The sequence below is a fragment of the Staphylococcus coagulans genome (genome assembly GCF_002901995.1).
Lineage (GTDB): Bacteria > Bacillota > Bacilli > Staphylococcales > Staphylococcaceae > Staphylococcus > Staphylococcus coagulans.
The window spans coordinates 1-57,671 of the sequence record NZ_PPQN01000010.1; the positions used below are offsets into that span (position 1 = coordinate 1).

Sequence of the window (57,671 nt, forward strand, 5' to 3'; positions counted from 1 at the left end):
AGATTATGTATTGTATATTTGTGCACTTATAATATGTAATATAGGAAAACTAAAGGGGTTGGAATTATGAAAGCCTCATGGATAGCTTGGTGGGCGGTAAATGCTTTTTGGTTAATTATATTTTTTATAGGAAGTATTTTTATTTGGACAAGAGAAGTTGATGGGTCTGGTGCAATTCAAACCTTTGATACAAAATTAGTAGCATTTCTAGTTTTGTTAGGTGCTTTTTTGTTTCCGTTATTTATACAAATTACGTGGCTTATTATTAACATTGTAGTTATTTTAATTAATAAAAAAACTTTAAAATGAATATTAAGTTGTTCATGCATGATCAGTTTGTCAATATTTATAATGAAAATCCTGCTAACCATAACTTTTTCATTATATAAATCATTTTTACTTTCTGATTTTAAGCTTTCTGGTAAGAAAAGGTTTTGTGGAAAAAAGTGAGTCATAGCTAATGTTAAACCACAATTTGATAATTTTACGTGTTTTTGGTACTTATTACGAACAATTAAAATAACAAATGGTCTTAGTTTGATGGAGGGCTAAAATTTTTGATGTTTCAGCGCTTTTAAGGATATCTCATACATACTAAAAAGGCCATTTGTATCGTTTATAATTGAATTTTTGACGAAAAGATATAGAAGATGAGAAAATAGAAAAGTATATTAAACAACAAAGTCGGAAGCTGTTACAAACTTATGACATATTAACTTGAATTCAATTCTAAAAAACTATACACTTATTAATGACATTATTTTTACAATTGATATACTGTAAAATTTCGAGGGTATACAGTATATACAAATCATTAGATTATATTATGAAAGAATAGGTGAATACAAATGGCAGAAAGCAAAAAAGTACTCGTTTTAGGTGCTGGTTATGCTGGCTTACAAACTGTGGCTAAACTTCAAAAGCAATTATCTGAACAAGATGCACAAATCACATTAATCAACAAAAATGACTACCACTATGAGTCAACTTGGTTACATGAAGCTTCAGCTGGTACGATTAGCTATGAAGATGCATTATATCCAGTTCAAAGCGTGTTGAAAAAACATGTTGATTTTGTGTGCGCTGAAGTGACTAAGATTGATCGCAATGCAAAAAAAGTTGAAACAACACATGGTATTTTTGAATATGATATTTTAGTCGTAGCATTAGGTTTTGAATCAGAAACTTTTGGCATTTCTGGTATGAAAGAACATGCTTTCCAAATCGAAAACGTGCATACGTCACGTCAAATTTCTCGCCATATTGAAGACCAATTTGCGAATTATGCCGCTTCAAAAACAAAAGACGATAAAGATTTAGCTATCCTTGTTGGAGGCGCTGGCTTTACAGGTATCGAATTTTTAGGTGAATTAACTGATCGTATTCCAGAATTAGCGAATAAATATGGTGTAGATCCAAGTAAAGTTAAAATGACTTGTGTTGAAGCCGCACCAAAAATGTTACCAATGTTCTCTGATGATCTTGTGAGCTATGCTGTGAGCTACTTAGAAGAACGTGGCGTTGAATTTAAAGTTGGTACACCGATTGTAGCAGCGAATGAAAAAGGATTCGTTGTAAAAGTAAACGATGAAGAACAACAACTTGAAGCGAATACAGTTGTATGGGCTGCAGGTGTAAGAGGTAGCCATTTAATGGAAAAATCATTCGAAGGTGTAAAACGTGGTCGCATCGTAACAAAACAAGATTTAACAATCGAAGGTTACGACGATATCTTTGTTATTGGTGATGTCTCTGCATTTATTCCTGAAGGCGAAGAACGTCCATTACCAACAACAGCACAACTTGCAATGCAACAAGGTGAAAAAACAGCAACAAACGTTGCTAAAATATTGAAAGGTGAATCTACTGAGCCATTTGTATACCATGATCGTGGTACAGTATGTTCATTAGGTCATCGTGACGGTGTAGGTGTTGTATTTGGTCGCGAAATCACTGGTAAAAAAGCTGCATTCTTAAAACGTGTGATTGATACACGTGCTATTTTCAAATTAGGTGGTATCGGTTTAGCATACAAAAAAGGTAAATTTTAATAGATTGAGTTGAAATCAAACTGTTTAAATGCTAAAACAAACACAACTTACCTGTCTCTTTCATGGTATCAGTGGCTCATAGATATTTTTTCATCAGTCAGATTAAGTGATGCGCTAAGTTGCTGAGTTGTCATAAGCTTATCATCACCGGTAACGACACAATTATATTTAGAATAATGACAATGAATATATTGTTTGATGAAGCATAAAAAAGTATATGCAAATGAGAGCAGAAGTCCTTTGCCTATACAAAGACTAAAATAGTCAGCCACATGGGGGCGGGAGTTAGGAATCTTAATCAATGATAGGATTTCTTTTCCGCCCCCCTATTTACATACTTGAAAGGAGTGAATGTAGTGGGAACACAAAATACAGCGCATGCGACAGTTATTGTTGCAGGAATCCCAGAACATTTAAATCAATATTTTGATGAAGTAAAGCAAGAACAATCACTTTTTGATGCATTAAGTGATTTGAAAGCGAGTCATATTATCAGTTCTCAACGCGGTGAGGTTGCTTCAACTGCGGTATCGATTGATAATGAAGTACGCCATTTGATTACTGTTGGGTTAGGGAATATCAATCAAATGGAAGAAAAAGATTATTTAAAAATTTGGGGTAATTTATTCCAATACTTACAAAAGAAATCTATCTCTAAAATAGAGCTTAAAGCGAATACGTTTTTAGCAAAATCTTTAGAACCTAGTACCGTTTTTAATTTAATGGGAGTACAAAGCGAGCAATCAATTTATCAATTTGATGATTATAAATCTGATAAGAAACCCGCTTTCCGTATAAAAATGACATCGACTGATCAGTATTTGCAAGATGAAAAGAAAGCGATTGAAGCGGGTCAAAAATTAGGACGTGCCATTAATAAAGCGCGCGATTTAGGTAATATTCCGCCTAATATTATGACACCTCAATACTTAGCTGAAACAGTGGAACAATACTTTAAAGATTCGGCTGTTAAAGTCGACATTAAAGATGAGCAAGCTATTCAACAAGAAGGATTTGGTTTAGTTCATGCTGTCGGTAAAGGTTCAATTAATCCACCTAGAGTCATCACTTTAGAATATTATGGTGACCCTGACAATTCAGATCAAGTGGTCGCACTAGTCGGTAAAGGGATTACTTATGATTCAGGTGGTTATACCATTAAGACACGTACAACAATGCCGACGATGAAGTTTGACATGTGTGGTGCAGCAAATGTCATTGGTATGATTGAAGCGGCAAAAGAGCTTAAACTAAAAGTCAATATCGTCGCAGTCGTTGCAGCTGCAGAAAATATGGTAGCGAACAATGCAATGAAACCAGATGATGTATTTACTGCATTAAGTGGAGAAACGGTTGAAATTCCAAACACAGACGCAGAAGGGCGACTTGTTTTAGCGGATGCGACATTCTTTGTGAATCAATACCAACCACAAATCATTTTAGATTTTGCGACTTTAACAGGTGCAGCGATTGCAGCACTAGGTGAAGATAAAGCTGCAGTATTTAAAAAGAATGTTGATCCTAAAGCATTAGAAGAAGTACTTCAATCAGCACAACGATATGAAGAGCTTGTTTTTGAACTGCCTATTACTGAAACTGAACGTAAAAAGTTAAAATCTTCAGATGTTGCTGACTTAACGAACCATGTGAATTCACCAGGTGGCGCCTTATTTGCAGCTGCTTTTGTGACACACTTTAGTGGTGAAACACCACACTTACACTTCGATATTGCAGGGCCTGCGACAACCGAAAAAGCATCACATAGAGGACCTAAAGGACCAACAGGTTACATGATTCCAACTGTTGTGGATTGGTTAAAAACGAAATACGGAACAATTGATAGTGAATAAATCTAAGTAAAGATTATTGAGGAAAACGATTAGGTTTGAGACATGATGACCTGATGTATATTGGTACGTTATCAAACACGAGTCATCACGTATATCTTATCCGAAAAAGCTTTAATTCACATATTAATAGACATGAGAGCGAGAAGATATCTAAATATATAAGATATCTCTTCTTGCTCTCTTTGTTGTTTGAAATATTTATCACTGCTTAATCTTATAAATGACTGAAAAAGGCTTTACTTATAGATCAGCTATATTAAGTTTTAATGGCTTTTTGATTACGTAAAAGCTTTTTAGTGCTTAGCTCAGCCTTAAATTTTATAGTCGATTGACGAAATGTATAATAACTGTTAGTATATTAAACATACACTTTAACTCGATAATGAACTAAAGGAGATTTTGGAATGAATTCTGTTTTAATTGCAGTCGTCATTATGATTATACTTTGCTTATGCCGACTAAATGTTGTCATCAGTTTGTTTATCAGTGCGCTCATAGGTGGTTTGCTTGCAGGCTTACCATTGCATCATACGATTTCTACGTTCACTGATAATATTGTAGATGGCGCAGAAGTGGCGTTAAGTTATGCATTACTTGGTGGTTTTGCTGCCCTAATTTCATATAGTGGTATTACTGACTATCTTGTAAAAAAGATTATTCAATCGATTCGTGCAGAAGAAACGAAGGTATCCCGAATTAAGATAAAAGTCTTAATTATTGTGAGTTTACTGATGCTTAGTATTATGAGTCAGAATGTCATTCCAGTACATATTGCGTTTATTCCTATTGTTATTCCGCCTTTACTCAGCTTATTTAATGAGTTGAAAATGGATCGACGTTTAATTGCAATGATTATTGGTTTTGGTCTCTGTTTCCCATACGTGTTGTTGCCATTTGGTTTTGGTCACATCTTTCATGAAATCATTCAAAAAGGTTTTGAAAAAGCGCATCATCCAATTGCTTTTAACTCGATTTGGAAAGCGATGCTTATCCCAGCGTCTGGTTATATCATTGGTTTAATTGCTGCAATGATATATTATCGTAAACCTAGAATTTATAAAGAAATTAAAACTAATCAAGCTGAAGCAACTGTAGAACTTAAGCCGTATGTGCTTGTTGTAACCATTGTCGCGATACTTGCAACGTTTACCGTTCAAACTTTGACGGATTCAATGATATTTGGAGCGTTAGCTGGTGTCCTTGTTTTCTTTGTTTCAGGACTATACTCATGGAAGAGTTTAGATGATCAATTTGTCGATGGTATTAAAATTATGGCCTATATTGGTGTGGTTATATTGACTGCTAATGGTTTTGCTGGGGTGATGAATGAAACAGGGGATATTCAAAAGTTGGTCAATAGTCTGACACTTATCGCAGGGGACAATAAATTTTTAAGTATTATTTTAATGTATATTATTGGACTTGTTGTGACGTTAGGTATCGGTTCATCTTTTGCGACGATACCGATTCTTGCAGCATTGTTTATTCCTTTCGGAGAATCTTTAGGGATGAGTACGATGGCATTGATTGCTTTAATTGGTACAGCAGGTGCATTAGGGGATTCAGGTTCACCTGCAAGTGATTCAACATTAGGACCGACAGCAGGATTAAATATAGATGGTCAGCACGACCATATCCGAGATACATGTATTCCTAACTTTGTTTTTTATAATGTGCCGTTGATTATTATGGGAACGATTGCTGCACTTATATTATAATAAACGAGAAAGGGGGACAATAAGATGACACATCTTATGGAACTACTAGAGATTAAAAAAGTGAGTGAATCACCAGGCTATGTTAAATTGTCTATGCCGGTATCCGATAAGGTAAAGCAGCCTTTCGGTTATCTACATGGTGGCGCGACAATGGCGTTAGGTGAAACGGCATGTTCAATAGGATCATTCAATTTATTAGAACCGAGTCAAGGTATCCCTGTAGGTTTAGAAATGAATACAAATCATATTAAATCTGCACGAGAAGGTATGATTTATGCTGAGGCGCGTATTTTACATGAAGGGCGATCCACGCATGTTTGGGATATTCGTATGACGAATGAAGATGACGAACTGATATCAGTAATGCGCGGAACACTCGCAATTAAACCGATTAAACGGGAGTCAGTTTAGAGGTCTAAAATTTACAAATGTGAATTACATGCAAGTTAGGTCACATTTACATTCTTGCTGTATTGAAAATATGTGTATGCACTAATTACTTAATATCAATAAAAACCCGAGATGATTTCGTGATTTTCACGAAAAATCTCGGGCTTTTTAATGTCTTTCATATCCTCAATAGATAATCAAATTGAATCAATGAGGAACTATAACTTCGTACCTTTCATGTCATCTTTAACTTCATCTAGCTTTAAACGCTTTGAAGCGGGGGTCTTGAGATTATAAGCTGATTTCAAGACTAAATGACTTGAGAGCGGACCAGTTAAAAATACGAATGCGATACCGATTAAAAGTTGAAAATTAACGTAACCTTCTTTACCGATAAAATAAATAAAAGTTCCTGTTAATAAAAGCATCGTACCTAAAGTTGCTGCTTTACCCGCTGCATGTGCGCGTGAATAAACATCGTCAAGTCTTAACATCCCAATCGCAGCCAATGCACTAAATAATGCACCAATGATGACAAGTATCAATCCTATACTAATCACGATTGTCTCTGTCATGTTCAATCACCTGACCTTTATCCATAAATTTCGCGAAAACAGCAGTGCCTAGAAAAGCGAGAATACCAATTAATAAAATCGCAACAATCATATAATGTGTATCGAGTATGATTGAAAACAGACCGACGATAGCCATTAACTGTATACCGATCGCATCTAACGCTACAACGCGATCAGGTAAAGTTGGACCCAAAATTACACGGACAAGGATGGCTAAAATCGAAAGGACGACAATAACTAATGCGATAATAATAAAAACATCAAAGTTCATTACGATTCACCCACCTCTCTCACTGCTTTTTCAAGAGAGCCTTTAATACTTGCCACTTCTTCTTCTTTTGTAGAGAAGTTTAAACAGTGAATATATAAGCGTTTCATATCATCATTTACTCCGATAACAACCGTACCTGGAGTTAATGTAATGAGATTGGAAAGTAACGCGACTTGCCATTTATGTTGTAAATCTGTCTCATAGACAAAGAAAGCAGATTCATTTTTAATGCGCGGTTGAAGAATAATACGCAATACGTCGATATTTGCTTTAATTAATTCGATTAAGAAAACAAAGACAAGTTTAATGATTTTGTATAGCGTAATGATATAAAAACGGCCGGGCAAGATTTTACGCATCAAATAAACTAATAGTAACGCAAAAAGGTAGCCTAGGACGAAAGAATTCATCGTATAACTATCTGATAAAAACAACCAAAATATTGCTAAAATCAAATTAATCACTATTTGTACTGCCATATTACTTCACCCCCAATACGCTATGAATGTATGTGTCAGGTTGATAGAACGACTTAGCTGCTTCTGCGACAATAGGGTATAATTGTCCAGCACCTAAACCGAAAGCAACAGCAATGACAACGGATAGGATGCCAACAGCGAGTAATCCACGGTGATGCAGTCTTGGATTATAGACATAGCCATAACTCTTTCCGAAGAATCCTTTTAAGAAGATATTCATCACGGAATAGAGCACGACAAGACTTGAAAGTAAGACAATGATACCTGAGGCATAAAAGCCCTCTTCAAATGCTGCACGTACGATATAGAGTTTTCCGTAAAAACCACTAAACGGCGGGATCCCGGCTAAGCTCAACGCAGCAATAAAGAAAGTCCATCCTAAAACAGGATAATGGTGGATTAATCCGCCAAAGTTTCTTAAATCAGTTGTCTTCGTAATTTTATACATAATACCGATTAAAAAGAATAATGCTGCTTTGATTAGCATATCGTGCAGTGTGTAGTAAATGGCACCGATAATGCCAGACTTGGTCATCATAGCGACACCAACGAGAATAACACCTACAGCAATCATAATATTATATAAAATAATACGTTTGGTATCTCTAAAACCGACAGCCCCCACACAACCAAAAATAATGGTTAATAGGGCTAAAGCTAACACTGTGTAATGTGAAAATGTAAGTGTATCATGGAAAAATAGACTCATTACACGTGTCAATGCGTAAACACCGACTTTTGTTAATAGGGCACCGAAAAATGCGATGATCGCAAATGGTGGTGCATAATACGCACCAGGTAACCATACATACATAGGGAAAGCGCCCGCTTTAGTAGCAAATACAAATATAAAAAGAATGAATGCAATGCTGAGTAAGCCTGGATGATCTTTACCTACAACAGATAGCTTTTGACTAATATCGGCTAAATTTAACGTTCCGACAATTGAATACAAGATACCAACTGCGATAACGAAAAATGCAGATGAAACCACGTTGACAAGAAGATACTTAACACTTTCTTGAAGTTGGATTTTTGTCCCACCAATCACCATTAAACCGTAAGAAGCCATTAAGAATACTTCAAAAAATACGAATAAGTTAAAAATATCACCTGTGATAAATGCCCCGTTGATTCCAGTGAGCATCATCATGACAGTGAAATAGTAATAATACGTTTCACGATGTAAACCAATCGATTGGTATGAGAATAGTATAATCATCATCGTGATAATTGTACTCGTTGTAACGAGTAAAGCACTATATAAGTCTAAAACAAAAACAATACTATATGGGGCTTTCCAAGAACCTAATTCTAAAATAATCGGATGACCGGCTTGCCATACATGAGTTAAATTGAGGATTGAAAAGCCTAATGTCACTAATGTCCCGATTAATGCAATATAGCGTTTAATAAAAGGGCGGAGGCCACTAAAAATTAAGAGTATCGCGGTAATAATAGGGACCACTAAAACCGCTACGAGTAAATTCTCAGTTATCATCTTCTTGTGGCACTCCTTTCATTCTTTCAACGTTATCCGTACCTAATTCTTTATAACTTCTAAAAGCTAATACTAAGAAAAAGGCTGTCACTGCAAAAGAAATAACAATTGCAGTTAAGATGAGGGCCTGCGGAATGGGATCAACATAATCTGTAACCCCTTTTTCATAAATCGGTACATTTCCGTTTTTAAGCCCACCCATTGTTAACATAAATAGGTTTGCAGCATGTGAGAGCAATGTCGTACCAATGATAATTCTAATTAAACTTTTAGAAAGAATGAGATAGACACTGATTGAAGTCAGTATGCCACAAACAATAATCAATACAATTTCCATTACTCATTCTCTCCAATCGTTAAAATTATAGTGAGTACAGTGCCTACTACTACAAACAATACACCTGTATCAAAAATAACAGCTGTATGAACATGCATAGGTTGTAACAATGGTAAAGGAATTTCGAAAGCACGATGAGTAAAAAAGTTTTTACCATATGTCCAACTTAACATTGGTGCACCGACACAAAATGTTAAGCCTAGTGCTATAAGCTTTTTAAAGTCCCATGGAAACACTTTACGTAAAGTCTTAACGTCAAATGCCACAGCAATAATAACGAGCGCACTTGAAACGAGAAGTCCTCCAATAAAGCCGCCTCCAGGTGTGTAATGTCCGGCTAAGAAAAGTGAGAAGCCAAACATCATAATCAAGAAAAAGATAATCAGTGATGAATATTGTGCAATGAGATCATTTTTCTGTCTGTTCAATCTTCTCAACCCTTTCGTATCCATTTTTGTGTTTCGCACGTAATTTAATTAATGTATAAATCCCCATACCAGCAATACCGAGCACAGAAGATTCAAATAATGTATCGGTACCACGGAAGTCTACAAGTATAACGTTGACCATGTTCTTACCTTGTGCCAAGTCATACACATGTGCTTTATAAAAAGCACTAATAGATTCAAAATGACGATTACCGTATGCAATCAAGCCAAGGATAGTGACCACAGCACCGACCCCAATAGAGATAATTGCATTACCGACTTTGTATCTCACTGACTCATTGTAGCGACTCATATTTGGTAAGTGATAGAAACAAAGTAAGAAGAGTGCTGTTGAAATCGTTTCAACTACAAATTGTGTTAATGCTAAGTCTGGTGCATTAAAGAAAATAAAGAATATCGCCATAGAATAACCGACAGCACTTAACATAATGATGCTAAAGAGTCGTGATCTAGCAAAGATAATCATGACTGCAGCAATAACAATCGTCACCACTGAAATAAACTCGTAAGGTCTAATAGGTGAGACTTTCACAAAATCAAAAGAAAATGGTAACGATACGAGTGTGATGAAAGTCAAGAGAATCATTGTTGAAAAAATAATGACTAGGTTATTACGGTTGAAGCCTGTCATATAAGTGCGTGTAATTTGAGTCGCATAATATGGTGTATAACGACCTGTTTGATCGTACCAGTGGTTTAATGTGAACCATTTAGGTATACGTCTCAACACAGGTGCCCAAGAGTTGAATGTGAGTAATAAGCCAGCGCCGACAATATAAATCACTAGCGTTGATAGAAATGCTGGTGTGAAGCCATGCCATAAGTGGAATGTGGCTTCAACTTTATCAACATTGGCAATAGATTGAACAGCGGGTTCAACTAATGGAGAAGACACAATACTTGGGAATAAACCAAACAATATCACTAATGTAGATAAAATAATTGGTGGAATATTCATCAGAATAGGTGCTTCATGTGCTTTATTAGGCAATGCATCAGGATGATGTTGTCCTAAAAAGATTTCAGAAATAAATTTGAATGAATAAACAAAAGTAAAAATACTTCCGACGACTGCCACAATTGGAATTAAAATACCAATTGTATTCAAACTAAATAGTGATGCATGTGTAACACCAATCATTGCTTCTAAAAATTGCTCTTTAGATAAGAAACCATTAAATGGTGGTACACCAGCCATACTTAAAGAAGTAATGATGGAAAGCGTAAAGGAAATAGGCATAATCGTCATTAAGCCGCCCAATTTACGCGTATCTCTCGTACCAGTTGCATGATCGACGGCACCTGTAATCATAAATAAAGCACCTTTAAAAGTTGCATGGTTGATTAAATGAAAAATCGCCGCACTGTAAGCGACAATGTACAACTTACTGTCGGCACCTTCAAAGTGATAGCTCACGGCACCCACCCCGAGCATCGCCATAATCATACCTAATTGGGAAACAGTCGAAAATGCCAAAATCCCTTTAAGATCTTGTTGCTTAGTCGCATTCAGTGATGCCCAAAATAAGGTCACTAAACCGAATAGCGTCACAGTCCATATCCAACCTTGTGACACAGCAAAAATCGGTGTTAAGCGAGCTACAAGATAAATTCCTGCTTTTACCATTGTTGCCGAGTGAAGATAAGCGCTGACTGGTGTCGGTGCTTCCATCGCATCCGGTAACCAAATATAAAATGGAAACTGTGCAGATTTAGTCATTGCACCTATAATGACAAAAATCATTGCCAATATAAAAATAGGAGATGACTGAACTTGATCGACATGCGCGATGATTTCACGAATACGCCATGTGCCTGAAGCAAGGTAAAGTAAAATAAAGCCCCCCAATAATGAAAGACCGCCAAAAACGGTAATCATCATAGACTTCATTGCACCATATAATGATCTTTCTTTATGTCTCCAGAATGAAATTAATAGGAAACTTGAAAATGATGTTAATTCCCAAAAGAAATAAAGTATGAGTAAATTGTCAGAAAGGACGACGCCTAACATCGCACTCATAAACATTAATAAATAGCAATAGAAGTTACCCAGTTGTTCAGACTGGCTTAAATAACTAATTGAATATAGTACAACAAGACTCCCTATGCCAGTAATGAGCAAACTGAATAATAAGCCAAGGCCATCGACATAAACATCAAAGTTCATTCCGATTTGTGGCATCCAAGCAACTGATCGTTCAGTAAATTGCCCGGACATTGTTGGTTTAATATATGAAAAAAAGTAAACAAACAATACTACCGGTATAGGTAATACAAACCAACCTAGATGAATTCGTTTATAGAAACGATATAAGATTGGAATGAGTATTGCGAATATTAACGGTAAAAGGACCGCAATATGTAACCAACTCATAGATTGACCTCCTTTTAAAAAAACTACGATAAGAATATTATACATGATTATGAAACTTGTGAAAAACATGGCAGACCAATGGTTGGCTTGATTTTCATATCCTTTTAAATAAGAAGAAACCCGTCTATATTAAACAAAATTTATTTTATACTGACGTGAATAATCGTTCTTTAAACGTGTTAAACAATCTAAAGATGCATGCGCATAAGCGGTATCCAATTCACTGAGTTGCGTTTCCAAGTTAGTGATTGCACGTTGTAATGTTACGGTGTAGTCTTCAACCTCTCCGTCAAAAGGTTTCAATCGACTTTGAGGTGTGTATCTTTTTTCGTACAAACTTAAAGCTTTACGCTCGTGGAAAAATACACCTTCCACTTCATTCGGATGATGAAGGTCACCTTGTTTAGGATGTTTAATAACTTGTAATACTTGAACTAAACATTGGTCTGAGCCTTCTTCAACAATTTCTACAACATAAACCCCCGTTTTGTGAGCAAATCGGTAAAGCATGATAATTCCATCCTCTCTCAAATATGTTAAAATGATACGTATATATCAGTTTATCACGAATGGAGTATGAAAATGACTAACTATCCACAATTGACAAAAGAAATACAAGAAAACGAAATTAAAGTTGTAATGCATACAAACAAAGGAGATATGACATTAAAACTATTTCCAGACATTGCACCTAAAACAGTGAAAAACTTCATTGAATTAGCACAAAAAGGCTATTACGATGGTATCACTTTCCACCGTGTCATTAATGACTTTATGATTCAAGGTGGAGACCCTACTGGAACAGGTATGGGTGGCGAAAGTATTTATGGTGGACCATTTGAAGATGAGTTCTCTATGAATGCATTTAACCTTTATGGTGCATTATCAATGGCGAATGCAGGACCAGGTACAAACGGCTCTCAATTTTTCATTGTACAAATGAAAGAACTTCCAGCTCAAATGGCGAGTCAACTTGAAGATGGCGGTTGGCCAAAAGAAATTGCTGAAGCCTATAAAGAAAAAGGAGGTACACCTTGGTTGGATCAAAAACATACTGTTTTTGGACAACTTGTTGAAGGTGAAGCGACTTTAGAAGATATCGCAAATGTAAAAGTGGGTGCACAAGACAAACCTGTTTATGACGTTGTGATTGAATCTATCGATGTTGAAGAATAATTCATGAATAGGGATCATCATGTGGTAAATAATGATTTGAATATTCGATTTTATCATTATTTAGCGGATTTAAACACTTCACAATTTGATGACCCAACAATGGTAGAAGCAGAAGTTAACGAAATGATGGTTGCAGTACATCAAATGGGTGAGGCAGAACTCGTTGCAAAAGCGTTTTGACAGATTTATTAACTTTCTTTTGTTGAAACGTTCCTGTATGATGTTTGTTTGGTGAATCGACAGCAGCAGTCAACATGAAAATAGAATGTAGTATTTCATAAAGAATAGTAAAGTCGGTAAAAATCGAAAGTGGTTTTTATCGACTTTTTCTTTGTTGAGCAAATAGTGTGTATAGAATGTGATTTAATTCAATGGCTAAAATAGTGTACTTTTTAATTTTTATGGTAAAATAATCTTAAATGACGGAAGATTCTGTCATATTCAATCAATGGAGGGATTTGTCATGCCGAAAAAGCTATTTAGTATTGATTTGAGTAAGAAAATGGATCAACAAGCACAACCTGGACACAATCGCTGGCACCCAGATATTCCAGCAGCGTTTTCAGTTGAGCCAGGTGAAGCGTTTCGTATGGAATGTTTAGACTGGACAGATGGGCAAATTTCAAATAATGATGATCCTAGTGATATTAAATATGTGAATCTTAACCGTGTTCATGTTTTAAGTGGTCCCGTTTATGTAAACAATGTCGAGCCAGGTGATTTGTTAGTCGTTGATATCTTGGATGTGGGGGCTTTCCCAGAACACGAATGGGGATTTAACGGTATTTTTGACAAGACAAATGGGGGCAGTTTTTTAGTCGATCATTATCCGAATGCACAGAAATCGATTTGGGACTTCCAAGGTATTTTTGCTTCAAGCAGACACGTACCTGGTGTTGAATTTGCAGGTGTTATTCATCCTGGTTTAATTGGTGTTGCACCTTCTCACGACATGCTAGCAGAGTGGAATAAAAGAGAACGAGCACTTGTGGATACTGACCCGAGTCGAGAGCCACCGCTTGCGAATTTACCGACTGAAGATGCGGTGGTACTTGGCACTTTAAAAGGGAAGGACTTTGATCGCATTGCTAAAGAAGGGGCGCGTACAGTACCACCACGTGAAAACGGTGGGAATTGTGATATTAAAAACTTATCGAAAGGTTCGAGAATATATTTTCCAGTATACGTTAAAGGTGCAAAATTATCAGTAGGTGACTTGCATTTTTCACAAGGAGACGGTGAAATTACATTTTGTGGCGGTATCGAGATGCCTGGGTGGATTGATTTAAGAGTGAATGTGATTAAAGGGGGCATGGAAAAGTATCAAATTAAGAAGAATCCAGCGTTTAACCCAAGCCCTGTGCTACCGAACTACTCGGACTATATAGTGTTTGAAGGCATTTCGGTCAATGAATTTTCAGGAAAGCAAACATATTTAGATGCTAATACAGCTTATCGCAACGCTTGCTTGAATGCGATCGAATTTTTAAAAGCACGTGGCTTTACAGGTGAGCAAGCATACATGTTACTCGGGTCAGCGCCCGTGCAAGGAACTGTTGGAGGCATTGTTGACGTTCCCAATGCATGCTGTACGATAGCCATACCACGAGAAATTTTTAAACCAGGCGTCTTGCCAGAGAAGGATGAATTCTAATGCCAAATTATTCCTATACATGTACGAACTGTGGTACGTTTACGATTCGGCAACACATTTCAGAGCAGCATGAAACTGCGCCATGTCCGTCGTGTCGGCAAATCGCAAAGCGAGAATTTGTCGTCTTTCAAACGTACAAAATAAATGCCAATGTTAAACAACGTATTGAAAAAGGTCAACAACCGCGTCTTGTCAAAAAAGAAGATTTGCCTAAAAAAATAACTCAATCACCACAAGTTACACGACCATGGATGGCAGGACATTAAAAATAATATGAAATAACACAAAAAAGAGACGGGAAGTCACTCCCCGTCTCTTCTATATATAAAGGTTTAAATTACATTTTAACAACGTTCGCCGCTTGTGCGCCACGTTCGCCTTCAACGATATCAAAGTCTACACTTTGACCTTCTTCTAAAGTTTTGTAACCATCTCCAACGATTGCTGAGAAGTGTACAAATACGTCGTCTCCATTTTCTCTTTCAATGAAGCCGAAACCTTTTTCTGAGTTAAACCATTTTACTGTACCGTTATTCATAAAGAATACCTCCAAGTGCTTTTGCACAAATATTTGCAATAAATTGATTGATTAAAAAAGAGGATATTCTAAAAAATACACTACAATTAAATTCAAGATCTTTTATTACGTGGTATTAACTATACACGTGGTTATCAATAAAGTAAAGCTTTTATTTTTTAAAATTTAAAAATAGAGGTTAAGAAAGCAAGTGTATCTAAGGAAAAGGCTTTAAAAATGGAAGTACATACACCACATAGATTTGAAGAGATGAGCACCTCTGTATAGCAACTAGTGGTATAAGTAGGGAATGGTTTTTATGAATCAAACCGGTAAAAAAATAGAAAACCGATATACAAGTCTCGCTTATACATCGGTTTTTGATTATTTTGATTCATATTGCATTCTTTTTTTTGACTGTTTCACCCAATAAGGCAAGCGTTCTTCTAAAGTCTGAAACCCATATTTCTCAGTTTCCTGAATTTCATCCAATACTGAATATTTTCCTTTTCTACGCTCATAATTTTTAAAGTAATCATTATCTTTAAGTGATAAATTTAGCTTTCCATTACTATCAATGGAAATGATTTTTGCTTTCACAATTTGACCAGGTGATAAAAGCTTTTTTAAATTATGCACATAATCATCCATAATTTCGGATATATGAATAAGTCCTTCAGTACTGTCAGGGGTCTCAACGAAAGCGCCGTAGGGTTGTATACCAGTCACACGCACTTTGACATGTTGTCCAACACGATACTGTCTTTTCAACATTCATAACCCCTTATTGAATTGATATTAACAGTTTAATCATAGCATACATTTTTCTAATATCCTAACTATTCGGTGCAAGACTGACTCTTTCTAGTCATTTCATACGCATCTCTGTCTTCAATAATAAAATATTGAACGATATTTGATGTGTGTTATGCCATATTCGTGAAGCTTTGTAAGAGGACTGGAGTTGTATATCGGATAGTTGCAAACGACGTTTCATCCACGCTATAATGCAAGTGAATGAAAGCGCTTAACATTTACTTAAAAACATCTCTCTGTTCATTGAAAGGTGTGTTTTTAAAGTGAGATTAAGTGATCGTTTTTTTATGAATGGTTTGGTTAAAGATTTTCTTTTACAAACAGATACTTCATATGTCATGATATATGTAAGGGCTTTCTAAAATAAACAAAGGAGGATTTTTGAATGATTCCATATCAACATGAACCATTTACAGATTTCACTAAAGAAGAAAATCGTGAGGCATATTTTCGAGCATTAGAAAAGGTGGAAAGTGAACTTGGTAATGAGTATCCATTAATCATTGGAGGAGAACGTGTTTTTACAGAAGAAAAAACACGTGTTTACAACCCTTCTAATCGCGAAGAAACAATCGGTTACGTGTCTAAAGCTTCACAAGCGCATGCAGAAAAAGCATTAGAAGCAGCAAAAGAAGCGTTCAAAACTTGGAGAACTGTAGACCCTAAAGTGCGTGCAAATATTTTATTCAGAGCTGCAGAGATTACACGTAAACGTAAACACGAATTTTCTGCATTACTTTCTAAAGAGGGCGGTAAGCCTTGGAAAGAAGCGGATGCAGATACAGCAGAAGCGATTGACTTCATGGAATACTATGGTCGACAAATGCTTGAATTAAAAGATGGCAAGCATGTTCATAGTCGTCCAGGTGAATACAATCAATTTGATTATTTACCGGTGGGTGTCAGTGTCGTGATTTCGCCATGGAATTTTGCATATGCTATTATGGCGGGGACAACTTCAGCGCCAATTGTAACAGGAAATACCGTATTGCTGAAGCCTTCATCCAATACACCTATTATCTCCTATAAATTTATGGAAGTTCTTGAAGAAGCAGGTTTACCAAAAGGGGTAGTTAACTGGATTCCTGGTTCATCAAGCGAGATTGGAGATTTCTTGATTGAAAATAAAGATGTGGGCTTGATTTCATTCACAGGTTCTAAAAATGTAGGTAAAGAAATTATTCAAAAAGCAGCTGTGATACAAGAAGGACAAAATCATATTAAACGTGTAATTGCTGAAATGGGTGGTAAAGACGCCATTGTAGTTGATAACGAAGCCGACTTACAAATTGCGACAGATGCTATTGTTTATTCTGCGTTTGGCTTCTCAGGTCAAAAATGTTCAGCATGTTCTCGTGTCATTGCACATCAAGATATTTACGATGAGCTGTTAGAACGTGTTAAAGAAGCAGCAGAAAAGATTAAAGTAGGTAATGCTGCAGAACCAGACACTTATGTTGGGCCTGTTATCGATCAAAAATCATTAGATAAAATTAAAAAATATATCGAAATTGGTAAAGAAGAAGGACGTATCGTAACAGGCGGTAATACAGATGAAGAAAAAGGTAATTTTGTTTATCCAACGATTATTGCTGATTTAGATCCTAATTCACGTATCATGCAAGAAGAAATTTTTGGACCTGTCGTTGGTTTTACAAAAGTAAAAGATTTTGATGAGGCTATTCAAGTTGCCAATGATACAGAATATGGCTTAACAGGTGGCGTCATTTCAAATAACCGTATGAAACTAGAGCAAGCACGACGTGACTTCATGGTTGGTAACTTGTACTTTAACCGTGGTTGTACAGGTGCGGTTGTCGGCTATCAACCGTTTGGCGGCTTTAAAATGTCAGGAACAGATTCTAAAGCAGGCGGACCAGATTATTTAGTCTTACACATGCAAGGTCGTTCAGTTTCAGAACATCTCTAACATTTAATTAAATAACAAGGGTATGAAATCTAAAGAGGTTCATATCAACTGTAGGGTAAATCATTAAGAAAGACGTTCAAACCTTAGATATGAAAAGGCCATGAATGACATTTATCGATTTACCCTATACTTTCATATAAAAAATTTCAGAATTGCAGAAAAGGGGGAGACGGCATGAATACAAAATCTGAAAAAATTATCGAAAAAACAAATCATTATGGTGCACACAACTATCTTCCTTTACCTATCGTGATTTCAGAAGCTGAAGGGGTTTGGGTTAAAGATCCTGAAGGTCATCGCTATATGGACATGCTAGCCGCATATTCAGCAGTGAATCAAGGACATAGACATCCTAAAATTATTCAAGCAGTAAAAGAACAAGCCGATAAAGTTACACTTGTGTCACGCGCATTTCACAGTGATAATTTAGGAGAATGGTATGAAAAAATATGCCAATTATCAGGTAAAGAAAAGGCATTACCTATGAATACCGGTGCAGAAGCAGTTGAAACCGCATTAAAAGCTGCACGACGTTGGGCTTATGAAGTCAAAGGGATTAAGCCAAATGAAGCGGAGATTATTGCGATGGAAGGGAATTTCCATGGTAGAACAATGGCGCCAGTTTCTTTATCATCAGAAAAAGAATATCAGCGCGGGTATGGCCCGCTTTTAGAAGGTTTCCAAAATGTTGAATTTGGAAATATTGCACAATTAAAAGCCGCGATCAATGAAAATACGGCAGCTGTATTAATTGAACCTATTCAAGGGGAAGCGGGTATTAATATTCCACCTGAAGGCTATTTAAAAGAAGTGAGAGCCTTATGTGATGAGCATAACGTTCTTTTTATTGCTGATGAAATTCAAGCAGGTTTAGGGCGAACTGGTAAATTGTTTGCGACAGACTGGGACAATGTTAAACCAGATATTTATATTTTAGGTAAAGCATTAGGAGGCGGTGTTTTACCAATTTCGGTTGTATTAGCTGATAGCGAAGTGCTGGATGTCTTTACACCAGGCTCACACGGTTCTACTTTTGGAGGCAATCCTTTAGCTTGTGCGGCTTCAATTGCTGCGCTAGATGTAATTATTGATGAAGACTTACCAGGTCGTTCACTAGAATTGGGAGAATACTTTAAAAAGGCATTACTTGAAATCAATCATCCAGCGATTAAAGAGGTGCGAGGACGTGGTTTATTTATAGGTATAGAACTGCATGAAAATGCACGTCCGTATTGTGAAAGACTTAAAGAAGAGGGGCTGTTATGTAAGGAAACGCATGATACAGTGATTCGATTTGCACCGCCATTAGTAATTACAAAGGAAGAATTGGACTATGCCATTGAAAAAGTGAAAAAAGTGTTTTCTGAGGGATAAAGTGACTCCTAAACATGTAGAGTGAAAAGAACTTTAAAATAAAATTGCTTGTGTTACAATACTCATGTAAACGAAAACATTATAGTAGGAAAAAGAGGCGAAATGGATCATGGCTGAAAAAAATAATTTAGTGACGTCAACGCAAGGTATCATAAAAGAAGCAATGCACAAACTGGGTTTTGATGATGGCATGTACGAATTAATTAAAGAACCTTTACGTTTTTTAACTGTCCGTATTCCAGTAAAAATGGATGACGGTACAGTAAAAACTTTTACGGGTTATCGCGCACAACATAACGATGCTGTAGGACCTACTAAAGGGGGCGTACGCTTTCATCCTGATGTAGATGAAGAAGAAGTAAAGGCATTATCAATGTGGATGACATTGAAATGTGGCATTGTAGATTTACCATATGGTGGGGGTAAAGGTGGTATTGTCTGCGACCCACGTCAAATGAGTATTCATGAGGTAGAACGACTATCACGTGGCTATGTTCGTGCGATTTCACAAATTGTTGGACCGACAAAAGATATTCCAGCGCCAGATGTATTTACAAATTCACAAATCATGGCGTGGATGATGGACGAATACAGTCAAATGGATGCCTTTAACTCTCCAGGATTTATCACTGGGAAACCTATTGTTTTAGGGGGATCTCAAGGTCGAGATCGTTCAACAGCATTAGGTGTTGTTATCGCGATTGAAGAGGCTGCAAAACGTCGTGGTAAAACAATCAAAGATTCACGTATTGTCATTCAAGGTTTTGGTAATGCAGGTAGCTTCTTAGCGAAATTCTTGTATGATCAAGGTGCTAAAATTGTAGGTATTTCTGATGCGTATGGTGCATTACACGATCCAGAAGGTTTGGACATTGATTATTTATTAGACCGTCGTGATAGTTTTGGTACGGTGACAAACTTGTTTGAAGATACAATTTCTAATAAAGAGTTGTTTGAATTAGATTGTGATATTTTAGTGCCTGCAGCAATTGCAAATCAAATCACATCTGATAACGCGGCTGATATTAAAGCTGAAATCGTTGTAGAAGCGGCAAATGGTCCAACAACACCATCTGCAACTAAAATATTGACAGATCGTGGTGTATTACTTGTACCTGATGTATTAGCAAGTGCTGGTGGCGTGACGGTTTCTTATTTTGAGTGGGTACAAAACAATACAGGTTACTACTGGACTGAAGAAGAAGTTAACGAAAAATTACGTGAAAAATTAGTGAATGCATTCGATACGATTTATAACTTATCTCAAAATCGTAAAATTGATATGCGTTTGGCAGCCTATATTGTAGGAATTAAACGTACCGCTGAAGCTGCACGTTACCGTGGTTGGGCATAAGACTAGGCGCACCAATTCATGATTTAAAACTGGACTGAAATTCGTATTAAGCATGATATTTTCAATTTCAAAAAAGTAAATAATCATGCAGCATTCATTGTGTTGTATTTGACGTCAATAAAGTTTGAAAAAAACCCTGAACATAGAGCCGCCAATCTCTAAATGTTCAGGGGTTTTTCGGTTTCTCGTTTTTAAAAAATAAGTATAAAGTCTATAACGATGACGACAGCTTTTGTTAGAGAATCTGACTTAGCTATTTTTTGAGTGATGAAAGGCCTAACTTATGACGAAGGCTTAACTTGTTTCACGCTAGTCGATTGATTCACAGCACGATAGACATCTGGATAGTTCGTAAAGAGTCCTGTCACACCGTAATGATTTAAGCGTTGCATCGTTTGACGATCATTGACAGTGTATGGGTGGATGTAAAAACCTTTTTGACGTAAAGCTTTTGTATTTTGAGGATTTAAATCTCTATAATCAGGACCAAGACCTACTGAATAACTCCGCCATGTGTGTACATGTCGTTGATAATGATGTTTCAGTTGTCCTTTATTCAATAGTTGAATCAGCGGGACATTTGGATTGAGGCGATGTATTTTTTTCAAACTGTCTGATGAAAAAGACTGTATAACAACTTTTCCATTACGTAATTGGCATTGATGGTCTAGACCATATTCATGCAATTTTTTTAGAAGTTTTTCTTCCATACCAGGATAAACGTTAGGTGACTTTGTTTCGATATAGTAATTGGCATGGTGACCATACCGTTTAAATATTTCATCTAAAGTAGGCACCTTTTGGCCGACATATTGCGGGTTTTGTGATTTAGGATGTGCTTTATTAAACCAACTGCCTGCATCTAATTTTTTTAGCGCTTTAAGTGTATACTGATTAACGCGTCCTTTACCGTTGGTTGTTCTATTGACCGTTTCATCATGCATCGCAACAAGATGACCGTCTTTTGTCATTTGTAGGTCAATCTCAAGGTAATCAGCGCCCATTTCTTTGATGCTTTTATCGTAAGACGCAAAGGTATGTTCAGGTGCATAGCCACTCGCACCCCGATGGCCGATATTAACATGAGGTTTGTTTAAAATATTATGTAATGATGGAGACAATGGGGTTGCTTTCGCTTGATGAGGCGTCTCTTGTGGTGATGTATTCGCTTCAGCAGTATAGGAAGCTGATCCTAAAAGCATCGCTGACATTAAAGTGGTAGTGACGACATACGTCGTTAATTTTCTCATAAATACCCTCCTTACACTATGTGTATAATTCCAAGTTAAAGGAGTGGGGAAGAAAAAACAATACTTTTAATTGAAAATTTAAAAAATTTAAAAATAATTAATATCATCATTATAAAATGAAAAAGTGTAAAATTTATCTTTTTATGCTTTGTCTTAGACGTTCTTGCACCGTCTCAAACAAAATTGGAAGAGCTTATATAAATTAAGAATAGGTTACATAGCTTTTATAGAAACCTGAAATGTTGACGTTTCGTTTGTTACATAAAAAACCAATGAGATCGCAATAGATGAGACCTCATTGGCATATTTTTATTGCTTTTGAGTTAAACACTGATGTGCAACTTTGAGTTGATGCTTAACAGCTTCTTGGCCTGTAGAGCCATAGCTTGTTCTTCTTTTTACCGCTTCATCTGGCTGTAAGTATTGATAAATATCAGATTCAATGCTTTCGTGGTGCGATTGATAAATATCGAGCGGTACATCTAATAAATACATCTTATTTTGAATACACCACAATACAATTTTTCCAACAATCGCATGCGCATCTCTGAAAGGGATACCTTTGACAACGAGATAGTCAGCTAATTCAGTGGCATTTGAGAAGTCTTGTTTTACAGTGGTGTTTAAGCGCTCCTCATTCACTGTCATAGTCGATAGCATACCTTCAAAAATACGTAACGACCCTTTTAATGTAAGCATTGCATCAAATAAACCTTCTTTATCTTCTTGCATGTCTTTATTATAAGCAAGAGGCAAGCCTTTTAATGTTACCAACATACTTACAAGGTGACCCGTTGTACGTCCAACTTTACCGCGAATCAATTCAGCCATATCTGGATTTTTCTTTTGTGGCATAATGGATGACCCAGTAGAAAAAGCATCAGATAAAGTAATAAATTGAGCTTCTTCAGAAGACCAGAAAATGATTTCTTCAGCTAAACGTGATAAATGGACCATAGTTAAGTTAATGTGATGCAAAGTCTCGACAATATAGTCTCGGTCACTCACCGCATCGATGCTATTTTCATACAGAGATTTAAAGTTTAGCAGTTCTTGTGTTTCGTGACGATCAATCGGATAAGTTGTGCCACTTAAGGCAGCAGCCCCTAAAGGTGAAAAATCAATGCGTTTAAGTGCATCTTGAAAGCGTGATTGATCTCTTTCAAGCATCCAAAAATATGTCATGATATGATGCGCAAAAGAAATAGGTTGCGCACGCTGTAAATGTGTATAACCAGGCATAATGGTATCAACATGCTTTTCAGCTAGTTCCAAAATCGTCTGTTGAAATGAGTGGATCATGTCGATGATGATTTGTACTTCTTTTTTAGTATATAAGTGCATATCGGTTGCGACTTGATCATTTCTACTACGACCTGTATGTAGTTTTCCACCTGTAGCACCGATACGTTGAATTAATTCATGTTCGATATTTAAGTGAATATCTTCTAATGACTCTTGAAATTCTATCTCTCCATTATGAAAGTCTTGCTGAATCGATTTTAATGCACGTACAATTTCCTGGCTTTCTTCGGTTGTAATAATTTTTTGATGAGCAAGCATTGTCGCATGTGCAATACTTCCTTGGATGTCTTCATCAATTAGTGTTTGATCGAAGTGAATGGATGCATTAAACGCATCGACCCATGCTTCTGGTTTTTCTTCAAATCTACCGCCCCATGCTTTTTCACTCATGCGCATACCCCCCGTGAAGCATTGCGTTAACTTGAGTAGGTAATCCGTAAAGTTCAATAAACCCTTCAGCTGAAGCTTGGTTGAATGCATCTTCTTTTGTATAAGTTGCAAGTTTTTCATTATATAATGTGTATTCAGATTTTCTACCATTCACAATCGCATGACCTTTGTATAATTTCACACGTACCTCACCAGTAACATATTTTTGTGTATGGTCGATAAATGATTTAAGTGCGTCAGTTAAAGGTGAGAACCACAGCCCGTTATACACTTGTTCAGCAAGTTGCTTTTCAATAATAGGTTTAAAGTGTGCAACATCTTTAGTTAAAGTAATGGTTTCTAAACTTTTATGTGCATTAAGAATAACTGTCGCGCCAGGCGTTTCATATACTTCACGAGATTTAATGCCTACAAGACGGTTTTCAATATGGTCAATTCTTCCAATACCGTGCTTTCCAGCTAAATCATTTAAATGCAAGATTAAATCATCAAGAACATAACTTTTGCCGTTAACATGAGTTGGAAGCCCTTCTTTGAAAGTAATCAATATTTCTTCAGGTGTGTCTGGCGTATCTTCGAGCTCTTTTGTTAAATCATATGCATCTTTAGGAGGCGCAACGTAAGGGTCCTCTAAAACACCACATTCATTACTACGTCCCCATAAATTTTGATCAATAGAGTAAGGTGATTCTTTTCCAATTGGTACTGGAATTTGATGTTTTTTAGCATAATCAATTTCTTCTTCACGGCTCCATCCCCACTCGCGGACAGGTGCTATCACTTTTAAAGTAGGATCTAAAGCTTTAATAGCAACTTCAAAACGAACTTGATCGTTTCCTTTACCTGTACAACCATGTGCGATTGCACTCGCATCAGTTACGTGTGCGATTTCAACTAATTTTTTTGAAATAAGAGGACGAGACAATGCAGATACAAGTGGGTACGTTTGCTCATACATTAAATTTCCTTTAATCGCATAACTTACATATTCTTCTGCAAATTCTTTTGTTGCGTCGATGATATGTGATTCAATCGCTCCCATGTCTAAAGCTTTTTGATATACAAGGTCTAAGTCTTTGCCTTCGCCGACATCTAAACAGCATGCGACGACTTCGTAGCCTTGCTCAATAAGCCATTGAACCGCGACACTCGTATCTAATCCCCCTGAATATGCTAAAACAACTTTCTTCTTCATAAACGTTCACCTCTGTGTTGAATTTAATATTTGTTAAAACCACTATAACACAAATGATTTAATATGCAAATATCTAAATAAATATACATTTAGTATTTTGTGACTTTTGTCGTCCCAGTTGTAACACAATTGAATTTGTTCACATAACTTAGTAAAATAAAACCGAGTTTAGTAAATATAGGAGGTAAAATGCATGACACATATCCAATTAGATTACCAAAAAGCTTTAAAGTTTTTTGATCAACATGAGTTAGAGCAACAACAAGATGCTGTTAAGTTAATTCACCGTACAATTCATGAAGGTACGGGTGCGGGAAGTGATTTTTTAGGTTGGGTTGACTTGCCTGTTAATTACGATAAAGAAGAATTTTCACGTATTAAAGAAGCAGCTAAACAAGTACAATCACATTCTGATGTCCTTGTAGTAATTGGTATCGGGGGTTCTTATTTAGGTGCACGTTCAGCAATCGAAATGTTGACACCAGCATTTAGAAAAGACACATCATACCCAGAAATTATCTTTGCAGGTAACCATCTTTCTTCATCATATATTCAATCGTTAATCGATTATTTAGCAGATAAAGATTTCTCAGTGAATGTCATTTCTAAATCTGGTACAACAACTGAACCAGCTGTTGCTTTCCGTATCTTCAAAAAATTATTAGAAGAAAAATATGGAAAAGAAGAAGCAGTTAAACGTATTTTTGCGACAACTGATAAAGAAAAAGGTGCGTTAAAACAATTAGCTACAAATGAAGGATACGAGTCATTTGTAGTACCTGATGATGTTGGCGGTCGTTTCTCTGTTTTAACAGCAGTAGGTTTATTACCAATTGCTGTAGCAGGCATTGATATTGACGCAATGATGGGCGGCGCAGCGAAAGCACGTGAAGAGTTATCTTCTGATGACTTGTCATCAAATATTGCATATCAATACGCTTCAATACGAAATATTTTATATGCAAAAGGTTATACAACTGAAATGTTGATTAACTATGAGCCTTCATTGCAATACTTTAATGAATGGTGGAAACAACTATTTGGTGAATCTGAAGGTAAAGACTTGAAAGGTATTTATCCTTCAAGCGCAAACTTTACAACAGACCTACATTCTTTAGGACAATATGTTCAAGAAGGACGTCGTTTCTTATTTGAAACGGTATTAAAAGTTCAAACACTAGAACACAATATTACAATTGAAGAAGATGCAGAAGACTTAGATGGCTTGAATTATCTTGCTGGTAAAACAGTGGATGAAGTTAATACAAAAGCATTCGAAGGTACACTTCTTGCACATACTGATGGTGGCGTTCCTAACTTGGTTGTTACTTTACCAAAATTAGACGCAGAAACTTATGGCTATGTGGTTTACTTCTTTGAATTAGCGGTTGCGATGAGCGGCTATCAATTGGGTGTAAATCCATTTAACCAACCAGGTGTGGAAGCATACAAACAAAATATGTTTGCACTTTTAGGTAAACCTGGTTACGAAGATAAGAAAAAAGATTTAGAAGCACGTTTATAAATAAAAATGCATTGTTGCCGAAGTAAAGTCGGTAAATCAAGCATATGAAGAAATAGACTTTGAGCAGATGAACAACGCATATGGTGATAATCCATTTTTAATTCATTCGTAATCTACTTTCAATGGGGATGGGATGTTGAAATCTAATGGTAATTTAGATTTCGCACTCGTCCCTAAATTTTTGGGTCAATAATGAAGGTGTATCGATTTTAAAGAGATGACTTCAGACTTGAGTAGGATGACAGTGTTCGATTTTAAAGATATCATTGTAAAACTATTTTGCGTATGTAAAAATGTACGTAAATATGCTTTTTTATGATAAGATAAACTTTGTTGCAGTGAATGATGTACGATAGGATGTGCGAAATTGAAGTTTCTAATTAGAACTGTTTTTGCTGGTCTACTGGCATGGGGTATTTTAGCGTTGTTAATATTATTTGTCGCAATTCCTTATCAAGTTAAAACGCATGCTATGCAACCCACACTTCATCCTAATGATCGACTGATTGTTAACAAAATTGCTACGAGATTTAATGATATCAAGCATGCTGATATCGTTGTCTATAAAAATAAAAATCAATATCATATAGGTAGAGTGATTGGTAAACCTGGACAATCTGTTGTGTATCACAACGGCCAATTGCAACTGGATAATACGCCCGTTGCTGAGCCTTATCTTCGTCATCATTATCAAGCATCGTGGTCTTTAAGGTCACTACCGCATGCGGAAAGTGATATTATTCCTCCCAATACTTACTTGATTCTTAATGATGACCGCGGTCAACAAAATGACTCTAGAAAGATAGGGTTGATTAACAAGTCCGACATTGAAGGGAAAGTATTTATGCGTTATTATCCTTTTGATAATATTACGATTAATTTGAAACAAGAGGTGTAAACTTTGAAAAAAGAAACAGTTGAATGGTTGATTTCTATAGGTTTAGCTTTATTGATTGTAGGTTTATTATATGCATTTGTCATTAAACCATATAATGTTAAAGGGGACTCCATGGACCCTACATTAAAAGATGGCGAACGTGTTATCGTTAATAAAATTGGTAAAACATTCGGTCATTTAGAAGACGGCAATGTTATTGTTTTCCATGCTGACGAGAAAAGTGATTATGTCAAAAGAATTATTGGTAAGCCAGGAGATCATGTCGTATATAAAGATGATCAACTTTATTTAAATGGTAAAAAAGTAAAAGAGCCCTATTTAGACTATAATTTAAAACATAAAACATATGACCAAATTACAGGATCATTTGATTCTAAAGACTTACCAGGTAGTGATGGTCAAAAAGAGATACCTAAAGGGAAATATTTAGTTCTGGGTGATAACCGCGAAGTCAGCAAAGATAGCCGTGCGTTTGGTTTAATTGATGAAGATCAAATAGTAGGGAAAGTTGCCATTAGATTTTGGCCATTTAGTGAATTTAAAATTAACTTTAATCCCGATCACACAGACACACAAAATGGATAAAGCAAAAATTACTTAAAAAGTAGGATGGCAAAAGTCATTCTGCTTTTTTTATTAAATCGTAGCTTGCATCGTTTAAAATATTGAAAAAAGGACCTATATTCGCTTAGTCAAAATTTGAGACGATGTTAACAGGACAAGTTATTTTGCGCGTTGGATTTAATAGAGATGGAGTAGAAGATAATGCTATAATGAGTCGTATACTCAACGCTCAAGGTCATGGCCTTAAGATTTTAAAGCGTACAAGTGAACGATTAGTTTGAACCTATTTTACAGAAGTAAAAATGAATGTTTGAACGTGTAATTAATCAAACACGGATAAGAGGGGGGATTCGATGTTTAGAACATTTATAGGACGTGCAGGTACAGGGAAAAGTACTGAAATGTTAAATGAAATCAAGCAGAAAATGAAAGAACAACCATTAGGGCACCCTATTATCATCATTACACCTATGCAAGGGACCTATTTATATGAGCAGTCATTAGTCAGCGATACTGAACTTATGGGAAGTCTCCGAACAGAAGTGTTGCATTTTGAGAGATTGAGTCATCGTGTATTTCAAGAATTGGGGGGTGTACATGAGAAAAAATTATCTTCTATTGCCATAGAAATGATGATTTATGATATTTTGCAAGCGTATCAACAACAACTGAAATTATACCGTTCTCAAGTTAAATACTTAGGTTTTAGTACGAAAGTACGAGAGCAAATTCAAGATTTCGAAAAATATGCAGTCACGCCAGAAATTGTTATGGAAATGGCTCAAGACCAACAATTGGAGCCACGTACGCGTGATAAACTTCACGACATCGGTCTTATTTTTAATCAACTGAAAGCGCGGATGTCATCGGAATATATTTCGAGTGAAGCTTTAATGACACGATTTGTTGATCTCATTCCGAATTCAAATTGGCTAAAAGAAGCGGAAATATATATCGATGGATTTCACAACTTTTCCACACAAGAATATCAAGTGATTAAAGCACTTGTTCGACATACACGCGCTGTTACAGTTTTACTGACGACGAATGGTGATGAAGACAGGTTTAGTATGTTCCGTAAACCCTCTGAATCACTGCAACATTTAGAAGAAATTGCGCAGGACACACATCAACTCCTACAACGCCAATTTTTCAATCAGCCGATGCGATTTAAAACGGACATGTTAAAAACACTCGAATCACAATTTGATGCGCTTCAACCGTTAGAACATCCATTCGCAGATGGCAGCGTCGAAATACGAGAAGCAGCAACGACGCGCGATGAGGTGAATGACATTGCGCGTACAATCATAAGAGATGTAAGAGAAAAACAGTATCGCTATAAAGATATAGCGATACTGTATCGTGATCCGTCTTACGTTTATTTGATGGAATCGATATTGCCTCAATTCGATATACCTTTTAATATCGATGTGAAAAAATCAATGACGCACCATCCTATTATGGAAATGTTACGTGCATTAGCAGAAGTCATTCAAACAGAGTGGCAGTTTGAGCCGTTAATGCGCTTGTTAAAAACGAATATTCTGACTGAATCCATTCCGCGTAGTCGATATTTAATTGATATTCTTGAAAATTTTGCGATTGAAAGAGGCATTTATGGCAAACGTTGGATTGATCCAAAATATTTTGAGCTAGAGCAATTTCGTAAAATGGGGCTTCGTAGACATGACAAAATGACACATGAAGAAGCTGAAATGTTTCAACGTGTAATCGATTTAAAAAACAATGTTTTTAATAAACTTTTGAAGTTTCAAGAAAAGTTATCACAAGGGAAAAATGCGAGAGAATTTGCGACTTATTTTTATGAAACCTTAGAAGACTTCGAAGTACCTAACCAACTCATGACGCAACGTGATAGGTTAGATCAGCAAGATAAACATGAATCTGCAGAAGAAATTGATCAAATTTGGAACGGCTTTATTCGTGTTCTTGATGATATTGTGACAGTCTTTGATACACGTGAGATGACTTTGAATCGATTTTTAGAAGTTTTAGACGTTGGGCTGAATGAACTTGAATTTTCTATGATTCCACAGACAATTGACCAAGTGACTATTGGTTCAATGGATCTTGCTAAAGTGGATAATAAAAAGCATGTTTATTTAATTGGGATGAACGATGGTATTATGCCTCAACCCATCAATGGGACCAGTTTAATTTCTGATGAAGAGAAAAAAGATTTCGAATTATATGCTGGGATTCAGTTGAGCCCTACAGCAGATATCTTGCAAATGGACGAAGCATTTGTATGCTACCATGCAATGACGCGTGCATGTGAGCAAGTCACTTTTTCTTATAGTTTGATGGATACAAGTGGAGGAGACCGAGAAAAAAGCCCATTTTTGAGTGATATCTTTGCGATGTTTCCTCATTTAGAAACAACACCATTATCAAAAGTTCATGAGAGAGAAGCGTTAACTTTAGTTGAACACCCGCATCAGACAAAAGTTCATTTATTTGAAGCGCTGAAAACGTGGTTGGATGATGGTCTCGTGTCAGATATATGGTTTACGGTTTACCATGTGATGTCAAATTATGAACAATTAAATGAAGGACTTAGTCATTTAAAAACAGCGTTAAGCTACAATAACGATACGGTTCAACTAGATGCACAATTAACTTCACAATTGTATGGTCAATCTATCCATGCTAGTGTTTCGCGTTTTGAAGGTTATCAAAGTTGTCCTTTCAAGCATTATGCTTCACATGGATTAAGGCTAAATGAGCGATCAAAATATCAATTGCAAAGTTTTGATTTAGGTACGATTTTTCATGATGTTTTGCGATATATTGCAGAAAAGGTAGAAGGCCATTTCAATCAGTTGACGCAAAGTCAGATTGCACGTTTAACACAAGAAGCTTTAGATGAATTGCTTCCATTAGTGCAATTTAATTTATTGAATTCGACGTCGTACTATCGTTATTTATCGCAACGCATTGGCACAATCATTCAAGCGACCTTGATGGCTATGAAACATCAGACCGAGCATTCTCAATTCAGACCGATTGCATTTGAAAAGTCATTTCGTAAAACGCCAAAAAATAGCAATGAACTTCAAGCTGAGACGTTGAAAACAAAACAAGGTGTACCTATTTATATCAGAGGTCAGATTGATCGTATTGATACTTTTCATAAAAATAATAAAAGCTTTATCAATATTATTGACTATAAATCATCAAAAACAGCTGCTTCTTTGGACTTGGTAAAAGTATATTATGGCTTACAAATGCAAATGATGACTTATATGGATATTGCACTTCAAAATAAAGAGCGCTTAGGCTTAATAGATGAAGTAAAACCGGGTGGCTTTTTATATATGTTTGTGCACAAATTCAAAGATGAAAAACGTGCCTGGAATAATGTAAATGATGATCAAATAGAAGCTGAATTTTTAAAATCTTATCAACTCCAAGGGTTATTAAATCAAGATGCAGATGTAATTGATGCCTATGATAAAAGACTGACGAACAGTTTCAAATCAGATATTGTACCTTTAGGTATGAAAAAGGATGGTCAATTATATGCGACGAGCCGAGTTACGAATGAGGACACCATTTATAAATTGATTCATCATAATAAACGTAATTTTATAGATATTGCGAGTCGCATTATGGATGGTCATAATGAAGTCGCACCTATGCAATATCAAAAGAAACTACCATGTTCTTTTTGTCAGTATCAATCTGTCTGCCATGTGGATAGTATGATTGATAGCCCTAAATACCGACGTGTCGATGAAAAAATTGACCCTCTTGAAATACTAGCAGCAGAGGAGGATGAATCATGATTCCTAAAAAGCCAAATGATGTGCAATGGACAGATGCACAGTGGGAAAGTATCTATGCTAAAGGTCAAGATGTACTCGTTGCTGCTGCAGCGGGTTCCGGTAAAACCGCGGTACTGGTAGAACGTATTATTCAAAGGATTTTACGGGATCATATTGATGTGGATCGCCTCCTTGTTGTTACGTTTACGAATCTTAGTGCGCGAGAGATGAAACAACGTGTAGAAGCACGCATTCAGCAAGCTGCGATAGAGGATCCGACCAATCAGCATTTGAAGAATCAACGTGCTAAAATACATCAAGCTCAAATTTCAACGTTACACAGTTTTTGCTTGAAACTGATTCAACAACATTATGATGAATTGGAAATTGACCCAAATTTTCGAACAGCCAGTGAAGTAGAAAACGTTTTGCTACTAGAGGAAGTGATTGATCAAGTTTTCGAAACGCATTATACGCGGTTGGACCCTACATTTGTCACATTAGCAGAACATATTTCGACAGATCGAGATGACGCTGCATTAAGACAAATGGTTAAAAATCTCTATTACTTTAGTATTGCGAATCCAGATCCAATGGATTGGTTAGACCGTCTGGAACGGCCATATCTTGAAGCGCATTTACAACAACATTATTTAGATATTTTAAATAAGTATATCTTGCTTTATTTAGAAGCGGCTCAAAATGCAATTGAAGAAGCTTACCAACAACTTGAAATGATTGGTGATTACCCAAAACACACTGATTTTATTGATCAGCATCGCCAATTTATTCGTCAAATACGTTTAGATGATCAGCTAAATAAAAAGTTGATTTTTGAATATCAGTTCGGGCGTATGCCAACTAAGCCTAAAGCAGTTCGAGAAGATGAATCTTTAAATGAAGCGTATGATATTTTTAAAAGTAACTATGATCAATTTAAAGACTATTTGAGCCAAGTCCAAACTTTATTTGTAGGCCGTGAAGATGACACATTATTAAAAGAATTAAAGGATTTAGCACCGCGTGTTAAATATTTATCTATACTGACACAAGATGTGATTCATGCTTTTCGTGAGGCGAAAAAGGCGCGTAATATTTTGGATTTCTCTGATTATGAACATTATGCGTTAGAAATTTTGCTTAATGAAGATGGCACGCCATCTGAAATCGCTGAAATTTATCGACAACGTTTTGATGAAATCTTGGTGGATGAATATCAAGATACCAACCGTGTCCAAGAAAAAATTATTGCGAGTATTAAGCGTGGCAATGAATCAAATGGTAATTTGTTTATGGTCGGTGATGTAAAACAATCCATTTATAAATTTAGACAGGCCGATCCAAGTCTTTTTATCGAAAAGTATCAAAGATTCAATCAGCAGGATCAATCAAGTGGTTGGCGTATCGATTTATCTCAAAACTTCCGCTCACGTTCAGAAGTCTTAGCAACGACAAATTATCTTTTTGAACATATGATGGACACGGAAGTAGGAGAGATAGAATACGATGCAGCTGCTAAATTGTATTACGGTGCACCATATGATGAAGTCGATATGCCAGTACAGTTCAATATTTTTATGGTAGATGAAAATATTGAACACACCGCGAGCGAACAAGAAGCGTATGGGATTGCTGAACAAGTTGAAGCAATACTTAAAACTAAAAAAGTTTATGACATGAAAACAGGTTCATATCGACCTGCGCAGTATAAAGACATTGTGATATTAGAAAGAAGTTATAGCAATGCACGCAATATTCAGCAAGTGTTTAAAGATAAAGATATACCTTTATTTGTTAACAGTAAGCAAGGATATTTTGAACAAACTGAAATTCGACTGATGTTATCCTTCTTGAGAACAATCGATAATCCTTTGCAAGATATTTATTTAGTCGGTTTAATGCGTTCGATCATATACCAGTTCACAGAGGATGAGCTTGCGAAAATTAGAGTCGTGGCACCGAAAGAAGACTACTTTTATCAGTCCATTCAACAGTATTTACAATACGAAGATGCAGAACCTATGCTTGTAGGTAAATTAGAGCGTTTTTTAAGTGATTTAGAAGCGTATCAATCTTTTAGTTTGAGTCACCCAGTTTATCAATTGATTGATAAATTATACAATGACCATTACATCATTCAGTATTTCAGTGGTTTGATTGGTGGCAAAGGAAGACGTGCCAATTTACATGGCTTGTTTAATAAAGCGGTAGAATTCGAAAATTCAAGCTTTCGAGGTTTGTTCCAATTTATTCGCTTCATTGATCAAATGATTGAGCGAGGTAAAGACTTCGGGGAAGAAAATGTCATCGGTCCAAACGACAATGTCGTGCGCATGATGACAATCCATAGCAGTAAAGGGCTCGAATTCCCATTTGTAATTTATTCTGGTTTGACACGAGAATTTAATACGAATGATTTAGGTAAACCTGTTGTATTGAATCAACATGAAGGGTTAGGTTTGCAATATTATGATGAGTCTAAAGGACTTTTTTATCCATCTTTGATATCTATGAGCATTGATTTAATCAATAAAAAAGAGCTAATCTCGGAAGAAATGCGATTAATCTATGTCGCGTTAACACGTGCTAAAGAGCAATTGTTTTTAATTGGAACAGCCAAGCAAGAAAAGCATTTGCAACAGTTGGCGACTTCTCCGATTACAAATGGTAAATTAACCGCTATTGATCGTTTTAATGCGAAAAATCCATTTTCTCTCATCTACAGTGTGTTGAGTAAATATCAAAATAATGCTTTACTAAAACATCAAAGATTTGAGTCTGACAATAAAACTTTAGATGCTTCTATTGAACCTAAAGTGATACAGCAACACATTTTAGCAGAGGAAATACTTCCTGTTGATGCGGAATCACCTCAACAATTTGATCATTCGTTAGAAGCATTAGAAACAAAACTAGCCCAAGAACCATCTAATGAAGCAATACAACTGCAAATAGAGCAACAACTTTTATTTTCTTATCCTTATCAAGAAGCGATATTAAAAGCATCGAAGCAGTCGGTTTCAGAATTAAAACGACAATTAGAAACTGAACAGGCAGATACGAATTATGAAAGGGTTAGACAATACCGATTGGGTGTTGCGACTTATGAGCGTCCTCAGTTTTTACAAGAGGAAAAACAAACGGCAGCAGAATTTGGGACTTTGATGCATACAGTTATGCAACACCTTCCGTTTAAAAAAGAAGGTTTGTCAGAAGTGGATTTAAATCATTATCTTGACAGCCTTGTTGAGCAATCCATTATCGACCATGAATCGCGACGTTTGGTCAAAACAAATGATATTCAAACCTTTATTAATAGTAAGCTGTATCGCCGTATTGCAGAGAGTGATGAAGTTTATACTGAAATTCCATTCGTTGTGAATCAAGCACATGTTGAATCAAAAGCAAATCAAGAGGAGCCTTCAATCATTCAAGGTATGATTGACCTTGTTTTTAAAGAAAGCGGACAATACTATTTTGTTGATTATAAAACAGATGCATTAATGAAGAGAAAAGGGATGTCAGACGAAGCATTCGGAGAGAGTTTAAAAAATAAGTATCGTGTACAGATGACTTATTATCAACGTGCATTAGAGACATTATTAAAAAGTCCAGTGTCGGGCTCTCTGTATTTCTTTCAATATGGTGAATTAAAGATTTAACTTGATTAACCTTTAAAAATTTGTGATTTGTCTAAATTTTTCGTTATAATATCACTAAGATATACGTTAGGAGCTGATGATGAATGAAATTCTTATCATTCAAACATAAAGATGAAACTTCATACGGAGTGAAAGTAAAAAGAGAAGAAGCAGCATGGGATTTAAAGAAAGTATTCGCTGATTTTGCGGAAGGTGACTTTCACCCAAAAACACTACTTGAAGGTTTACAACAAAACCAAACATTAGACTTTCAAGAACAAGTGCGTAAAGCAGTTGTTGCTGCAGAAGATAGTGGTAAAGGTGAAGAATATAAAGTACAGTTTGAAGATATTGAATTTTTACCTCCAGTCACACCAACTAATAATGTGATCGCATTTGGTCGTAATTATAAAGCACATGCAAAAGAGTTAGATCATGAAGTCGATCGTTTATATGTATTTACGAAAGCAGCTTCTTCATTAACTGGTGATGAAAGTACGATCCCTCATCATAAAGATATTACTGATGCATTAGATTATGAAGGTGAGTTAGGTGTCGTTATCGGTAAATCAGGTGAAAAAATCCCTAAAGGTTTAGCTTTAGATTATGTTTATGGCTATACAATTATTAATGATATTACAGATCGTACAGCGCAAAAAGCACATGATCAAGCCTTCTTGTCAAAAAGTTTAACAGGTGGCTGCCCAATGGGTCCTTATATTGTTACAAAAGATGAGATGCCTACACCTGAGAATGTGAACATCGTTACGAAAGTCAATAACGAGATTCGTCAAGATGGCAACACTTCTCAAATGATTCTTAAAATTGATGAATTAATTGAAGAGATTTCTAAATATGTAGCGCTTCACCCTGGAGATATCATTGCGACAGGTACGCCTTCAGGTGTTGGTGCGGGGATGAATCCACCGAAATTTTTACAACCAGGTGATGAAGTGAAAGTTACAATCGATAATATCGGTACATTAACTAATTTCATTGCTAAACAAGAAGATTAAAAATCTAATAGCGTTTATGCAGCGTTGAAACTGTAAAATAACGTTAAAAATTATATGCCTTTCAACGACACACTAGCGCTATTTAAGTCACTTATGTTAGAGCGGGATGACGAAGTCAAATCGACTTTTGTCTCGCTCTTTTTGTGTTTAAATAGCCGATTTTTCTCATATGCTCGTACAGCGCATCGCTTCCTGTTTATTTGTATTTTGTTTTAAATCGTTTTAATATAAAAGATGAAATGTTTTATTTTGCCTAAGGTTTGAAATTGATAAAATAGGCAATTTAAAATGTATAGAAGCAATCTATAGGTTGAGATGGGGAAGATTGTTTAATTAAGGAGGTTACATGGATATGGTTTTAGTTAATTTGCATATTATTAGCTGGATTATTTTATTGATTTTATTCTTTGCGGCTTATGAAAACTATTCGAGTAAACAAGGGCCAACACCTTTATTTAAATCGTTACATATGGCTACACGTTTATTTATGGTGTTTGTATTGATTACTGGTTTTTGGCTTTTAATTAAGGCATTTACTACAGCAGGCGCAAGTCATATGTTATTAACTTTAAAAATGATAGGCGGCATTGCTGTTGTCGGATTAATGGAAGTGACGATTGCTCGTAAGAAAAAACAAACGCCAAGTCGTGGTTTGTTTATTGCGACATGGATTGTAGCAGTGATTACGATTATTTTAGGCGCTATTTTACCATGGGGTCCGATTACGGCACTTTTTAAATAATAAGAAACTTAAAAGATTAAACAAAAGACGCGATGGGTCGTTATATGCCTACCGCGTCTTTTTTGCTTAATCGCAAGGTTTATACAAGTAAAGAGCTAAAGATTTCTGGATTGCGCCTGCGCTTATTTTAAGCTTTGTACAATCCACATTATCTTTGTCAAAGCAGGCCAACAAAATTAAATTGATTGCATTGTCCTACTCTGTGCTTCAAACGACAAATTGTGAATCTATTTCGCTTTTTATTAACTTATTAAAGATTTCTTGCTTTATAGCCAATCATATTGATTAAATCTTTAGGATGACTGAAAGGTGGGGCATACGCAACTTCAAATTCCGTCAATTCATCGACAGTCATACGATGCATCATGGCCATCGTGAGCACATCGATACGCTTATCGACACCCATTTCTCCGACAGCTGCTGCTCTCAAGAGTTGACGTGTATTTTTATCGAAATAAACACGAAGATGAATGCGTGCATTACGAGGATAATAGTTTGCACATGCAGGGCTATTCACTTCGACCGTTTCATAATCATAATTTTTAAGTTCTCTTGGTGAAAGGCCTGTACTTGCTAAAGTATAGTCAAAGAATTTAACGATACTTGCACCGAGATACCCTTTAAAAGTAATCGCATCATTACCTGCAACTTGTTCAGCTATAATACTAGCGCCTCTATGTGCACCCCAAGCTAATGGCACATGTGCAGGTTGTTCAACATGACGGTAGAAACTCGTAATAATATCCCCAAGCGCGTAAATGTTTGGAATATTTGTTTGGAAATGTTCATTAACTGGAATATAACCTCTCGCATCAAGTTGAACACCTGAATCTTGAATGAATTCAGAGTTCGGTGTCACGCCTACGCCTGTAATGATTAAATCATAATCTTCTACTGCACCAGAAGTAAATGTGACTGTTTTTCCTGAAATAGCTTTAATTTCTTCATTCAAACGATAAGGAATGTTTCGTACTTCTAATGCATCAAATAGAACTTGGTTCATATCTTGATCCATTAATTTATTAACCGCTTCGGAACGGTGGATGAGTGTAGGTTGTAAGCCACGCTCATACAAGTTTTCAAGCACTTCTAGACTAACATAACCCGCACCTACAATAAGGACACGCTGAACGTTATTTTGTTCAATGAAAGTATCAATTTTATCTGTATCTTCCATATTACGTAATGTAAAGAGGTGAGGCGCTTCGAAGTTAAGGCGACTCGCGCGTGCACCTGGACTTAAAACAAGAATATCGTAGTCATCTTCAAAAATTTCACCCGTTAAATGATTTTTAACTTGAATTTTATTAGATGCACTATTAATTTGAATGACTTCATGATGCACTTTTACCGTTATATCTTTGCTTTCTTTAAATTGTTCCGGATTAGTTGCTAACAATTTAGAACGGGACTCGACAATATTTCCGAGGTAATAAGGTAAACCACAATTCGCGAAGCTCATATCGCGGTCTTTTTCATATACTGTGATACTACTTTCTCTGTCTAAACGTCGTATTTGGCTTGCACATGTAGCGCCACCAGCGACAGCTCCGACAACAATGATTTTTTTGGACATCTTTTTTCTCCTTTGTGTCTTTTTATTGAATTCAATTTTTATTCTTTCGAAATATTCAAATTAAAAAATTCATTTAAATATAAACCTATACCATCTTCATTATTAGACAGAGTTGTTTCTTTTGCAACATGTTTTAATTCATCTATTGCATTTCCCATTGCGACACCGTGATTAGCATACTTTATCATTTCGATATCGTTATCCTCATCACCAAATGCGATAATCTGGTCGTGATCGATTTGAAGATAATCTTTAATGTAATCTATACCGACAGCTTTACTAATCCCTTTTTTAACAATTTCAATGACTGGGAAAGGGGCACCCCAACGACGATGTTCGATATTTTCAGCGTAAAAGCGTGTGAGCATTTGTTTAATACGTGGAATCATCATTTCCTCTGCTTCAATGAGTAAGCTTGTTGGATCTTCATTTAAATTTTCTCTTAAATCTCCCACTTTTGTGACGGGGTTTCCCATACTAAAGCCCTCAAAAAGGCGATGATCAGGTTGATCTATAAATACACAGTCTTTAACTTCAGCAATTATATTTTGAATTTCCATTTTTTTAAGTGATTCGATGATACTTGTTGCAATTCCTTCATCCAAACGATGATGTTGCGTTTGGAATTGGGGGTCATGCGGGTGATGTACAAAGGCACCATTAAAATTCACTACAGGTGTATTGAGGCCAAGTTGTTCATAATATAAGCGACTGGCTCTGTAAGGTCTACCTGTAGCAATCATAATTGCGTGTCCCTGTTGTTGAAGCGTTTTTAGAACACGGAAAGTGTAGGGTGATATTTCTTTTTGGTCATTTAATAATGTCCCATCTAAATCTAAACAAATTAAAAATTGCTTCATTCATAATTCTCCTTAATACCAAGTTTCAATGTATCAATATCATAGCATTTTATTGTCGAAAAGTGGGGATTTTGATATATTGTTACTAGTAATAAGATTAAAGAGGTGATACGGATGGAAGAGGCACTTAAAGATAGTATACTTGGTGCATTAGAAAATGTAATAGATCCTGAATTAGGTATAGATGTCGTTAACTTAGGACTTGTTTATAAAGTGGATTTAGATGATGATGGATTGTGTACTGTTGAGATGACATTAACTTCAATTGGTTGTCCACTTGGACCGCAAATTGTAGATCAAGTGAAAACAGTATTAGCAGAACTTCCAGAAATTCAAGATACAGAAGTGAATATTGTTTGGAATCCACCATGGAGCAAAGACATGATGTCACGTTACGCAAAAATTGCACTAGGTGTAAGCTAAGCACGTTTTAAGGTGAAACATCATTATAAAGACTTCTGAAAATAAAGCCATAGGTAACTATGCCTTCCTGGACGTTCTTGCATAGGAGCTGAAGTCTCAACTCAATTTGACTTAATTGAAGCACAAACTACGATGAAGCCAAATTGGATTTTGGGTGTAATACAGAAATCTCATGTAATCTTCTTGTTAATTATGATAATCATGTTGTAATCATGAAGATAAAGAGGTCAATTTTACGAGACGATGAAAGCTTTTTAGAAAATCAAAACCGCAAAAATTATAGAGAAGCATCGAAGTGAATTTTCAAATAAATATCGTTTATTTCGATATGGATATATTTTAAATCCTAAACGTTTATAAAGTGGATAAATCAATTCACCGTTAATTTAGTTCTTGTCGCTATTAATTAAACGTTGCGAAAGTGATTTATTTATAACTATAACAGTGAGTTATAACACGCATAAACGAAGTATTGTTGACGAGACGCCTGAGGGAAAAGGACGAGCCAAAGACTACAGGCTAAGGCTATCCCCTCGGAAAGCGAAGTCATACAATACGAAGTTTTATCATAAAAAGGAAGCGCTCAGATGATTTTCTATTAAAAATCATCTGAGCGCTATTTATTTTGGGGTTGATGTGCAAACCTCTGTTGGCATATAAATTTTTTTATTTTTGAAGGCTAAATTAGAATTGCGCGATTTGAAATAAGAGTATACAATAAATAATCAATACATAGTTTGTACAATATTACATTAATTTGGAAAGAATGATGCGTGTGTGGGATTTTGAACATAGAGGGAAACGTCATTTAAAATCACGATATATGCCAGGGTTAGACGGATTAAGAGCTGTGGCAGTCATCGCTATTATCATTTATCATCTCAATCCACAATGGTTACCAGGTGGTTTTTTAGGGGTAGATACATTTTTTGTTATCTCAGGTTATTTGATTACGAGTTTATTACTAACAGAATATTACAATACAGGCAAAATTGATTTAAAGTCATTTTGGTTGAGACGGTTTAAGCGACTCATTCCAGCGGTATTTTTTCTAATTATGAGTGTCTTACTGTTGACGCTCATTTTTGAGCCTTCAGAAATCAAACCGATTCGTTCAGATGCGATTGCTGCGGTTTTTTATGTTTCAAACTGGTGGTATATCATTCAGAATGTAGATTATTTTGAACAATTTGCGGTTGCCCCTTTTAAACATTTATGGTCACTCGCAATTGAGGAACAATTTTATCTCGTTTTTCCACTTGTCCTTTTAGGATTATTGACTTTCGTACGACGAACAAAATGGATTCGTATCACTTTTTATACATTACTCTTTATATCACTTGTGACAATGGCTGTGTTATATGTACCACAAGAAAATGTCGCACGTGTTTATTTTGGTACGGATACACGTCTACAAACTTTATTAATGGGGGTTATTCTTGCATGGATATGGCCACCTTTTAAGTTGAGTGCTAAAATCAATCAAACTTTAAAAAGTGTGATAGATGCCATTGGATTAATCGGCTTAGTGATTTTAATCTTATGTTTTAAAAATGTTGAAGAAGCAGGTAATTGGTTATATTATGGTGGCTTTTTTCTTATATCAGGTGTCACTTTATTCATCATTGCAAGTAGTGTACATCCTTCAGGCTATTTTGCTAAATTATTAGGCAATCGGGTTTTTACATATATTGGAAGTCGCTCATATAGTTTATACCTTTGGCACTATCCAATCATTGTATTTATTCATCACCAATTTGTACAAGGACAAATACCGATGTTTGTCTATTTAATCGAGCTTCTCCTAATGTTTGGCATGGCAGAATTTTCATATCGCTTCATTGAACAACCTTTCAGAAAAATGGGGTTCCATGCTTTTACTTTTAAACAACTTAGAAACTGGCGGTCACAAAAAGTTTTACGGACTTGGCTTGTACTTATTTTACTATTACCGAGTGTGCTCGTTTTTGCTGGTGCATTTAATTCACTATCAAACCATAAAGCACAGCATGTTACTGAGGTCAATACTGAAGAGTTAGATAAACTTATTGTCAGACCATTACCTCTGCCACAACTTGAAATCAATGGTTTCACTGTTAAAGGAGATCATAGTCAGTATGCTTCATGGAAACCATTACTTATTGGTGATTCAGTTATGGTGGATATTGGGGATTACTTTAAATCTTATGTATCCAATGCAGATATTAATGGTAAGGTCGGCCGAAATCTCATTCAAGCGATTCCGTTAGTCAAAGAGAATTACAAGCAATATAAAAACAAAGATGATATTATCGTTTTAGAGTTAGGAACAAACGGAGACTTTACAGAAGACCAGCTTGATACACTATTAGACTTATTTGATAAAGCAGATATTTATGTTGTCAATACAAGAGTTCCGCGTTCTTATGAAGGACATGTCAATGATGTATTGAAAAAGGCAGCTAAAAAACGTGGAAACGTCACATTAGTCGATTGGTATCAAAAATCTGCAAATCATACAGAATATTTTGCACCAGACGGCATTCATTTAGAGCCACCGGGTGTGAGAGCATTAACGCATAGTATCATTCATGAAATAGAACAAAATCATCCTACAGATAAAAAATAGGATCGAAAAAAGGATGATAAAACAGAGTGCTGTAATACAGTCGCGATGAAACGCCTAGTTATCAGGTGGGTTTTGTCGCGACTTATTTTATAAGTAACCAGTTGTAATGTTTTAAATTCAAAATATCAGGCAAATGCATAGATGTAGCATTCAAAGCACTGTAAATTTAATTTTTAAAAAGGTCAAAAAAAGTCAAACTAAGCATTGATTTTTTCGATAGTGAGGGTTATAATATAACTAAGGTCAAAGAAAGTCAAAGTCAACGTTGACCTATTTTAATAGAGGGGTGAGCCATTTTGGATATTAATCAAATGACACATGCAATTCAAAATGCACTTCAGAAAGCAATTGATTATGCGAAAACCTATCAATTAACCAATATAGAAGTAGAAGCTGTACTTAAAGCAGTTATCGAAGAGCCAGATAGTTTATTTAAAAGTGTATTAGAGCGTGCAAATATTAATATAGAAGAGTTAGAACGCGCTTTAGATAATAAATTGAAAAGTTATCCAACGATGAAAGGCGATCAAGTACAATATGGTCAGTATATTTCGCCACAAACGAATCAACTTTTTACAACTGCAGAAAATTATATGAAAACGTATGATGATCAATTTATATCAATGGAGCACATTTTGCTAGCAGCGATAGATATTGATGAAACGATGAAACGTTTTGTAGAACATAAAAAAGAAGTGATTGTCGAAATCATTAAAAAGATAAGAGGAGGGAATCATGTGACTACACAAAACCCTGAAGTCAACTATGAAGCATTATCAAAATATGGACGTGACTTAGTGGAAGAAGTACGTAAAGGTAACATGGATCCTGTTATTGGACGAGATGAAGAAATTCGTAACACAATCCGTATTTTGAGCCGTAAAACAAAAAATAATCCAGTATTAATCGGAGAACCTGGTGTAGGTAAAACAGCAATCGTTGAAGGGTTAGCACAACGAATTGTAAAAAAAGATGTTCCAGATTCATTGCTTGATAAAACGGTATTCGAGCTCGATTTAAGCGCACTTGTGGCTGGGGCAAAGTACCGTGGTGAATTTGAAGAAAGATTAAAAGCAGTATTAAAAGAAGTCAAAGAATCAGATGGGCGTATTCTGTTATTTATAGATGAAATTCATATGCTGGTAGGTGCAGGAAAAACAGACGGTGCTATGGATGCAGGTAATATGCTTAAACCAATGTTAGCACGAGGAGAGTTGCACTGTATCGGTGCCACAACTTTGAATGAATATCGAGAATATATTGAGAAAGATTCAGCTTTAGAACGACGTTTTCAAAAAGTGAATGTTGCTGAGCCTAATATTGAAGATACGATTTCTATTTTACGTGGTTTAAAAGAACGTTATGAAGTGCATCATGGTGTACGCATTCAAGACCGTGCGCTCGTTGCTGCTGCAGAGCTATCTGATCGTTATATTACGGATCGATTCTTGCCAGACAAAGCTATTGACCTTGTCGATCAAGCTTCAGCAACAATCAGAACTGAAATGGGCTCTAACCCTACTGAATTAGACCAAGCGAACCGTCGTGTGATGCAATTAGAAATTGAAGAAAACGCATTGAAAAAAGAGTCAGACGAAGCAAGTCGTATTCGTTTGAAAGAGTTACAAGAAGAACTCGCTGAAGAAAAAGAAAAACAAGCGGCTTTACAAGCGCGTGTTGAAAATGAAAAAGAAAAAATTGCTAAAGTACAAGAAAAACGGGCAGAACTTGATGAAAGTCGTAAAGCTTTAGAAGATGCAGAAAATAATTATGACTTGGAAAAAGCAGCGGTGTTACAACACGGTAAAATACCAGAACTTGAAAAAGAATTGAAAGCGCTCGAAGCTTCATTTCAAGAAGCACAAGGTGAAGATTCAGATCGCATTATACGTGAAGTTGTAACTGATGAAGAAATTGGAGAAATTGTAAGTCAATGGACAGGTATTCCAGTTTCAAAACTTGTTGAAACAGAACGTGAAAAATTATTGCACTTATCTGATATCCTTCATCGTCGAGTGGTAGGACAAGATCAAGCCGTTGATCTTGTATCAGATGCCGTTGTACGTGCAAGAGCAGGTATTAAAGATCCTAACCGACCAATTGGCTCATTCTTGTTCTTAGGACCTACGGGTGTTGGTAAAACAGAACTTGCTAAAGCATTGGCTTCGTCATTGTTTGATTCAGAAAAGCATATGATTCGTATCGATATGAGTGAATACATGGAAAAACATTCTGTCTCAAGGTTAATTGGAGCACCTCCGGGATACGTTGGACACGATGAAGGTGGACAATTAACTGAAGCGGTGAGACGGAACCCTTATTCAGTTATTTTGTTAGATGAGATAGAAAAAGCACATACGGATGTATTTAATGTGTTGCTTCAAATTTTAGATGAAGGTCGACTTACTGATTCTAAAGGTCGTAGTGTAGATTTCAAAAATGCAATCATCATTATGACAAGTAACATTGGTTCACAAATTTTATTAGAAAATGTAAAAGATACAGGTGTTATTACTGAAGAAACAGAAAAAGCAGTCACTAGCAGTTTGAATGCATATTTTAAACCAGAAATTTTAAACAGAATGGACGATATTGTGTTATTCAAACCGCTTTCTATTGATGATATGAAAATGATTGTTGATAAAATCCTCAACAATTTAAACATGCGCTTGATGGATCAACGCATCCAACTCGAAATGAGTGATGAAGCTGAAAAATGGATGGGTGAAGAAGCATACGAACCACAGTTTGGTGCGCGTCCATTAAAACGTTTTGTTCAAAGACATGTCGAAACACCTTTAGCAAGAATGATGATTAAAGATCATCTTCCAGAAGGTACAAAAGTGTATGGTTATTTAGAAAACAATGAAATACAATTTAAAGTAGAAAAACCGACGAATGAAGTAGAAGCATAAAGCGTCATCTAATATAACTGAAACGTAAGAGTAGGACTGAAAGCAATTTTATTTTCATGTCCTACTCTTATTTTTTTAATTGTGCACAGATGTATTATAAAAAATGTTAAAAATTTTATAGAAATATTGAGATTTACTATAAAAGCATATAATATATATGTGTGGATAAGATAATGACTTTTTATTTCTGTTTCGCACATAATACATAGGAAAAAGGTGACAAAATACATGAATAAATGGACAAAGACGACTGCAGCACTTTTAGCTTTAGGCATTGCTTCTTCAAGCGTACCTTATCAAGCGTATGCAGGAGGTGGCCAAGCGACTCAAGCACAACAAACGGCAACACAAGCAGAAACTCAAGCGACAAAAGAACTAGCACAACAAAATATGATGAGTGTTTCATGGTATCAAAATTCTGCTGAAGCTAAAGCATTATATGCGCAAGGTTATAATACAGCTAAAGAAACATTGAGCAAAAAAATTAAAAATCATAAAGGTGGTAAAAAATTAGCCATCGTTCTTGATATTGATGAAACGGTACTTGATAATTCACCTTACCAAGCTGCAAGTGTTTTAAATGGTAAAACATTCCCAGAAGGTTGGCATGAGTGGGTAAAAAGCGCACAAGCAAAACCAGTATATGGCGCTAAAGACTTCTTGAAATATGCGGACAAGCATGATGTAGAAATATTCTATGTCTCTGACCGTTCACATGAAAAAGAGCTTGACGCTACGATTAAAAACTTGAAAAAAGAAAAATTACCACAAGCTGACAAAAAACATGTATTGTTGAAAAAAGAAGGCGAAAAGGGTAAAACAGAGCGTCGTGATAAAGTACGCACTGATTACAACTTAGTGATGTTATTTGGTGATAACTTGCTTGATTTTGATGAGCCAAAACAACCGACAGCAAAATCACGTGAAGAACTTGTAAGACAACACGAAGACGATTTTGGAAGCAAATACATTATTTTCCCTAACCCAATGTATGGTAGCTGGGAAGCAACATTGTACAACAATGACTACAGTATCAGCGCGAAACAAAAATTAGAAAAACGTAAACAATCACTTAAATATTTCGATCAAAAAACAAACAAAGTTAAAACAATTGATATGAAATAAGTATAGAAAAAAATAGCCATTAGAAATCGTGAATAAGATGATTTCATGGCTATTTTTATTCGGTTTATATTTAAACAAATTACGATTGTATGGTTGAGGTTAAACGATGGAGACTGAGTAATTCAACATACTTCATAATATTAAAGAGATAAAAACGAAGCCCGAGATGAATTCGTATAGAATGCGAAAAACTCGGGCTTTATCGATGATTGAGAACGTTGGTCTCTTGCATAGTAAAGGCAAATTCAATGCCCTACTCAATAAGATTATCGCTAATGCGAATCGTGGTTTGGTCTACCAGCGGCATCCAAGAGTGCAATAACAATAACCATAACTACAGCAAGAAAAATTGGTGTGATAAGGTTAATTGGCCCTCCACCATTAAGACTATTTAAAACAAAATTGACCATTTCTAAAAGTAAAATAGCCCAAATCAATGTGATGAAGTATTTCATTTTATATTGCCTCCATATGATTGATATTTTCATTATAATATTCTTGGAGTGATTTGTATAGCTATCCTAGCATCTCGCTTGTCTTTTTTTATCACATTGTGGTAAATTAATACCTGGTATTAAAAATTTTAAAAGAAGGTGTTCAAACCATGAATGTAGGTATTAAAGGATTTGGCGCTTATGCACCTGATCGAGTTGTTGATAATGCATATTTTGAATCGTACCTAGATACATCTGATGAATGGATTTCTCAAATGACTGGGATTAAAGAACGTAGATGGGCTAATGAAGATCAAGATACTTCTGATTTAGCTTACGAGGCAAGTGTGAGAGCGATTGAAGATGCAGGTATTAATGCGCAAGATATAGACATGGTTATTGTTGCAACATCTACAGGCGATCACCGATTTCCGACAGTAGCTAATATGTTACAACAACGTTTAGGATTAAATAAAGTTGCATCTATGGATCAATTAGCAGCTTGTTCTGGGTTTATGTATGGTATTGTGACAGCACGTTCGTTCGTACTTTCTGGAGAATATCAAAATGTACTTGTTGTGGGTGCAGATAAACTCTCTAAAATTACAGATTTAAACGACCGTTCAACAGCTATTTTATTTGGTGACGGCGCTGGAGCAGTTATTATTGGCGAAGTATCCGGAAATCGTGGTATTCTGAGCTATGAGTTAGGCTCTGATGGCATTGGAGGAAAATACCTCTATCAAGACCAAGAGACGAATTTTATCCGTATGAATGGACGTGAAGTTTTTAAATTTGCTGTACGCGTAATGGGAGAATCCTCACAACGTGCAGTTGAAAAAGCACATCTGAATGCGGAAGATATTAATATGTTTATACCACATCAAGCAAACATTCGCATTATGGAATCAGCGCGTCAGCGTTTAGATTTGCCAAAAGAAAAAATGAGTGTCTCAGTTGATAAATACGGGAATACTTCTGCAGCGTCTATTCCGCTCAGTGTGAAGCAGGAATTAGAGAATGGACGTATTAAAGATGATGATATTGTTGTATTTGTTGGATTTGGTGGCGGACTCACTTGGGGTTCGATTGTACTCAGATGGGGTAAATAACAGAGGAGGAAATGAACATGACAAAAAAACATCGTGTTGTAGTTACAGGCCTTGGTGCCTTGTCACCTATTGGAAATGACGTCCCATCAATGTGGGACAGCGCCCTGAATGGCGTAAATGGTATCGATAAAATCACTAGAATTGATACAGAACCTTATCAAGTGCACATTGGTGGAGAACTAAAAGATTTTAACGTGGAAGATTTTATTCCTAAAAAAGAAGCACGAAAAATGGCACGTTTTACACAGTATGCCGTTGTAGCGGCACGCGAAGCATTACAAGACTCTGGTTTAACTATTGATGAAAAGAATGCAGATCGTGTAGGCGTTTGGATTGGTTCTGGCATCGGTGGTATGGAAACTTTTGAACAAGCCTATGATCAATTAAAAGCACGTGGTCCACGTCGTGTGAGTCCATTTTTTGTACCGATGTTAATTCCGGACATGGCTTCAGGTCAAGTTTCAATAGATACAGGTGCAAAAGGGCCTAATGGTGCTACTGTTACAGCCTGTGCGACAGCAACAAACTCTATCGGTGAAGCTTTTAAATTTATTGAACGTGGTGACGCTGATGCAATGATTGCTGGTGGAACAGAGGCACCAATTACACATATGGCTATTGCTGGATTTAGTGCGAGTCGTGCATTAACAACGAATGACGATATTGAAACAGCTTGTCGACCTTTCCAAGAAGGCCGCGATGGCTTTGTAATGGGTGAAGGTGCAGGGATTCTAGTACTTGAGTCACTTGAGTCAGCACAAGCGCGTGGTGCTCGAATTTATGCGGAGCTTGTTGGTTATGGTGCTACTGGAGATGCATATCACATTACTGCACCGGGGCCAGAAGGTGAAGGTGGTTCTCGTGCAATGGAAGCAGCGATTCAAGATGCAGGCATTCAGCCTCAAGATATTCAATACTTGAATGCACATGGTACAAGTACGCCTGTTGGTGACTTATCTGAAATTCAAGCGGTCAAAAACACATTTGGTGACGCTGCTAAATCACTGAAAATTAGTTCGACGAAATCAATGACGGGCCATCTTTTAGGTGCAACAGGTGGTATTGAAGCGATTTTCTCAATTTTATCAATTCGTGATGGTAAAATTGCGCCGACTATTCACGCTGTATCACCGGATGCTGAAATTGATTTAGATATTACGCCAAATGAAGCTGTAGATCATGAAATTGAATACGCGATGAGTAATAGCCTTGGCTTTGGCGGTCATAACGCAGTACTCATTTTCAAAAAATATAGCGAATAAAATAGAGAATTTAAATCAAAAAATGCGTTTACTCTCAAAATCATTGATGGGTGAACGCATTTTTTAATTTTCTCTCTTATTGGTGTCGTCTAATTTATGAATATAATAAGAAAATAATCAACAAGCAACATAAAATGATGCCGAATACTTATTCAAAGATGTTTTTTCTACAAATACAGTGTTCATATTATCTAATATATATAATAGAAGAAACACGGCAAAGAGATATACTTACGTACGATATATTGTCAGCAATAATAAAATATAACAATTAAGAAAGATAATGTCCTTATGCTAATATATGTAAAGATTTGACAAGTTATAGATATTTTCAAAATGATTGTATACGTTTATTTAAAAGGTTCAAAACGTTTCAAATAAATGTATCTGTAAAATATTAACCATTGATTAAAAGTAAACGGTTTTAAAGCAAAAGTATAAATTTGTTACATGAGATAAAACTGACTGCAGAATAAATGATCAATTTGAACTGAAATTTCCATCATAAAATAATTGAATTATCTGAAATCATCGTATTTCCTAGGAGAACACTCGCCTTAAATTTATTCATTTTTTATTATGCGAGATATGCGAGTACAATAGCGATGACAAAGTAAGCGACATGAATAAGAAGCGCAGGCATAATCCAAGGTGCTACAAAGTATTCCGATTTTTTAGCATGCTTTGGATTAAAAAAAGCGTCATCTTCAAAGCGTGAGCGATTCTTTTTACGCATCATTTGATAACGGAACTTTCTAAATCCATAACTTGTAACGTCGAGTATGCCTTCTTGAATAATTAAGAATGTGAATAGTAATATCGAGACCATGATTGTTATGGTGAAAAAGATATTGATGAAGTGTGTCCATGTATGGATAGATAAAAGCCATATAATTAAACTTGCAAGGGGTGTAAATAAGATATAAATTAAAGCATTTTTGTTTATACGTTTCATAGTTTCATTCCTTATTTAGTATTTACTGAAATCATTGTAACTTAATTCCCTTCATTATACACCTATATATCTATTCTGAAAGTGTGAATATCATTATAAAGCACAATGAAAAGACGAGTTTAATTTAAAAATTTTTATTGTGTTAAATCAAAATCTTATTGATTAAATTTTGCGAAAAGTCTATAATGACATTAATATTTCTGAAAATTTAGAAGGGAATGTTAATTTAGATTAGGGGGTTTACGCTGATGCTTAGATATACTTTGAAGCGTTTATTGTATATGGTCATTTCGTTGTTTATTATCATTACCATTACATTTTTCTTAATGAAGTTAATGCCAGGCTCACCATTTAATGACGAAAAGTTAAGCGATGAGCAAAAAACAATATTGAATGAAAAATATGGACTCAATGATCCATTACCTGTTCAATATGCAAACTACATGAAAAATGTTGTCAAAGGAGATTTTGGTAACTCGTTTCAATACGATAACCAACCGGTTTGGGATCTAATTAAACCGAGATTAGTACCTTCGTTGCAAATGGGGCTATTTGCAATGGTGATAGGTGTAATTACAGGTGTCATCTTGGGTGTTATCGCCGCCACCCGGCAAAATACTTGGGTTGACTATTTAGCAACCTTTATTTCAGTTATTGCAATTTCGGTACCATCATTCGTATTAGCGGTGTTATTACAATATGTATTCGCAGTGCGTTTGCAATGGTTTCCAGTTGCGGGTTGGGAAGGTATCTCTACTGCAATATTACCATCGTTAGCATTATCAGCAGTTGTACTCGCTACAGTTGCACGTTATATTCGAGCAGAAATGATAGAAGTGTTGAGTTCAGATTACATATTACTTGCCCGAGCAAAAGGTAATTCAACATCAAAAGTTTTATTTGGACATGCATTGAGAAATGCGTTAATTCCAGTAGTAACAATTCTTGTACCCATGTTAGCGGGTATTTTAACTGGAACATTGACGATTGAAAATATTTTCGGTGTACCAGGTTTAGGGGATCAATTCGTTCGTTCTATTACGACTAATGACTTTTCTGTCATTATGGCCATTACGTTATTGTTTAGTACATTGTTCATTGTCTCCATCTTTATTGTCGATGTACTTTATGGCTTAATTGACCCACGAATCCGTTTGCAGGGAGGTAAAAAATGATGTCAAATGAAGAACGCAATTTACCACAAGACGATCATTCAGGTGCGACAGTCGCTCAAACATCAGGCATAATGAGTGAAGACTTTGTTCGTACAGGTGCACCTGATGGCAGTGAGCAAGAGTTTCAAAGAGAAGGACGTACATTTTGGCAAGATGCTTGGGCACAACTCACTCGAAACAAATTAGCCGTTGTGGGTATGATTGGTCTGATTATCATTATTTTATTTGCCTTAATTGGTCCTTTATTAAATAGTCATGATTTTGCTGAGCAAGATGTACAGCGACGTAACTTGCCACCTAAAGTTGCAGTATTAGATCAAATACCGTTCTTGCCATTCACAGGTGAAGGTGTAGATGGCAATGCGTATGAAAAAGCACATGTGAAAGAAAACTTTTGGTTTGGGACAGACCAACTCGGCCGTGACTTATGGTCTAGAACTTGGCAAGGCGCACAAGTGTCTTTATTTATCGGATTTGTAGCAGCTGTATTAGACATTTTTATCGGCGTAATTTATGGGGCAATTTCAGGTTATTTTGGTGGTCGTGTTGACGACATTATGCAACGGATTATCGAAATTATTTCGTCTATTCCAACACTGATTGTCGTGATTTTGTTCGTATTAATTTTTGAGCCTTCTATTTGGACAATTATATTAGCCATGACCATTACAGGTTGGATTGGCATGAGTCGTGTTGTACGAGGAGAATTTTTAAAGTTAAAAAACCAAGAATTTGTTTTAGCATCTCGAACGCTCGGGACATCCGACTTCAGATTGATTTTTAAACATATTTTGCCAAATACGTTAGGTGCAATCATCGTAACATCGATGTTTACTGTTCCAAATGCAATATTCTTTGAAGCCTTTTTAAGCTTTATTGGTATTGGTGTGCCGGCGCCGAGAACATCATTGGGCTCGCTTGTAAATGAAGGCCGTGCGATGTTACTCATTCATCCACATGAATTGTTTATTCCGGCTGTCATTTTAAGTTTATTAATTTTATTTTTCTATCTCTTTAGTGATGGATTACGTGATGCATTTGACCCTAAAATGCGTAAATAAAGGAGGAATGTACAATGTCTGAGCGTGTATTAGAAATCAACGACTTGCATGTTTCCTTCGATATTGAAGCTGGGGAAGTGCAAGCGGTAAGAGGCGTTGACTTTTATTTAAATAAAGGAGAAACGCTGGCAATTGTAGGAGAATCAGGTTCAGGAAAATCTGTATCGACTAAAGCCATTACAAAATTATTCCAAGGGAAATCTGGAAGAATTAAAAAAGGGAGTATTATTTTTAATGGCGAAGATCTCACTCAAAAATCTGAGAAAGAATTAATGAAATTGCGTGGGAAAGAGATTTCGATGATTTTCCAAGATCCAATGACTTCTCTTAATCCAACAATGAAAATTGGTAAGCAAGTCATGGAACCGATTATTAGACATATTGGTTTAAGTAAATCTGAGGCGAAAAAACGTGCCATTGAATTGTTGAAGTTAGTCGGATTGAAACGTGTGGAAGAACGTTTCAATGCATATCCACATCAGTTTTCTGGTGGTCAACGTCAACGTATCGTTATTGCGCTTGCACTCGCATGTGAACCGAAAGTACTCATCGCGGATGAGCCGACAACTGCATTAGATGTGACGATGCAAGCACAAATTTTAGATTTGATGAAAGAGCTCCAACAAAAAATTGATACCTCTATCATTTTTATAACACATGATTTAGGTGTAGTTGCTAACGTGGCAGATCGTGTTGCTGTCATGTATGGCGGTCAAATGATTGAAACAGGCAATGTTGATGAAGTCTTTTATGACCCAAAACACCCGTATACTTGGGGCTTATTATCTTCTATGCCGGATTTAGAAACTGGGGATGATACCGAATTATTAGCAATTCCAGGATCACCACCAGATCTGATTCATCCGCCTAAAGGGGATGCTTTTGCACCACGAAGTGAATATGCCTTAGCGATTGATTTTAAAGAAGCACCCCCATGGTTTAAAGTATCACCGACACATTTTGTTCGTTCATGGTTGTTGGATGAACGTGCACCACACGTAGAACCACCAGAATCAGTTAAACGTAAACAACGTCCAATGCCAAATAATCTTGAGAAACCAGAACGTGTAGAAAGGGTGTCGTTTTAATGGCTGAAAAAGAAGTATTAGTTGAAGTGAAAAATTTAAAACAATATTTTAATCGTGGTAAGCGTAATGAAGTGCGTGCGGTTGAAGATATTTCTTTTAAAGTATACAAAGGGGAAACGTTCGGCTTGGTTGGAGAATCAGGCTCAGGAAAATCTACAACAGGTAAAGCCATTATCAAGTTGAATGATGTGACAGAAGGTCAGGTGCTATACGAAGGGGTCAACATCCAAGAGATTAAAAAGCATAAAGACTTACTTAAATTTAATAAAAAGATACAGATGATTTTCCAAGATCCATACGCCTCCCTAAATCCGAGACTCAAAGTGATGGACATCGTCGCTGAAGGGATTGATATCCACGGTTTAGCGTCCGATCGAAAAGATAGAAAAAAACGGGTTTATGATTTATTAGAGACAGTGGGCTTGAGAAAAAGTCATGCGAACCGCTATCCACATGAGTTCTCAGGAGGTCAACGTCAACGTATCGGTATCGCACGTGCATTAGCAGTTGAACCAGAATTCATAATCGCGGACGAGCCGATTTCAGCATTAGACGTATCGATTCAAGCACAAGTGGTCAACTTAATGCAAAAATTACAGCGCGAACGGAATATTACATTTCTTTTTATCGCCCACGATTTGTCAATGGTGAAATACATTTCAGATCGTATTGCTGTTATGCATTTAGGGCGTATTGTCGAATTAGGGACTGCAGATGAGATATATAGTCATCCTATTCATCCATATACAAAATCACTGCTATCAGCTGTTCCGCAGCCTGATCCTGATAGTGAACGGACAAGAAAACGTGTTGAGTATAAAGAAGATGCTTCTAAAAATGATCAACGTACGTTAAAAGAATTTACAGAAGGTCATTTTGTTTTTGCAACAGATGAAGAATTTGAACAATACCGTGAAGCCCACGGTTTAGTCGGCTTATAATGGCGGGAAGGGGGAATGACAATTGAATATTAAAAGCACATTGAAACTATTAATGACAGCTATTGCAGCAGTACTTGTGTTATCAGCTTGTGGGAATGCTGAAAGTGTTTATGATGGTGATGGACAAGTCTTTCGAAAAGTGATACCACAGGATATGACATCATTGGATACTGCTAAAGTTACAGATAGTGTTAGCTTTGATAAATTCAATCAAGTTTATGAAGGGCTCTATACTTTAAACGCTAAAGATGAAGCGATTCCTGGGGTAGCACAAGGTGAACCTAAAATCACAAATGATGGAAAAACTTGGACAATTAAATTACGAAAAGACGCCAAATGGTCAAATGGAGACCCAGTCACTGCACATGATTTTGTTTTCGCATGGCGTCGTGTTTTAGATCCCGAGACAGCTTCTGAATATGCTTATATCATGTATGACTTAAAAAATGCTGAAGCGATTAATATGAGCAAAAAGAAACCAAAAGAATTGGGTGTGAAAGCTTTAGATGACCATACGTTACAATTTGAACTCACAAAACCAATTCCATATTACAAAGAAATGTTAGCCTTTGGTACGTTTATGCCACAAAATGAAAAGATTGTTAAAAAGTACGGCGATCGTTACGGTACGAAAGCCGATAAGGCAGTCTACAATGGGCCGTTTAAAGTGAAAGAATGGGCAGTTGAAGATAAAATCTTATTAGTTAAAAATAACGATTATTGGGATAAAAAAGCCGTCAAACTTGATAAAGTCAATTATAAAATCTTAAAAGATGGTCAAGCTGGCGCTTCTTTATACGATACTGGTTCAGTTGATGATACAGGTATTTCATCTGAACAAGTCGATAAATATAAAGATTCGCCTGCATTAAAAAAACGCTTGCTCGCATCGACGTTCTATTTGAAGCTCAACCAAGATAAAGTACCAGCTTTTAAAAATAAAGATATGCGTATCGCTTTTTCACAAGCGATTGATAAAAAGGCTTATGTAGATTCAGTGCTTAATAATGGTTCTGCACCAAGTGATGGGTTTACAGCGAAAGCCACAGCAAAAACACCAGAAGGTAAAGATTTTGCGGATCAAATTAAATCACCGTTAGGCTATAATCCTAAACAAGCGAAAGTACACTATGACAAAGCGAAGAAAGCGCTCGGTCAAAAGGAATTTACGTTTACATTGAATACAGAGGATACGCCAGCATCTAAAATATCTGCAGAATTTATTAAAGCACAAATCGAAAAGAACTTGCCGGGTGTCACAGTGAAAATTCAGCAGTTACCGTTTAAACAACGTGTCGCACGTGAACAAAGTCAAAACTATGAAATTTCATTATCCGGTTGGGGACCAGACTACCCTGATGCCTTAACATTCTTAAACATTATGACTACGGGTAATGCATCGAATAAAACGGGATGGAGTAATAAAGACTACGATAAAATGGTTAAAGATGCAAACAACAAATTGCTTAATGATTTAGATCAACGTAATGAAACTTTAGTGAAAGCTGAAGAATTATTGTTAAACGAAGCGCCAATAGCGCCTATTTATCAAAAAGGGGAAGCGCACTTAACAAACCCTCAAGTTAAAAATCTTCAATATCATAATATCGGTGGCGATACGACATTGAAATATGTCTACATCGACAAAGATATTGATAGAAAAACAGGTAAGAAAAAAGATTAATAGGATAGAAAAAGACGTCTGACAGACTGTGCATGCAGTCTTTGTCAGACGTCTTTTTTTCGTAAGGAATGAAGCACTTCTTATTTACGTTTACGTCCTAGTCCCATTGCTTTTTCCATTTTTTTCAATGTTTTAGATGAAACACGATGTGCTTTGTCGCGTCCTTCGTCTAATATTTCATCTAAGCGGTCTGAGTTTAAAAAGTGGTGATATTTTTCTTGGAAGTCGACTAAAAAGTTTTCGACCACTTCGGCCAAATCACCTTTAAATGTCCCATAGCCTTCATTTGCATAGCGTTTTTCTAGGTTAGAAATAGATTCTCCAGTCAAACTAGAGTAAATGGTTAATAAATTAGAGATACCTGGCTTTTGTTCTGAATCAAACTGAATAATACCATCAGAATCTGTGACCGCACTTTTAATTTTTTTTGCTGCGATTTTAGGTTCATCGAGTAGTGAAATAAAGTTTTTCTGGTTGTCATCACTTTTACTCATTTTTTTCGTTGGATCTTGAAGACTCATAACGCGTCCACCTATTTTTGGCATTTGGACTTCTGGTTTAGTTAAAACGTCATTGTAACGATAGTTGAAGCGGTCAACGAGGTTACGCGTTAACTCCATATGTTGTTTTTGATCATCACCCACGGGAACGATATCAGTGTTGTATAAAACAATATCTGCAGCCATAAGAGGTGGATAAGTTAAGAGTCCTGCAGGAATACCTTCCGTTTGTTTTTGTGATTTATCTTTAAATTGAGTCATACGCTCCAACTCACCAATTGAAGAAATGGTTGTTAACATCCAGCCTGCTTGTACATGTGCAGGCACTTCTGATTGGATAAATAAAGTGATTTTATCTGGATTGAGACCGGAAGCAAGATAAATGGCAGCAAGTTGACGTGTTTGCTTTCTTAGTTTCAACCGATCTTGAGGAACTGTAATTGCATGTTGATCGACAATACAAAAGTAACACTCATAATCGTCTTGGATATCGACAAATTGCTTAAGCGCCCCAATGTAATTACCGATTGTTGGAATACCACTCGGTTGAATTCCCGAAAATAATGTTTTCATAATGACTAGCCTACTTTCTTTCTTGGTTATTCAATACTATTGTAACAGTATTTTCTTTGTTTGTAAGTTATGTTAATATTAAGGAAGTAACCAAATTGAAAAAATCATACTAAAGTCTGATTATTGCAATCATTTGATTATTTTACAGATTTCTCATTTAATTTTAATGTTTCGGGTGTATAATATAAACATAAGCGTTAGAAGCAAAGATAAATTAAGGTTAGACTTGTTTATATATGTTTA

Annotated in this window: 48 protein-coding genes; 30 read left to right on the top strand and 18 right to left on the bottom strand. The window is 36.0% G+C overall.

What is annotated here, in order from left to right; all coding sequences use genetic code 11:
* Nucleotides 1-66: 66 nt before the first annotated feature.
* The 5 genes from CD118_RS02010 to CD118_RS02030 all read left to right on the top strand — a co-directional run bounded on the left by CD118_RS02010 (nucleotide 67) and on the right by CD118_RS02030 (nucleotide 6,030).
* Nucleotides 67-309 (top strand): DUF3923 family protein, encoded by a 243-nt coding sequence (locus tag CD118_RS02010; RefSeq protein ID WP_103356172.1) that lies wholly within the window; start codon nucleotides 67-69, stop codon nucleotides 307-309.
* 539 nt (nucleotides 310-848) lie between these two features.
* Nucleotides 849-2,051 (top strand): NAD(P)/FAD-dependent oxidoreductase, encoded by a 1,203-nt coding sequence (locus tag CD118_RS02015; RefSeq protein WP_060830190.1) that lies wholly within the window; start codon nucleotides 849-851, stop codon nucleotides 2,049-2,051.
* Nucleotides 2,052-2,407: 356 nt separating this feature from the next.
* Nucleotides 2,408-3,901 (top strand): M17 family metallopeptidase, encoded by a 1,494-nt coding sequence (locus CD118_RS02020; RefSeq protein ID WP_082704420.1) that lies wholly within the window; start codon nucleotides 2,408-2,410, stop codon nucleotides 3,899-3,901.
* Between the two features lie 404 nt (nucleotides 3,902-4,305).
* Nucleotides 4,306-5,619 (top strand): Na+/H+ antiporter family protein, encoded by a 1,314-nt coding sequence (locus CD118_RS02025; RefSeq protein ID WP_103356173.1) that lies wholly within the window; start codon nucleotides 4,306-4,308, stop codon nucleotides 5,617-5,619.
* Nucleotides 5,620-5,643: 24 nt separating this feature from the next.
* Nucleotides 5,644-6,030, top strand: coding sequence for a PaaI family thioesterase (locus CD118_RS02030; protein ID WP_050331484.1), 387 nt, complete (start codon nucleotides 5,644-5,646; stop codon nucleotides 6,028-6,030).
* 197 nt (nucleotides 6,031-6,227) lie between these two features.
* Here the strand turns inward: CD118_RS02030 and CD118_RS02035 are convergent, their stop codons facing one another.
* The 8 genes from CD118_RS02035 to kapB all read right to left on the bottom strand — a co-directional run bounded on the left by CD118_RS02035 (nucleotide 6,228) and on the right by kapB (nucleotide 12,508).
* Entirely contained in the window at nucleotides 6,228-6,584 is a 357-nt protein-coding gene (locus CD118_RS02035; protein ID WP_016424606.1) for a Na+/H+ antiporter subunit G1, read from the bottom strand.
* The gene (locus CD118_RS02040) at nucleotides 6,562-6,855 is read right to left on the bottom strand and encodes a Na(+)/H(+) antiporter subunit F1 (RefSeq protein WP_016424607.1); all 294 of its coding nucleotides are present in this window, start codon (nucleotides 6,853-6,855) and stop codon (nucleotides 6,562-6,564) included. Before CD118_RS02040 ends, CD118_RS02035 begins: the two co-directional genes overlap by 23 nt.
* Nucleotides 6,855-7,334, bottom strand: a complete 480-nt coding sequence (locus CD118_RS02045) for a Na+/H+ antiporter subunit E (RefSeq protein WP_050331482.1) — start codon at nucleotides 7,332-7,334, stop codon at nucleotides 6,855-6,857. Before CD118_RS02045 ends, CD118_RS02040 begins: the two co-directional genes overlap by 1 nt.
* Before the next feature lies 1 nt (nucleotide 7,335).
* On the bottom strand, nucleotides 7,336-8,835 hold the full coding sequence (locus tag CD118_RS02050; RefSeq protein WP_050331481.1) for a Na+/H+ antiporter subunit D: 1,500 nt from the start codon (nucleotides 8,833-8,835) through the stop codon (nucleotides 7,336-7,338).
* Nucleotides 8,825-9,172 carry a Na+/H+ antiporter Mnh1 subunit C gene (gene mnhC1 / locus CD118_RS02055; protein WP_016424610.1) on the bottom strand — a complete coding sequence of 116 codons (348 nt, stop codon included), beginning with the start codon at nucleotides 9,170-9,172 and terminating at the stop codon, nucleotides 8,825-8,827. The genes CD118_RS02050 and mnhC1 overlap by 11 nt, the downstream gene beginning before the upstream one ends.
* Nucleotides 9,172-9,600: a Na(+)/H(+) antiporter subunit B gene (locus CD118_RS02060; protein ID WP_037559074.1), complete on the bottom strand. Its 429-nt coding sequence runs from the start codon at nucleotides 9,598-9,600 to the stop codon at nucleotides 9,172-9,174. Before CD118_RS02060 ends, mnhC1 begins: the two co-directional genes overlap by 1 nt.
* On the bottom strand, nucleotides 9,581-11,998 hold the full coding sequence (locus tag CD118_RS02065; RefSeq protein WP_060830188.1) for a Na+/H+ antiporter subunit A: 2,418 nt from the start codon (nucleotides 11,996-11,998) through the stop codon (nucleotides 9,581-9,583). Before CD118_RS02065 ends, CD118_RS02060 begins: the two co-directional genes overlap by 20 nt.
* Before the next feature lie 129 nt (nucleotides 11,999-12,127).
* Nucleotides 12,128-12,508, bottom strand: coding sequence for a sporulation phosphorelay system protein KapB (kapB, locus tag CD118_RS02070; RefSeq protein ID WP_060830187.1), 381 nt, complete (start codon nucleotides 12,506-12,508; stop codon nucleotides 12,128-12,130).
* A 72-nt stretch (nucleotides 12,509-12,580) separates the two neighbouring features.
* Between kapB and CD118_RS02075 the strand changes: the two genes are divergently transcribed.
* The 4 genes from CD118_RS02075 to CD118_RS02090 all read left to right on the top strand — a co-directional run bounded on the left by CD118_RS02075 (nucleotide 12,581) and on the right by CD118_RS02090 (nucleotide 15,094).
* Nucleotides 12,581-13,174 carry a peptidylprolyl isomerase gene (locus CD118_RS02075; protein WP_016424614.1) on the top strand — a complete coding sequence of 198 codons (594 nt, stop codon included), beginning with the start codon at nucleotides 12,581-12,583 and terminating at the stop codon, nucleotides 13,172-13,174.
* A gap of 3 nt (nucleotides 13,175-13,177) precedes the next feature.
* Nucleotides 13,178-13,354, top strand: coding sequence for a hypothetical protein (locus CD118_RS12170; protein WP_240621887.1), 177 nt, complete (start codon nucleotides 13,178-13,180; stop codon nucleotides 13,352-13,354).
* A 283-nt stretch (nucleotides 13,355-13,637) separates the two neighbouring features.
* Nucleotides 13,638-14,828, top strand: a complete 1,191-nt coding sequence (fmdA, locus tag CD118_RS02085; RefSeq protein ID WP_060830185.1) for a formamidase — start codon at nucleotides 13,638-13,640, stop codon at nucleotides 14,826-14,828.
* A complete protein-coding gene (locus tag CD118_RS02090) occupies nucleotides 14,828-15,094 on the top strand; it encodes an FmdB family zinc ribbon protein (protein ID WP_050331477.1) in 267 nt (88 codons plus the stop codon). Before fmdA ends, CD118_RS02090 begins: the two co-directional genes overlap by 1 nt.
* A gap of 71 nt (nucleotides 15,095-15,165) precedes the next feature.
* On the opposite strand, the gene CD118_RS02095 is transcribed toward CD118_RS02090, so the two are convergent.
* Both CD118_RS02095 and ygs read right to left on the bottom strand, forming a co-directional pair.
* Nucleotides 15,166-15,366, bottom strand: coding sequence for a cold-shock protein (locus tag CD118_RS02095; RefSeq protein ID WP_060830184.1), 201 nt, complete (start codon nucleotides 15,364-15,366; stop codon nucleotides 15,166-15,168).
* Between the two features lie 363 nt (nucleotides 15,367-15,729).
* Complete coding sequence (ygs, locus tag CD118_RS02100; RefSeq protein WP_016424619.1) at nucleotides 15,730-16,119, bottom strand: S1 domain-containing post-transcriptional regulator Ygs; 390 nt, start codon at nucleotides 16,117-16,119, stop codon at nucleotides 15,730-15,732.
* Between the two features lie 427 nt (nucleotides 16,120-16,546).
* On the opposite strand from ygs, the gene pruA reads away from it, so the two are divergent.
* From pruA to CD118_RS02115, 3 genes are all read left to right on the top strand, one after another.
* Nucleotides 16,547-18,091, top strand: coding sequence for an L-glutamate gamma-semialdehyde dehydrogenase (pruA, locus tag CD118_RS02105; protein WP_060830183.1), 1,545 nt, complete (start codon nucleotides 16,547-16,549; stop codon nucleotides 18,089-18,091).
* A gap of 174 nt (nucleotides 18,092-18,265) precedes the next feature.
* Nucleotides 18,266-19,465 (top strand): ornithine--oxo-acid transaminase, encoded by a 1,200-nt coding sequence (locus CD118_RS02110; protein ID WP_050331474.1) that lies wholly within the window; start codon nucleotides 18,266-18,268, stop codon nucleotides 19,463-19,465.
* 109 nt (nucleotides 19,466-19,574) lie between these two features.
* Nucleotides 19,575-20,819, top strand: a complete 1,245-nt coding sequence (locus CD118_RS02115) for a Glu/Leu/Phe/Val family dehydrogenase (RefSeq protein WP_016424622.1) — start codon at nucleotides 19,575-19,577, stop codon at nucleotides 20,817-20,819.
* Nucleotides 20,820-21,100: 281 nt separating this feature from the next.
* Here the strand turns inward: CD118_RS02115 and CD118_RS02120 are convergent, their stop codons facing one another.
* From CD118_RS02120 to CD118_RS02130, 3 genes are all read right to left on the bottom strand, one after another.
* Entirely contained in the window at nucleotides 21,101-22,069 is a 969-nt protein-coding gene (locus CD118_RS02120) for a glycerophosphodiester phosphodiesterase (protein WP_103356174.1), read from the bottom strand.
* Between the two features lie 309 nt (nucleotides 22,070-22,378).
* Nucleotides 22,379-23,764 carry an argininosuccinate lyase gene (argH, locus tag CD118_RS02125; protein ID WP_103356175.1) on the bottom strand — a complete coding sequence of 462 codons (1,386 nt, stop codon included), beginning with the start codon at nucleotides 23,762-23,764 and terminating at the stop codon, nucleotides 22,379-22,381.
* On the bottom strand, nucleotides 23,757-24,959 hold the full coding sequence (locus CD118_RS02130) for an argininosuccinate synthase (RefSeq protein ID WP_103356176.1): 1,203 nt from the start codon (nucleotides 24,957-24,959) through the stop codon (nucleotides 23,757-23,759). The genes argH and CD118_RS02130 overlap by 8 nt, the downstream gene beginning before the upstream one ends.
* Nucleotides 24,960-25,152: 193 nt before the next feature.
* On the opposite strand from CD118_RS02130, the gene CD118_RS02135 reads away from it, so the two are divergent.
* The 7 genes from CD118_RS02135 (at nucleotide 25,153) to CD118_RS02165 (ending at nucleotide 37,136) form a co-directional block, all read left to right on the top strand.
* Nucleotides 25,153-26,484, top strand: coding sequence for a glucose-6-phosphate isomerase (locus tag CD118_RS02135; protein ID WP_103356177.1), 1,332 nt, complete (start codon nucleotides 25,153-25,155; stop codon nucleotides 26,482-26,484).
* A gap of 367 nt (nucleotides 26,485-26,851) precedes the next feature.
* Nucleotides 26,852-27,382 (top strand): signal peptidase I, encoded by a 531-nt coding sequence (gene lepB, locus CD118_RS02140; RefSeq protein ID WP_103356178.1) that lies wholly within the window; start codon nucleotides 26,852-26,854, stop codon nucleotides 27,380-27,382.
* 3 nt (nucleotides 27,383-27,385) lie between these two features.
* Complete coding sequence (gene lepB, locus CD118_RS02145; RefSeq protein ID WP_050331469.1) at nucleotides 27,386-27,967, top strand: signal peptidase I; 582 nt, start codon at nucleotides 27,386-27,388, stop codon at nucleotides 27,965-27,967.
* Between the two features lie 332 nt (nucleotides 27,968-28,299).
* On the top strand, nucleotides 28,300-31,758 hold the full coding sequence (addB, locus tag CD118_RS02150; protein WP_103356179.1) for a helicase-exonuclease AddAB subunit AddB: 3,459 nt from the start codon (nucleotides 28,300-28,302) through the stop codon (nucleotides 31,756-31,758).
* Nucleotides 31,755-35,399, top strand: a complete 3,645-nt coding sequence (gene addA / locus CD118_RS02155; RefSeq protein ID WP_103356180.1) for a helicase-exonuclease AddAB subunit AddA — start codon at nucleotides 31,755-31,757, stop codon at nucleotides 35,397-35,399. The genes addB and addA overlap by 4 nt, the downstream gene beginning before the upstream one ends.
* 83 nt (nucleotides 35,400-35,482) lie before the next feature.
* Nucleotides 35,483-36,394 (top strand): fumarylacetoacetate hydrolase family protein, encoded by a 912-nt coding sequence (locus tag CD118_RS02160; RefSeq protein WP_103356181.1) that lies wholly within the window; start codon nucleotides 35,483-35,485, stop codon nucleotides 36,392-36,394.
* A gap of 352 nt (nucleotides 36,395-36,746) precedes the next feature.
* On the top strand, nucleotides 36,747-37,136 hold the full coding sequence (locus tag CD118_RS02165) for a YisL family protein (RefSeq protein ID WP_016424632.1): 390 nt from the start codon (nucleotides 36,747-36,749) through the stop codon (nucleotides 37,134-37,136).
* 250 nt (nucleotides 37,137-37,386) lie between these two features.
* Here the strand turns inward: CD118_RS02165 and CD118_RS02170 are convergent, their stop codons facing one another.
* Complete coding sequence (locus CD118_RS02170; RefSeq protein ID WP_060830175.1) at nucleotides 37,387-38,712, bottom strand: CoA-disulfide reductase; 1,326 nt, start codon at nucleotides 38,710-38,712, stop codon at nucleotides 37,387-37,389.
* 38 nt (nucleotides 38,713-38,750) lie between these two features.
* Nucleotides 38,751-39,572, bottom strand: a complete 822-nt coding sequence (locus tag CD118_RS02175) for a Cof-type HAD-IIB family hydrolase (RefSeq protein ID WP_060830174.1) — start codon at nucleotides 39,570-39,572, stop codon at nucleotides 38,751-38,753.
* 114 nt (nucleotides 39,573-39,686) lie between these two features.
* Here CD118_RS02175 and CD118_RS02180 point away from each other — a divergent pair, with 114 nt between their 5' ends.
* From CD118_RS02180 to CD118_RS02195, 4 genes are all read left to right on the top strand, one after another.
* Complete coding sequence (locus CD118_RS02180; RefSeq protein WP_016424635.1) at nucleotides 39,687-39,995, top strand: metal-sulfur cluster assembly factor; 309 nt, start codon at nucleotides 39,687-39,689, stop codon at nucleotides 39,993-39,995.
* Nucleotides 39,996-40,764: 769 nt separating this feature from the next.
* Entirely contained in the window at nucleotides 40,765-42,603 is a 1,839-nt protein-coding gene (locus tag CD118_RS02185) for an acyltransferase family protein (RefSeq protein WP_082704419.1), read from the top strand.
* Between the two features lie 296 nt (nucleotides 42,604-42,899).
* Nucleotides 42,900-45,518, top strand: a complete 2,619-nt coding sequence (gene clpB, locus CD118_RS02190; protein WP_103356182.1) for an ATP-dependent chaperone ClpB — start codon at nucleotides 42,900-42,902, stop codon at nucleotides 45,516-45,518.
* Between the two features lie 228 nt (nucleotides 45,519-45,746).
* The gene (locus CD118_RS02195) at nucleotides 45,747-46,643 is read left to right on the top strand and encodes a 5'-nucleotidase, lipoprotein e(P4) family (protein ID WP_060830171.1); all 897 of its coding nucleotides are present in this window, start codon (nucleotides 45,747-45,749) and stop codon (nucleotides 46,641-46,643) included.
* 272 nt (nucleotides 46,644-46,915) lie between these two features.
* Here CD118_RS02195 and CD118_RS02200 read toward each other — a convergent pair whose 3' ends face one another.
* Nucleotides 46,916-47,098, bottom strand: a complete 183-nt coding sequence (locus CD118_RS02200) for a DUF2929 family protein (RefSeq protein WP_050331461.1) — start codon at nucleotides 47,096-47,098, stop codon at nucleotides 46,916-46,918.
* Nucleotides 47,099-47,247: 149 nt separating this feature from the next.
* Here CD118_RS02200 and CD118_RS02205 point away from each other — a divergent pair, with 149 nt between their 5' ends.
* Both CD118_RS02205 and fabF read left to right on the top strand, forming a co-directional pair.
* Entirely contained in the window at nucleotides 47,248-48,189 is a 942-nt protein-coding gene (locus tag CD118_RS02205) for a beta-ketoacyl-ACP synthase III (RefSeq protein ID WP_050331460.1), read from the top strand.
* A gap of 17 nt (nucleotides 48,190-48,206) precedes the next feature.
* Nucleotides 48,207-49,451, top strand: coding sequence for a beta-ketoacyl-ACP synthase II (gene fabF / locus CD118_RS02210; protein ID WP_060830170.1), 1,245 nt, complete (start codon nucleotides 48,207-48,209; stop codon nucleotides 49,449-49,451).
* A gap of 577 nt (nucleotides 49,452-50,028) precedes the next feature.
* Here fabF and CD118_RS02215 read toward each other — a convergent pair.
* Entirely contained in the window at nucleotides 50,029-50,406 is a 378-nt protein-coding gene (locus CD118_RS02215; RefSeq protein WP_060830169.1) for a DUF3899 domain-containing protein, read from the bottom strand.
* A gap of 248 nt (nucleotides 50,407-50,654) precedes the next feature.
* Here CD118_RS02215 and opp3b point away from each other — a divergent pair, with 248 nt between their 5' ends.
* From opp3b to CD118_RS02240, 5 genes are read left to right on the top strand one after another with little or no spacing between them, the layout of a single operon-like run.
* Nucleotides 50,655-51,581 (top strand): oligopeptide ABC transporter permease, encoded by a 927-nt coding sequence (gene opp3b, locus CD118_RS02220; protein ID WP_050331457.1) that lies wholly within the window; start codon nucleotides 50,655-50,657, stop codon nucleotides 51,579-51,581.
* Complete coding sequence (gene opp3C / locus CD118_RS02225; protein ID WP_050331985.1) at nucleotides 51,581-52,642, top strand: oligopeptide ABC transporter permease; 1,062 nt, start codon at nucleotides 51,581-51,583, stop codon at nucleotides 52,640-52,642. Before opp3b ends, opp3C begins: the two co-directional genes overlap by 1 nt.
* A 14-nt stretch (nucleotides 52,643-52,656) precedes the next feature.
* Nucleotides 52,657-53,730 carry an ABC transporter ATP-binding protein gene (locus CD118_RS02230; protein WP_050331456.1) on the top strand — a complete coding sequence of 358 codons (1,074 nt, stop codon included), beginning with the start codon at nucleotides 52,657-52,659 and terminating at the stop codon, nucleotides 53,728-53,730.
* Nucleotides 53,730-54,671 (top strand): ABC transporter ATP-binding protein, encoded by a 942-nt coding sequence (locus CD118_RS02235; RefSeq protein WP_060830167.1) that lies wholly within the window; start codon nucleotides 53,730-53,732, stop codon nucleotides 54,669-54,671. Before CD118_RS02230 ends, CD118_RS02235 begins: the two co-directional genes overlap by 1 nt.
* A 52-nt stretch (nucleotides 54,672-54,723) precedes the next feature.
* Nucleotides 54,724-56,355 (top strand): peptide ABC transporter substrate-binding protein, encoded by a 1,632-nt coding sequence (locus CD118_RS02240; protein WP_060830523.1) that lies wholly within the window; start codon nucleotides 54,724-54,726, stop codon nucleotides 56,353-56,355.
* Between the two features lie 80 nt (nucleotides 56,356-56,435).
* Here the strand turns inward: CD118_RS02240 and trpS are convergent, their stop codons facing one another.
* The gene (gene trpS, locus CD118_RS02245) at nucleotides 56,436-57,428 is read right to left on the bottom strand and encodes a tryptophan--tRNA ligase (RefSeq protein ID WP_060830166.1); all 993 of its coding nucleotides are present in this window, start codon (nucleotides 57,426-57,428) and stop codon (nucleotides 56,436-56,438) included.
* Nucleotides 57,429-57,671 lie beyond the last annotated feature (243 nt).

What these genes read in the sequence shown, in the direction of transcription:
- CD118_RS02120 (WP_103356174.1), bottom strand. Translation starts at nt 22,069, where the DNA reads ATGAGAAAATTAACGACGTATGTCGTCACTACCACTTTAATGTCAGCG.
- CD118_RS02015 (WP_060830190.1), top strand. Translation starts at nt 849, where the DNA reads ATGGCAGAAAGCAAAAAAGTACTCGTTTTAGGTGCTGGTTATGCTGGC.
- CD118_RS02045 (WP_050331482.1), bottom strand. Translation starts at nt 7,334, where the DNA reads ATGGCAGTACAAATAGTGATTAATTTGATTTTAGCAATATTTTGGTTG.
- kapB (WP_060830187.1), bottom strand. Translation starts at nt 12,508, where the DNA reads ATGCTTTACCGATTTGCTCACAAAACGGGGGTTTATGTTGTAGAAATT.
- CD118_RS02035 (WP_016424606.1), bottom strand. Translation starts at nt 6,584, where the DNA reads ATGACAGAGACAATCGTGATTAGTATAGGATTGATACTTGTCATCATT.
- CD118_RS02230 (WP_050331456.1), top strand. Translation starts at nt 52,657, where the DNA reads ATGTCTGAGCGTGTATTAGAAATCAACGACTTGCATGTTTCCTTCGAT.
- CD118_RS02040 (WP_016424607.1), bottom strand. Translation starts at nt 6,855, where the DNA reads ATGAACTTTGATGTTTTTATTATTATCGCATTAGTTATTGTCGTCCTT.
- CD118_RS02050 (WP_050331481.1), bottom strand. Translation starts at nt 8,835, where the DNA reads ATGATAACTGAGAATTTACTCGTAGCGGTTTTAGTGGTCCCTATTATT.
- CD118_RS02170 (WP_060830175.1), bottom strand. Translation starts at nt 38,712, where the DNA reads ATGTCCAAAAAAATCATTGTTGTCGGAGCTGTCGCTGGTGGCGCTACA.
- CD118_RS02110 (WP_050331474.1), top strand. Translation starts at nt 18,266, where the DNA reads ATGAATACAAAATCTGAAAAAATTATCGAAAAAACAAATCATTATGGT.
- mnhC1 (WP_016424610.1), bottom strand. Translation starts at nt 9,172, where the DNA reads ATGGAAATTGTATTGATTATTGTTTGTGGCATACTGACTTCAATCAGT.
- CD118_RS02010 (WP_103356172.1), top strand. Translation starts at nt 67, where the DNA reads ATGAAAGCCTCATGGATAGCTTGGTGGGCGGTAAATGCTTTTTGGTTA.
- CD118_RS02215 (WP_060830169.1), bottom strand. Translation starts at nt 50,406, where the DNA reads ATGAAACGTATAAACAAAAATGCTTTAATTTATATCTTATTTACACCC.
- CD118_RS02075 (WP_016424614.1), top strand. Translation starts at nt 12,581, where the DNA reads ATGACTAACTATCCACAATTGACAAAAGAAATACAAGAAAACGAAATT.
- opp3b (WP_050331457.1), top strand. Translation starts at nt 50,655, where the DNA reads ATGCTTAGATATACTTTGAAGCGTTTATTGTATATGGTCATTTCGTTG.
- CD118_RS02130 (WP_103356176.1), bottom strand. Translation starts at nt 24,959, where the DNA reads ATGAAGAAGAAAGTTGTTTTAGCATATTCAGGGGGATTAGATACGAGT.
- addA (WP_103356180.1), top strand. Translation starts at nt 31,755, where the DNA reads ATGATTCCTAAAAAGCCAAATGATGTGCAATGGACAGATGCACAGTGG.
- CD118_RS02065 (WP_060830188.1), bottom strand. Translation starts at nt 11,998, where the DNA reads ATGAGTTGGTTACATATTGCGGTCCTTTTACCGTTAATATTCGCAATA.
- CD118_RS02235 (WP_060830167.1), top strand. Translation starts at nt 53,730, where the DNA reads ATGGCTGAAAAAGAAGTATTAGTTGAAGTGAAAAATTTAAAACAATAT.
- CD118_RS02240 (WP_060830523.1), top strand. Translation starts at nt 54,724, where the DNA reads ATGACAGCTATTGCAGCAGTACTTGTGTTATCAGCTTGTGGGAATGCT.
- CD118_RS02180 (WP_016424635.1), top strand. Translation starts at nt 39,687, where the DNA reads ATGGAAGAGGCACTTAAAGATAGTATACTTGGTGCATTAGAAAATGTA.
- CD118_RS02115 (WP_016424622.1), top strand. Translation starts at nt 19,575, where the DNA reads ATGGCTGAAAAAAATAATTTAGTGACGTCAACGCAAGGTATCATAAAA.
- CD118_RS02160 (WP_103356181.1), top strand. Translation starts at nt 35,483, where the DNA reads ATGAAATTCTTATCATTCAAACATAAAGATGAAACTTCATACGGAGTG.
- CD118_RS02195 (WP_060830171.1), top strand. Translation starts at nt 45,747, where the DNA reads ATGAATAAATGGACAAAGACGACTGCAGCACTTTTAGCTTTAGGCATT.
- CD118_RS02095 (WP_060830184.1), bottom strand. Translation starts at nt 15,366, where the DNA reads ATGAATAACGGTACAGTAAAATGGTTTAACTCAGAAAAAGGTTTCGGC.
- fmdA (WP_060830185.1), top strand. Translation starts at nt 13,638, where the DNA reads ATGCCGAAAAAGCTATTTAGTATTGATTTGAGTAAGAAAATGGATCAA.
- opp3C (WP_050331985.1), top strand. Translation starts at nt 51,581, where the DNA reads ATGTCAAATGAAGAACGCAATTTACCACAAGACGATCATTCAGGTGCG.
- CD118_RS02025 (WP_103356173.1), top strand. Translation starts at nt 4,306, where the DNA reads ATGAATTCTGTTTTAATTGCAGTCGTCATTATGATTATACTTTGCTTA.
- CD118_RS02165 (WP_016424632.1), top strand. Translation starts at nt 36,747, where the DNA reads ATGGTTTTAGTTAATTTGCATATTATTAGCTGGATTATTTTATTGATT.
- CD118_RS02205 (WP_050331460.1), top strand. Translation starts at nt 47,248, where the DNA reads ATGAATGTAGGTATTAAAGGATTTGGCGCTTATGCACCTGATCGAGTT.
- addB (WP_103356179.1), top strand. Translation starts at nt 28,300, where the DNA reads ATGTTTAGAACATTTATAGGACGTGCAGGTACAGGGAAAAGTACTGAA.
- CD118_RS02175 (WP_060830174.1), bottom strand. Translation starts at nt 39,572, where the DNA reads ATGAAGCAATTTTTAATTTGTTTAGATTTAGATGGGACATTATTAAAT.
- ygs (WP_016424619.1), bottom strand. Translation starts at nt 16,119, where the DNA reads ATGTTGAAAAGACAGTATCGTGTTGGACAACATGTCAAAGTGCGTGTG.
- fabF (WP_060830170.1), top strand. Translation starts at nt 48,207, where the DNA reads ATGACAAAAAAACATCGTGTTGTAGTTACAGGCCTTGGTGCCTTGTCA.
- CD118_RS02200 (WP_050331461.1), bottom strand. Translation starts at nt 47,098, where the DNA reads ATGAAATACTTCATCACATTGATTTGGGCTATTTTACTTTTAGAAATG.
- argH (WP_103356175.1), bottom strand. Translation starts at nt 23,764, where the DNA reads ATGAGTGAAAAAGCATGGGGCGGTAGATTTGAAGAAAAACCAGAAGCA.
- trpS (WP_060830166.1), bottom strand. Translation starts at nt 57,428, where the DNA reads ATGAAAACATTATTTTCGGGAATTCAACCGAGTGGTATTCCAACAATC.
- CD118_RS02135 (WP_103356177.1), top strand. Translation starts at nt 25,153, where the DNA reads ATGACACATATCCAATTAGATTACCAAAAAGCTTTAAAGTTTTTTGAT.
- pruA (WP_060830183.1), top strand. Translation starts at nt 16,547, where the DNA reads ATGATTCCATATCAACATGAACCATTTACAGATTTCACTAAAGAAGAA.
- CD118_RS02185 (WP_082704419.1), top strand. Translation starts at nt 40,765, where the DNA reads ATGCGTGTGTGGGATTTTGAACATAGAGGGAAACGTCATTTAAAATCA.
- CD118_RS02090 (WP_050331477.1), top strand. Translation starts at nt 14,828, where the DNA reads ATGCCAAATTATTCCTATACATGTACGAACTGTGGTACGTTTACGATT.
- CD118_RS12170 (WP_240621887.1), top strand. Translation starts at nt 13,178, where the DNA reads ATGAATAGGGATCATCATGTGGTAAATAATGATTTGAATATTCGATTT.
- CD118_RS02030 (WP_050331484.1), top strand. Translation starts at nt 5,644, where the DNA reads ATGACACATCTTATGGAACTACTAGAGATTAAAAAAGTGAGTGAATCA.